This is a genomic window from Peribacillus sp. NPDC097295 (genome assembly GCF_044761665.1).
Lineage (GTDB): Bacteria > Bacillota > Bacilli > Bacillales > DSM-1321 > Peribacillus.
The window spans coordinates 380,022-425,091 of the sequence record NZ_JBIWCW010000001.1; the positions used below are offsets into that span (position 1 = coordinate 380,022).

Here is a 45,070-nt window from a genome sequence, read left to right on the forward strand (position 1 = left end):
ATTTACTACAAAGAAGGAAGCTGATAGCTTCCTTCTTTGTTATGCTATCGTTTTCTAAGGATTTTCTAAAACCATCCCATTTCGAATCGTTAGTGATCGTGTCCCTTGCCGCTTTTTAAGGACTTCCGTTCCATATCGTAAATATATCCGAGCTTCCGATGGTTGATCATGTCTTTAGGAGTCGTGTCCCACGGGAACATGGGGTCGTGTAAATTATGGCTGAAAGGTCCTCCTCTTCTTGGCATATACCTTTCATTCCGGTTAAGGATTTTCCACATCACCCATATCCGGTCTACATTCGCATGATGTAAAAAGAAGACGGGATCATTCGGTGAGGTCGGTACAGAACCCATATGTCCTCCAACCCACCCATGGACTCGATTATGCAATTGTGGTCCATCAATAAATCCTTCAAGTTGATTACGGAAACTCGGGTTGCTTGTCGTATCCCACGGAGGAGAATCATAGGGAGTGACCTTTAAAACTTCGCTCACATCTTCTTTCGTCGGCAAGGTCGCTACCGGTTCACTTGCCGCAAAGTTTCGTCTTAAGCCTCCTGCAGGATTCCCCTGTTCATCAATGACTTCCCACTGTCCAGCCGCAAAAGGTCCCTCGGTGACGAGGAATTCCCTTCTCCTATTTCCATTCCCTCCCATGAAATCATTGCTCCATATCGGAGATGCTGAGGGATCTTCCAATTCCGAATCTGCAGCCCAATCCCAATAAGGAATGGTGACACTCGGGTCAATCCTCTGGAGATCTCGTTCAAAACGCCAAAGGAAATCGCGATGCCATGGCAGAAACGCCGGGCCCATATGCGCTGCACTTCTGCGATCCCTATGGCTTCCATGTAAGTTTTCTGCGACATTCTTCGCACTGGGATTACCATGTTGGTGTGCAGGTCTATCAGCAGACTTATCACCTCCAGGCGGTGTTTGAAAGCCACCACCTGCCGCATGCCAAGCCACATACCGATCGTATACTCCTTTTTCCTTTAAAGCTAAAACCGCATTGATATATTTTCGTTTTTCCTTATCCGTAAGGTGGAGAACATTCTTCCTAACATTATACTCAAGTGTCATGGTTTTACCTCATTTCTAAATGGTCATCTATCCTAAACCCTTTGATATTTTAAGACAGAGATGCTAGAACCGTTATGGGTCAAAAGCGGAGATTTCGGAAAATGGGCACAGGAAACCTCATTTGCATTTATATCGCATTTAACGATATAATCGTTACAAACGATTTAAAAAGGTGGTTTTATCATGATTTCAGATATCAATAACTACTTCACCAACATCTATTTTCATCTACACCCCAAGCACCAAGAGGCCATTTCCCATCAAAGTGTCCGGATTTTGCAAACGATTCAAAAAAGGCGGTATGTCGTGATCCGCGATATCGCTGAGCAATTATCGATTTCACAAAATACGGCTTCCGAGCATGTAAAAAAATTAGTCCAGCATGGGTGGGTGATCAAGGAGAGATCTGAAGATGACCAGCGTAAAGTGTATTTACATCTAACGGATGGCGGTTTAGCGGTCTTAAGAAAGAATACGGAATTGGATGAAGAAAAACTACAAAATGCGCTTAGCAAATTATCAGTTGCTGAAAGGGAAAAGATAAAAGAAGCATTCCGTTTATTAAGCGAGGTATCTACTTGAATGTATTTGTTCATTAAAATAATCAGTTCAGCTGCCATTATAGGAATCGTAACCGAACTGGCTAGACGATTTCCTTTATATGGGGGAATCGTGGCTGCTTTACCTTTAATCAGTATTCTAAGTATCATTTGGTTAACTGTTCAAGGAGAACCCACTCAGAACATCAATACATTCACACTTGGCGTCCTGGCAGGCTTTCCGGCAACAGCCTTCATGCTCCTTGTGATTTATATTTCATTAAAGCAATCGCTTCATTTAGCGCTAGCCATTCCACTTGGAATCGTGGCTTGGGCGATATTTTTAACCGCACAAAAATATATCTTCGATGGGTTTGTTTCGTGATTCCGTTTTGGTATGATAAGTATGTTAAATAACAAAATGAAGGTGATTTGCTTTGTCTGAAGAAACTCCAAAAGAAAAAAAGGTATATGACACCACAATCATTTATGATTATGCAGAGTATCCTGACATAGTTAGTGGTCGTTGTGACAATTGCGGCAATGCTCAGTTCAAAAGTTCCGTTAAGGATTATGTATATATTCGCACATGCAGGGAATGCGGCATGAAGAAATCAATTTGACCCTATTTTACGATAGGGTTTTTGTTTATTTTCTTTTCGTTTTTTTCTTGAACGTATCACTTGCATACCTGCCCTTCTTATCATCATAATCGGAAAAAGTGGCCGCATATGGATACGAACAAGAAGAATCATCCAAGTATTTCTCTGCCGTGCCTCTAATGAATGAATCGACTACCTTGCCTTTCTTATCAAAAAACTCCACACTCACCATCCCTTTACAATAGAAGTCCACCCACAGATAAGAATTTCCCTTCACCGACTTATGATACAAGACAGATCGCTTCTTCATCTTAATATCGTATTGAGTAAATTCCACCTTTTTTACGTTATTTGAAAAGAAAATCTGCCATGAAAACTTCTTGTTATAGAAATCCGAATGGGATGGTGGATAGTACTGTCCGGACTGACCGCTAGCAAAAACTGTGCCAGGTAAAAGAGATAGGGAAAAGAAGACCAGTAAAAGCTTTTTAATCATGTGACCTCCAACCTCCAAATGGTTTTCTTTTTATATCGGCTTCACCATCTGAAAATTTACCAATTAATCCATTAAATGATCATTCCTGATCAATCTTAAACTCTTCCATAAAAAAAAACGGCCATCAAGAGCATTTCACTCTTTGACAGCCGTTTGATTATCCTATATCTTCTCTATAACATCAGTATTTCCTTGATGTCTTCTTCGGTAAGTGTAGACGATGACTGATTTCCTGAATCAATGATTTCTTCGATCAGGTTCCTTTTTTTCTCCTGCAGTTCGTTCATTTTTTCTTCTATCGTGCCCCGTGCCACAAGCTTGATGACCTGGACCACATTTTGCTGACCCATGCGGTGTGCTCTGTCCGCCGCCTGTTCTTCGACGGCTGGATTCCACCAAAGGTCATATAAAATCACGGTATCGGCACCCGTTAAATTGAGTCCCGTACCTCCCGCTTTCAAGGAAATGAGAAAGACATCACGTTCTCCAGCATTGAAACGATTGCAAATCTCCACCCGTTCTTTTGATGGAGTCTGTCCATCCAGGTAGAAAAAGGGTTGCCCCTGTATCGCTAAATCCCTGCCGATGATTTGAAGCATTTTCGTGAATTGAGAGAAAATCAGTACCCTTCTTCCGGAAAGTCTCGATTCCTCCATAATCTTCATCAGCTGTTCAAATTTTGACGAACTCCCTTTATAGCCATCAACAAACAAGACAGGATGACAACAAATTTGCCGTAACCGGGTCAACCCGGCCAGAATCCTGATCCGATTTTTTTTGAGGGTATTTTTGTCCAAATGTTTCAACGTATCCTCGCGCAGTTTGGCCAAGTAAGCGGCGTACAGTTTCTTCTGATCAGGAAGCAGTTCCACAGACTCCATCGTCTCGATTTTTTCCGGAAGCTCCTCCAGCACATCTTCTTTCAGCCGGCGCAGCAAAAATGGTCGGATTCTGCGAGCAATCTGTTTTCGTGAGAGATTACTGTATTCCTTCAGACCCATGAAGAGTTCTGGAAAGACGACGTGAAATAGCGACCATAGTTCTTCCAAAGAGTTTTCCACCGGCGTGCCAGTGAGAGCAAAACGGTGATCCGCCTTAATTTTCTTCACAGACCGGGCCGTTTGTGTCACAGGGTTCTTGAAGGCCTGGGCTTCATCAAAAAACACCGTATGAAACTCCTGTTTTTCATACCAGAGGATGTCCTTGCGCAACAGCGGATAAGACGTGATTATGGCATCCATATCGCCCATATCCTTCTGTATCTTGGATCGCTCCTTTTGATTGCCATCAATGACAACGGCTTGGATCTCCGGGGCGAATTTCATGAATTCACTCAACCAGTTATACGTCAAGGAAGAGGGGCAAACGATGAGGACCGGGAGCTTCCTTTGTCGGATGGCAGGTAATTCGGAAAGAATAAATGCGATGCTTTGCAGCGTTTTGCCAAGTCCCATATCATCTGCCAAAATTCCACCGAACCCATACCTTGCAAGAATCTTCATCCACTTATAGCCTTTTCTCTGGTAATCCCGCAATATCGGCTCCAGCTGCTCTGGCAACTCGAACTCAAGAGTACTCGGATTGCGAATGTTATCCAAAAATTGACGGAACGAATCCTCCATCGTGAATGTGCTATCATCTGCGGAGTCAAGTAGCTGAAGGCCCTTGACGATCGGTACATTCAAGCCGCTTTCCAGATCTTCATGTTGAACCGGAAGGGCGTTCAAGAACCGATTGATCTCTTCAAATTCCCTTGTTTCAAGTGAAAGGAGCGAGCCATTCCGAAGACGGTAATACTTCCGTTTTTCTTCAAGTGCCTCTAATATCTCCCGTATTTGCTTGTCAGGGATCCCGTCCATTTCAAACTTGAATTCCAGCCAATTGGTGCGTTCCTTTTTGATCTTGATCCGCACCTGGGGAGGAGGATTCCCTCTGGAAATCCGACTTCTCACGGCAGTCGTCGCATAAAGCTGGACAAGCTTTTGCAGCTTAGGCACACTGTGGTACAAAAACTCGTATTCGAGCTCTTCATTATGTAAGAAGTAGCCGCCCTCATTCTTGCCAAACTGACTTTCTTCCATCAACATTAGAATTATATTTTCCTTCTCCACATCCCTTATAAGCATGGAGACTGCTTTGTTTTCCCGACTCTCCAGGGGATTCATCATAATATTGCCATAATGAAACTCGAGCCCGGCAAGCAATTTGTTATTTACACGATCCAAGTATAATTTGGCAATCAGGGGAGTTTTCACAAACTGCTCGGTAATCGCATCCGAAATATGGACAACCCCTATTTTTTTCAAGCCTGGAACCACTTTTTCAAGGAATACATCCAATTGATCCTGAGCAATCGGAATTCGATTCGTTCCGGAAGTCTCCAGCATCGATTTTAGTTCGATAAGGCGTTGGCCATCTTCTTTTTTCAAAGAAAACAGCATGCCATCGACCAATACAACATCATAGGTATTCATCACGATAACCGAATCCAGCCCGTTGATATACAGCTGATATTCCTTGTTTTCGGTTTTGGTAAAATCAAATTGGAGTGGTAGTAAGTCTTCCGATACTTGCAGTCCGTCCACTGTTGTCCCGTCATGTTGAAGTTTCACCATGGGGGCTTGGATGAGGAGCGGAAAAAGCCTTTTCCATGAAGAGGGCGGAAGAAGCAATAAGGAATGAATCTGTGTGTAGCCCGATTGACCGGAAGCATCCAGATAGACCTTTTCATCAGAAATGACCGTGATCAGCTGCTGAATGACGGCATCATTTTCTTTTTGAAAACAATGAAGGCTTGGGTCATATTGAAAGGATAGGGAGACGTTGGAACGCTTCCTTTCTTTTATCCGCATCAGAAAATCCCTGATATTTGGCACATCGATCGATCCAATCTTCATTTCAATCCCGAACATATACTGCCCTTTAGTCACCATCACAGGTTTACATATAAATTCCGTATCAAGTACTTCCCTATTTTCAAAATGAAGTTGATGTCCGCTTGAACGCACCGGCTGATGATTGAAAAGGTTCAGCAATCCATCCGTCAGTACCTGGTTGGTTTCTGAATGAATAATCGGGATACTTCCTTGACGCTGATGATGGTACACCGACAGTAATACGGCCGCAATATGCTGACAATCCTTTGAAAAGGATACGAGTGTGGGGCAGCTGCACTTCGTATGGAGCCCCCCGATCTTATCCACTTCCAGTGTGACGTGGAAATCCTCCACTCCTCTAACAGTCGCTTCGCAGCCATTTGGCCCATATGAGTCGAATAGCACTTTATTAGCACGATAAAAAGCGTCCCCTCTTTTGAAGGAAACCGTACCGCACCTATCTTTTATGATGTTCATAGTCACTTTAACATTCACTGGCTTGCTCCTTCCTGGGGACGTGTGCTACATGCAAGATCTTTAAAACTGGTCTATCAATGGTACCATATTTCTTCTTGTTTTAAGCGATTCTCGACTCATTTAAGAGAATAAAAAAAAGACAAATTCCCTTTTAAGTCAAAGAGAATTTGCACGGTCTATGATTGTTTTTTATTGTTTTTGTTTCCTCTCTTTCTATTTTGAATAGAATTCTTGAGAGGTGTAGCAAAAAAGAATAGAAGTAGGATCCAGAAAATGGCGAATTCAATCGTATCCTCCACCTTGAATGGATCGAAAGTACGCGTAATCGACTTTTCAAAATCCAAGCCTAAAAGCGAATTAACCCCAATAGAAAAAACTGTTAATATTACGAAAATCAGAATCGAAACACCAATTATCTTCATCATTCTCACGCTCCATAGGGCTTACTCGTCCTGTTTTTTTTCCTATTCTTGAAATAAGCAATGATTAAAAGAATGATGGGCAAGAGGACTTGGAATGGAAAATGCACATACATGGGTAACCATTCGATCACTTCTTTACTATGTTCCGCATAACTGCTTGCAATAAGAATCGATGACATCAGGACAACGATTCCCAACGGATAGACCAATTGAGAAGGTTCTTTGAAGTTGAATAAAGTAGAGACCCCTGTCACGGCTGCATAGAGGAATAAACCCAACTTAAAGAATCCTCCAATCATCAGTTCAACTAGAAAATATACATCAAGACGCTCTATGAAGCCCGCTAACTCGATCGACTGTACGACAGTCAGCAATGGATATTGGGAACGGCCAACGTAATCAAAGCCGAGTACGGTTAAATTCATGACCATAATGAGCGTGAGGAATGTGCCACTTAAGATGATGGCAGACAGGGTGGCTTTCATTAATTTATCAGGCTTACTTACATAAGGAAAAATCATGGTAAACACCACAATCTCTCCAAAAGGGAAAAAGATTGTTTTGGTGAAAGCGGTTTTCAGCACTTCTTTCCCACCACTTTCAAGCACCGGCCTTAAAAAGGACATATGGACGAATCCTGATACGATGACCAGGATGATAAAAATGATGGCAAGCACGAACGCGATAATAAATAGAAGTTCCCCCGTCCTCGCCACCACTTCAATCCCTTTGCGAAGTGCATAGACCACGATTAAGATCATCATGGCATTGGCACAAAAGAGTGGGGTCTTTGCATAGGCGAAAGTCAGCAACGTTTCGCCAAAATCCCTTAAGACGATGGAGGCAAGATACATAAAGTAGAGGATATAGAGAAAAACTACGATCTTGCCCAACACATTTCCCAGGATGTCTTCTATAAACCCGGTTAATTGCTTTTCTGGATAGTATTTGTATAAAGCATAGTAGATAAAAAACAACAAGCAACCGCCAAGCATGGCAAGTAAGACCACGATCCACGCGTCCTGTTTGGCGTCCTTACCGAGTGGGACAAGCTGCGCCGTGCCAACTTCAAACAACACCATGAGGACGAACAGCTGGATAGCGCTGATTTTGGCCTTTTCCACGAAAGCTTCACTTCCCTTCGATTATTTTTCGTCTTTAAACTCGGATATAAAGGGTTTGTTCCGTAAGCCTGTCCGGCGGATAAAAGTCTCCACCTCAACATCCACTTCCAGAGCAGGGAAAGCAACTTCATGCCAATCACCTTTTAGTTTTTCCCACGCTTTTGGGTCTCTTTGATAGATGATATCACCGAAACCGAATATGTCCGCTTTATTTTCTTTGGCTACTGCGATTGCCTCGTTTATCTGTTTCTTGATTTCACCCGATAATTTCTTTTCAATTTTCATCAGTACCTGAGTTTCGGTAACATCCAGAGGCACCCTTACCTCTCGTATATCTCCTTCCGCCTGGACCTTGATGAACATTTTCGGCTTACCGTTTTTCATTTTCATCTTCACTTTGGTCTTTTGACGAACGGCTTGATAACTAATCGCATCCTTTTCGTTTTCCCAATCAATATTTAAATTGACGGTTTTTATCTTTTTTAGAACCCACATTGTTCCCTTTGCTTTATCTCCATCGACCCAGTCCACCAACTTACCATTCTTAAAGATCCCTATACCGGATGATATAGGATTAGCAAGGTTCAGAGTTGAAGCAGTAACGTCCATTTTCTTGTTCTTTTCCTTATCTCCTTTTTGCTTGATTGTAATGCCACCAATGATCGGCTCTCTCCCCTCACTAACGAGGTTCTTAATTAGTTCTTGTAAGTTCACACTGATGCTTACTCCTAGTTCTTCTTCAGCAGCTTGCATCGTTTTAATCACTTTTTCTCCTGACACTTTATCAACGGATGCCAGCGTTTCAATGATGTCTGCTGCTTTTAGATCTCGCGCAATCACGACCCTCGATGTCGACCGAAAATTAGTGGACCGGTCAAAAGCGTCCAGGAAAGAAATAATCCCCTTGTCTTTAGCTAGCTCCTCACTTATAACGAGCAAGTTTGCATGCCGTAAATATAAATACCTCGAACTCTTACTTGAAGCAGTCCGGTCCAACTCCAGCACATTGTTTCCAGTCGAAGTAAGAACCGCTACGGGTGGCTTTTCCCCATTTCCCCCACCCTGCAGGGCCCCGGCCACATTGCTTGGATTGATAATTTGATAAGAGCCCATCAAATTTCCCTTTTCACTTTTATCAACCCCGATTGCCGAGACGAGAGCTATTCCATTTAACTCTTGCTTATCCCAGCAACCAGACGTGAAGGCTGTGAGAAGGATCATGACGAGTAAGAGCAACTTTTTAAGACGATTCATTGTTATCACCTTGTTTCTTCCTAGCCTTTTTCATTCCTCGTGATACAGGAGGTTGCGGCTTTTGACTATTCTCTTCTCTAGTCTGATTTTTAGGAGAACTAATAAATTTAGGTCTTTTATCCATTGCCCACAAGGGTTTTCTGAATATAGATTCACCCACTTCAGACGGAATGAACGGAGCAAGCGGTGACATATACGGAACACCGAACGAACGTAAACTGCATAAATGCACGATTAGAATGAATAAGGCCAAGATGATGCCATAAAGACCAAGTGTGGCCGCGCTGAGCATGAATCCAAAACGAAGTAATCGTGCAGAAATCGCGATGGAATAGGACGGGGTCGCAAAACTGGCGATGGCCGTAATGGACACGATGATGACCATGGCCGGCGATACCACACCTGCTTGAACCGCCGCCTGCCCAATCACCAGAGCCCCGACGATCGATATGGTCGAACCGATTGCTTTTGGCATCCGGAGCCCGGCTTCCCGTAAGATCTCAAAAGCGATTTCCATAATGAGTGCTTCGAAAAATGCCGGGAAAGGAACAGACTCCCGCTGTGCTGCAATGGCGATAAGCAGTTGCGTCGGTAACATTTCTTGGTTGAAAGTGGTGGCCCCGATATAAAGAGCCGGGCCTATCAAGGAGATCAAGAAGACCACTATACGTAAAAAGCGTGTGGCTGTCCCGATATCAAACCGATTATAATAGTCTTCGACCGATTGAAAGAACTGGATGAACAAGGCAGGCACTAACAGGACAAACGGTGTCCCGTTCACGAAGATCGCCACTCTCCCCTCAAGGAGATTTCCTGCGACCATATCTGGCCTCTCTGTATTATCAATGGTTGGAAAAGGTGTCATGGCCTGATCTTCAATCAACTGCTCAATATATCCTGATTCAAGTATGCTATCGATATGAATGCTCTTTAAACGCTTTCGAACCTCTTTAATGACTTTTTCTTTCGCAATGCCATTGATATACATGATGGAAACATCCGTATTCGTCACCGTGCCGATTTTCATGGATTCCACCCATAAATCAGGATTATTGATAATGCGGCGAACCAAGGCAATATTCGTCTCAATCGATTCCGTAAAGCCTTCTTTTGAACCGCGGACGGCAAGATGTGTAGTCGGCTCCTGAACGGCACGCTTTTGTCCACCTTGCGTGTTTGCCGCAAGCACATGATTGGTCCCATCGATGAAGATAATGGTTGAACCTGACAACAGGGATAAGAATAACTTCTGCCAATCTTCTACAATTGTGACACCTCCAAGCGAAACCACCTCGTTAGTAATCACATCCAGTGCTTTTTCTGCAGTTAGATTCACTTGTAATTCAGGATCCTTCATGATGGATTCAATGAGGAAGTCCGTGAGAGTCGACGTGTCAACCAACCCTTGGACATGGACAATTACGATTTTGATTAGTGGATCTTCACTGATATGTAACGTTCGCGTAACGATATCTGCACTGTTTCCCGTCTTTTGCTTCAGGTATTTCAAGTTTTCCGAAATAGAAAAAGAAAGCTGTTGCTCTTCCATTTGCTTCTCAGAACCCTTATTTTCGTTCTTATTTTTTTTCACTCGTCCTCTTTGTTTGAAAAAAGACACCACGGACAGAACCCCATTCCTTTTTCGATTCCGTTTATTTTATCCCGGCCAGTTTTTTCTTATTCCTAGTGACCGAATACACTTCATAAAAAAAGGCCTTTCCTTATGAAAGTCCATTTTTCACATGCCTTTTAATAGAGCAAAACAGCTCACCTTTGAAAATATAAAGGTGAGCTGTTTAATTTCTATAATAGATTATTTAAAGCATCCCACCATAGTAAAGGAACATGAATGGATACGATTCAAATCACTAAATGAATTTCATTTCCTGAAGGATCTGTGACCACATAATCTTCAGCTTCTAAAGACACCACAGAGCCAATTTCTTTCAACTGTTCAATCACTTTATTTCTCGCCTCTTCGTTTTCATAAACAAGGGTAAACCAGTTTAGCCCTACACTATTTTTCTTAGGAGCAGGTGCACCCGTGCCATTCCAGACATTCAAGCCGATATGATGGTGATACCCTCCAGTCGACGTAAAAAGTGCCCCTTCGTAACGGGTTACGACCTTGAATCCAAGTCCAGACGCATAAAATTTCTCTGCATCTTGTAAATTCGCTACATGCAAATGAATATGCCCCATCAGTGTTCCCACTGGCAAACCGCTCCATGCAGCATCACTCTCCGCTAGAATTCCATTCCCATCCAATGGCTCTGTCACCATTTTGACTTCCCCTTCCGTCCATTCCCATTCGAACGATGGACGGTCATAGTACACTTCAATGCCATTTCCATCTGGATCTGTAATGTATAGAGCTTCACTTACCCCGTGATCTGCTGCTCCGAAACGATATTGGGTCGCTAGCAAATGCCTTAAAAAGACTGCTAAGTCCGCACGCGTCGGCAGCAAAAGGGCAAAATGATATAACCCTGATGTCCGTCCTTCCTTAGGAATTACATCTTTCGGCTGCTCCAGTGTCAATAAAGGCGTTTTTCCGTCCGTCGTTAACACGGCTTTGCTATCCGTCTTTTCCAATACGCGTAACCCAATCACGTCTTCATAAAATGTAATGGCATCTTCCAAATCCAGGACATTGATGCTAACTTCCCCAACGAACGTTACGGGTTTTCGATGAAATTCACTCATATTGATACACCTCTCTTCTTTATATTTTAAAAATTCCATAGCATTTTTTTCGTATTATAATGCCTAGTATCGCCCTAAGGTCAGCAACCAATTCGATGCTGGTGACCATATAGGCCATGCACCCTGGTAGTCAAAGGCTATCGATAAGAACCTACTGCTTATCGATTCCACCTTGTAACTTTAAATAACCATGAATGATAAAAATCAGTCTTAAAATGATGCGTAAACCCAATTCATTTTTAGTCAATTACTCCCTCTCTTAATAGTTACTTTATGCAAGTAATTATATTAACGTAACCTAATATTGTCAAGATGGTTTATAGAAACGATTAAAAGCACCATGGAATTTCCCACGGTGCTTTTGAAGGAATATAGAGTAGTCTAATAAGCTAATACTATAGCGGAATGATTCCTAAGACTAGACACACCATGATCATGACAATCGTCGATCCACAAGCCCATTTCAGGAATGTGCGCTGTAGGGCTCCAAAATCTTCCCCCACCATCCCAACCAATAGATAGGTAGATGGCACAAGCGGACTTAATAGATGAACCGGTAAGCCTAATAGCGAAGCCCTGCCAATCAAGGCTGGATCAATTCCATAAGCAGCCCCTGCCTTTGCAAGCAACGGAAGCACTCCATAGTAAAAGGCGTCATTGGACATGAAGAAGGTAAAAGGAGCGCTTATGATGGCCGTGATGACAGCAAAGTGTGAACCCATTTGATCTGGAATATGCTGGATTAACGAATTGGCCATGGCGTCCACCATTTCTGTACCAGAAAGGATGCCAGTGAAAACGCCTGCTGCAAATATCATGGAAACAACTGATAAGGCATTGTCGGCATAATTTGCCACCCGTTCTTTTTGATCACTGATTTTCGGATAGTTCATCGTAATTGCGATTGCAAATCCGACCATGAACAGAACCACAGAAGGCATAAATTCACTGATGAGTGCCACTAGGACAGCTAAAGTCAATGCGTAATTAAAAATAATTAATTTCGGACGCTTAAGGTGGGCATCTTCAGTGGTAGCTGCATGTTGAGAGACAGCATGATAGTCCACATCTATAATCCCAATTCTTTTTCTTTCTTTTTTACCAAAGCAATAAGCCATGAACAGGACGAAGAGTACTCCTCCAACCATAGCAGGGATGACAGGCGTGAAAACCTCAGACATTTCAAGATTTAACGCTGTCATCACCCTGGCCGTCGGACCTCCCCAAGGAAGAAGGTTCATGACTCCAGAAGCTGAGACAGCAATTCCTGCCAATACGAGAGGTTTCATCCCAATCCTTTTATATAGCGGAAGCATGGCTGAAATCGTGATCATGTATGTAGTCGTGCCGTCTCCATCTAAAGATATAAGCAATGCTAAAACAGCGGTACCGATTGCTATTTTTACCGGATCGCCTTTAACGATTTTAAGGATGGTCCTTATAATTGGATCAAAAACTCCTGCATCGATCAAAATTCCGAAGAAGAGAATCGCAAACAGAATCATGATGCCTGTGGGTGCCACACTTTTAATTCCTTCCAACGCCATGGTGCCCATTTCACTTCCAAAACCGCCAATAAGTGCAAAGACACTTGGTACGACGATCAAGGCAATCATAGCCGATAGTCGACCTGTCATAATGAAAAGCATAAACACAAGTATCATCAAATAACCTAATATAGCGAGCATATCCATCACTCCTTATCTTCTAATTAGATACATTGTATTCGATAGATTTTTTGTTGTAAGCGTTTTCAATATATTGTATTTTAAAACTATTATGGTGATTTTGTTCATTGTGTTCACGGGCCAAAACGATTGCAAACAAAAAAACATCCTCTTGGAAGGATGCATTCAATTACTTCACTTAATTTTATAATACCTGCGTTCTGGCCTTCCCACCACCCCATACACGACTTCCGCCTTACATTTATGGACGGATATCAAGTATTCCAGATAGCGCCTGGCTGTAGTCCTGGATGCGCCTATTTGCATGCTCGCTTGCTCGGCTGACAGCCCCGCCTCTGCCGTTTCAAGGACCTCCATCACCTTCGCTAACGTGATTTCATCGATTCCTTTTGGCAATAGCGGAACCGTACTAAGACTCGGGCTCGATAACCCTGTTTTAAAAATATGATCGACAAATCCCTGATCTAATTCATGTGTGGATTGCATAAGGTTTGATTTCTTGAGATACTCTTCAATCACTTCGTTGAATCGTTTCATTTCCACTGGCTTAATCAAATAATTTTCTACCCCATAGTGAAGTGCCATTATAAACTGGCTTTTTTCGGTGGCTGCCGTAATCATGATAATATCCACATTCGGATGTTCTTGACGAATGAGCGGAAGCAAATCGGTACCCAGCTGATCTGGCATATACACATCAAGAAAAAGCAGGTCAGGGTTACTTTCCTTCAACATTTCCATGGTCTGTTTTGCATTCAGTGCTTTTCCTACCACTTCTATTTCTGCAAAGTTTTTTAAGAATTTTTCATGGATGGACGCCACACGAAAATCATCTTCCGCTATAATCGCTTTTATTTTCAACCTTCTTCCCCTCCTATCTGTGCTTTGGGAAGATACACGGTGAATACAGTGTTTTCTTCCTCGTTTTGAAATTCAATGATGCCTCCCAATTCTTTGACCACTTGATCAGCATTATAGAGTCCATAGCCCCTTGGATTTTCACTCGTTTTCGAAGTGAAACCACGATCGAATAGATGTGCAATATCCTCTTCTCTAATTCCCTTTCCATTGTCACTCACTTCAAAGATTAAATCATTTCCAATATCGGTGGCGAAAAATTTCACTTCAGGCTTTTTTATATCAAAAACTGCTTCGAAGGCATTATCTATGATATTGCCAAGAATCAAGGTGAGTTGTGATAGTTTTATATGGCTTGGTAGTTTCTCTAAGTAACTTTGTGGATCTATCTCAAAATTAATCTTCTTTTCTGAGGCTTTGCCTATCTTTCCTAGTAAAAGAGCCTGCATCTTCGCATCCTTTATCTGATCGAACACGACACGGTTGAGAGACTTCAATTCTGATGTTTCACTTTGAATCATCTCTATGGCCTCATCATATTCACCTAACTGAAGCAATCCTGAAAGTACATAAAGCTTATTGGCAAATTCATGGGTTTGTGCCCTTAAATCTTCCGAATGCATTTTCACTTCTGATAAGGTGTTTATCATTTCCTCCATTTCCGTTCGATCACGAAACGAAGCGACGACACCACTCACACCATTACTATCAAAAATCGGGGTGCAATTCACAATAATGGATTTGTCTTTCCAAAATATTTCTTTATCCATTTGTGGTTTTCCTGATTTCAACACTTCAAATAAATAGGTTGAAGGAAATAATCCATCCACTTTTAAATGCCGAACCGATTCTCGAATATGTAGGATTTTCTTTGCCGGTTGATTCATCGATGTAATCAATCCGTTTTGGTCGATGGCGATGATCCCTTCTTTTACCGATTGGAGCACAGCATTTTTTTCTTTATATAGATTAGCGATTTCAAAGGGCTCTAATCCTAACGTATCTTTTCGTATACTCCTAGCCAGCATATAACTGCCAAGAACTGATATCATGATGGCAACTAGAGAGATGATTATCTCAGTGGATAAGGCTTTAAAGATTTGATGGCGAACATCTTCCACTAAAAAACCGACGGATACAATTCCAATTATATTGCCTTCTTTATCAAATATCGGGGACTTCCCCCGTATGGAAAGGCCTAGGGAACCGGCCGCTTCGGAAGTATAATACTCCCCCTTCTCTAACGCCCGCTCATTATCTCCGCCCTCCATCGGTTTTCCGATTTCAGATACTTCTGGATGAGAGTAGCGGATACCGGCCGCATTCCCCACAACGATGAATTCGGCCCCCGTTTCCTTCCGAATCTTTTCGACGATGGGCTGAATGACTTCAGAAGGATTTTCCATTTCAAGTGATTCCTCAACTGTCGGCATAAAGCTAATCGTCCTGGATAACTCCAAAGCCAAGTGGCCTTTATCCTCTGCTATTTGCATACCTTCCATATAGGCAAAGCAAGAAGTTAAGAGGAGAACTAAAAATAAACTTAACGATAAGACCAACCCAAGAATCTTGGTTACTAGTGACACACGTTTCATTTTTACTCTCATCCTCTAATTTTCTATATTGTCATAATAGTCATTTAATTTTATCATCTCTTCATCACTATGAATATGACAAAAATACCTTATCCATTTAAGCGGACAATAAAAAGAACCGAACACCCCAGGTATCCAGTCCAACATCTAAAAATTCACTTTTGCTCTTTTAATACCCAAAGAAAGATTAATTGTAGAACAAGATAGGCTATTATATATCTTTTTTTGAATATTATTTTATTAGAATAAAAAAGATAGAGATATATAAAACTCAAAATAAGAAAAATTAATAGAAATAAATTAAATATCATATAGACACCACTTTATTTATCCATATTTAACTTTGTATTCCATATTGTAAAAGGTGACTACGCTATTGCTTTTATACCTAAGTTGTTGGTTTCCGTATACTTTCTTGTATACTATATGGAAAGGTACATGTAAGAAGTCGGAAAAGAAGCGGAAAATCACGCCTTTAGGCTATCAAAAAACAAGAAGGAGCATGAAAAACATGGAAAAAACCGTTAATTGGGCGATTTTATCATACGACAAGTGGCAATTATATGTAGCGAAAACGACCAAAGGTCTTTGTTATGTCGGTTCACCTGGCCAGTCCTATGCAGAACTGGAAAATTGGGTGCAAAAACGCTTTCCTCAGGCCAGTCTTTTGGAGAATGAAGAAGCTTTACACCCTTATCTTGAAGAACTGCATGAATATTTTGCGGGGATACGGCGAACTTTCTCCTTACCCGTCGATGTGCATGGAACTGCTTTTCAACTAGCCATTTGGGAAGCATTGAATCAGATTCCGTACGGGAGAACATCTTCTTATTCCGATATTGCCAAGGTCATTCAAAAACCTACTGCCGTTCGTGCGGTCGGAACAGCGATTGGTGCCAATCCGGTGCTGATTACCGTGCCATGCCACCGGGTCATCGGGAAGAATGGTAGCATTACCGGATACCGCGGTGGTGTAGAGTTGAAGCAATTCTTGCTGCAATTAGAGGCACAGAACGAGGAATGACTACCTGCTTACAGCAGCGCAGGGATATATCTACCTAAGGAGCGAGTTTATCTTTTAAAATCAAAATATATCTACCAAATGAGTGTTTATTTCGTCGAAAAACCGTCATATATCGATTTTTCGACAAAAACAACCACATCCGCACTCTTCTTACTTTGATAATTCTTTCTTAATCGACCTGATCATACTTTCATAGTAGGAAGTTTCGTGCGGCACAAATTGATCCCTCCCCACATATCGATTAACAGTAACCCGCTTATCCAGATGATTCATTTCAAATCCCTGAATATGTACTTCTTCTAAAGGACCGAACCATAGTTTTTCAAAATCCTTCAGTTTAACCTTTACGATTCCCGAGACTTCTTCCTTTTGCAAGACGAAATCACTAAAGCGATTGGTGCTTTTATATAAGAATAGATGAACCAATTCCTTATCGATGAAATTCTCCATCGTCGCGCAGTCTTTAATCACTCCTAATGAAACCAACTCATCAAAAGGTACCGTTATGCCTATCTCTTCTTTGATTTCTCTTACACCGTCATGTACAGTTTCATCCGCCAGTAAATGGCCCGCAGCCGTGATATCCAACAAATCCGGGTAGTCCTTTTTCAATGCACACCGATGTTGAAGATAGAGATAATCCACTTCCTCTTCCCGGCTGACAAACCAACAATGAAATACCTCATGCCAATGTCCAAGCCGATGCACTTCTTCCCTCGTTGCCTCACCGATAGGGTGTCTAGCCTCATTAAATATTTTCAGCATTTCATTTTCGATGACTTTCACCTTCTCTTTTATTTCTCCTCCAATTTTTAGGATTGAGGTACCCTTTGTATTTAGCCGCTACTTCTTTTCCAACCAAGATAGCCCCTACCCAAAACATGACTTCGGCAACAATAATCGCACCTGCAATGATTACCGCCTTTGTGTTTGTTGAAAAAGGTGTAAAAGGTGCCACCACCGGAATGATCCATGTGAGTAACGCCAGAATTAGAAGGACCATCCCTATTTTATAAAACTTCGACTTTCTTTCTTTTCTTACAACGACAGCTTCTTTTTCCAAAAGAAGACCTCCCTTTTTCGGTCACTCTTTACTGTGCTCTAAACCACTTCCTTGTATATCACCATCGCACTATAAAAAAATACCGGGGTAGCGAACTTAATGTCCACTACTTCAATGGAAGCATACTCTAAGAATTCATTCACTTTCCTATCCATTCCATTCTCCGTCCATCCGTAAAACGTCTTTACCCTCATTCTAATCGCCTCCTAAAAGATTGATGTATGATGTATGTATACGAATGAAACGGCGTTCCGTTTCACAAATATCCTTTAGAATGCAAAACAAGGGACTGTCACTTTGACAGTCCCTTGTTTTCTCAGGCTTTATATCCCTTCATCGGCAAGGATGTTAATGCTTGTCCGGTCGCTGCATCGGTCAGCATGTCTTCTAAAGAGAAAGAATCAACCGGTTCAATGCGGGCATATTTCTTCACGAATGTCGTAAGGGCGATTTTCGCTTCAAGTCGGGCGAGCGGCGCCCCTAAGCAGAAATGCACGCCATTTCCAAACGATAGATGTTTCTTATTATTAGGCCGATGGATATTCACTGTAAACGGATCTTCGAACATTGCTTCATCCAAATTAGCGGCACTCATCCAGACAATCACGACGTCATCTTTCTTAAGTTCCACTCCCAATAAATCGTTATCTTCTTTTACGGTACGATCCAATTTAATCAGATTGAAACGGAAGCGTAGCATTTCTTCGACAGCTTGTGGAACCAAATCCGGATTTTGATGAAGTTCTTCATAAACTGTAGGGTCATCATACAGAAGCGAATAAAACGTGTTGGCCAGCAAGTGACTGGTTGTTTCAACTCCCGCTCCCAATATCAGCATCGTAGTCCGTACTACTTCATCATCTGTGAATGTTTCTCCATCCACTTCCGCCTGTAACAAGTCAGATATGATATCATCGGCTGGATTCAAACGTTTTTGCACAACGATCGGATAGATATACTCATAGTATTCCTTTGCTGCTATTTGCTTCTTTTTATTGACCTCTTCTTCTTTTTCCTTTTCATAGGGAAGAAACAAAATATCCACCCATTTTTTGAAAAGTAAACGATCTTTTGAGGGTACACCCATCAAGTCGGACATGATAATGATTGGAAGAGGACTCGCTAACGATTGGACAATATCAATTTCTGAATCTCCTATTTCATCAATCAATTCATTCACGATTTCTTGTATACGGGGCTCCCAATTTTTTAGACTTCTTGGTGTGAAGGCAGCCGCCAATAGTGAACGGTGCTTTCGATGGGAGGGTGGATCCACACCAATCAAGTTGATTTTATCAGGGATGGCCCCTTCTTTACTATCAGCACCAACCGAAATCGTTGTACGTTTCCTTACACTCGAAAAGTGTTTGTAATCGCTGAGCACCAACTTAACATGCTCATATTTAAAAGCATTCCACGTATCCGTCCCTTCGTGATACATGATGGAATCCCTATCTAACATTTTTTTGCACCATTCATATGGATTAAATTCTTCCGTACGCGTCTTAAATTGTGGAATTTCTTTTACTGCAATAACTTCATTCATAATATCGACTCCCCTATCTTTTTAAAATATCTACCAAAAAGGTGTTATAGAATCGTCATTTTTTTATTAATCTCTTAATTTACCTTTAATATACAACCATCCCATTATAAGATAAACGGCCATGACAGACCATGAACCATCCTTACCGCCACTTTCTACCCACTAAAGAAAAATCAACTCTCCCCCAATTTCCATGACAAAAAAACCGGCAGCGATTTCGCTACCGGGTCAGAAATTATTCTACTATTTTATTATCATCCTGTGAGGCAATCAATTCATTGTAAAAGGCAGCCATCGTTGTCCCGACATACGGTAACAACCATAGAAATCCGATTCCTACCGTGAATAAACAAAGAATTCCCCATCCTATAAAGCTTAGAATCATAAGGAAATACTTCCCCTTAAGGCCGTTCATCCTTTTTCTGCTCTCTGTAATCGCTTCGAGTGTCGATAATTGGGGATGATCTCTTAATAAGAAAAATACTTGAGAATAGGCCAGACTTTTGATGATCCCAGGTATGAGAAGTAATAAAGACCATAAGAATACGAAAATACCTTGCACAATTGAAACGATAATCACCTTGGAAAAAGTCTTTCCATCTGTATAGATGGAAAATGCTTTCTCGAACGAGGTACTTTCCATTCTAACTAGATCGAGATAATACCAGTAAATCCCTATTGAAAATGGAATCAATGCAATTGATAAAAGCGTATTGAAAGCCATTACCCCTATTGGTTCTACATCCTGATTAGACCACGCTGACCACCCACCACTAAAAATCACTTCAATGATGGTAGGCAGGGCCATGTTAAGTAAGAACATGATTAACGAAAGTGCTATGGCCGTTCCCCAGTTCCCTTTCAGAGAAAGCCTTGCTTCCCTTTTTAATTCTGAGATTTTCATAGTTGAATGACACTCCTCCTTTTTACATAGTACTATTTAATGAATATGTAATCTGTCCCGATAAAATTCATAAAACATACTGATGTTACTTAATTTGGTTATTATTTTATTCTACCATAATTGATCTTACATAAGATTCTATCCCCAAGGTTATATATAGGTATATTGTTTCATTTATTCGATATTCTATTTTTGATCGACCTCTTAAAAAAAGAATTTGTTTTACATTTTATGGTATTATGGAGGAGAAATGACTGGTCCACCGGTAAAAAAGTTTGGAAAATAGATAGACTAATAAGTAACAGAAAGGGTGAAGTCAATTGGAACATGGCACGCAAAAAGTCTTCTCGCCACCAAAACACATATTCTCAGCAGCAACGATCATAATCAATGAGCATGGGGATATCCTATTAATCAGAGGGCCCAGACGAGGTTGGGAAATGCCCGGGGGACAAGTCGAAGAAGGAGAATCTTTGAAAGAAGCCGCCATAAGAGAAACGAAAGAGGAAACGGGCATCGATATTGAGGTCTTGAAATTTTGTGGGATCTTTCAAAATGTTGAAGCATCCATCTGTAATACCCTATTCTTGGCTAAACCAGTTGGAGGAACATTGACAACGTCACCAGAGAGTTTGGAAGTAGGGTATTATCCCATTGAGCAGGCTTTGGAAATGGTGACTTTCATGAATTTCAAACAGAGAATTGAATACTCTTTGGATGAAAGCACCCATCCTTTTTATATAGAATTTTAAGAAAACCATCCTCCATGATTACCTTCCACAATAATGAGGGGCTTCCAGAGAGGAAGCCCCAAATATAGATCACTGTACAACATGCGGACTTTTTTTTGCTTCAAACATCACACCGCTATTTCTTTTTGAAAGACCTTTTTACCAGCCATATATGTTGCTTCAACCCGAATGTCTCCTATTTCTTCAGGTTTGACGGTCAAAATGTCTCGATCCAGGATAATGAAGTCGGCATGGTACCCCGGTTTAAGCTGTCCGATGTCAGGGATTCGCGTGACTTCCTGTGCCCCTTTTGTATAAAGCATGATGCCCGTTTCAACGTCTATACTTTGTTCTTGCCCTGTATCCGTTCCATCATGAGCCATACGTGTGACGGCTGCCATCATCCCCACAAACGGATTGACCGGATCTGCCCACGCCGTTGCAGGTGCATCGGATGAGAAAGCCACCATGATACCCGCATCCAACATGGATCGAATCGGGTACGTTTGCTTCGTGCGCTCAGCCCCAAGGTTAGTAAGGTATGATTCAATTTCAGCGTATAGAAAGATCGGTTGTGGGACGAATGCGATTCCCATTTCACTTGCATGTTGAAGGGCCTTCTTAGACGGCATGGCCGCATGCTCAATCCTGATCGAGGGACCCTCTTCCATCCAGCCCTTCTTGCCATAAAAGGTATCGACGATTAAGTCAATCGCCCTCTCACCCATGGCATGTACAACCAATTGTACCTGATTCTTCTCGGCCGCTTCCCCCGCACGTAACAGCTCCTCCTTAGTGGTCATCGGAATTCCATAGTTCTCGTTTCTCCCTAAAAATGGCGGATCGACCCATGCCGTTCGGCCGGATACACTGCCATCGGCGAATACCTTAATGCCTCCAACATGATTGGCATGCTCTCTATTCGTCTCGTTCATGGCTAAAAAGGGATCATCCTTGATATTTCCCCATATGTAGTAAAGCACTGTACGTTGCTTCATCCCTTTATCGGTGGCAGCATTATATAGGGCCAGGTAATCCACAGGATTTTTCTTAGCCATCAAATCGGTCATGGCCGTAATTCCATGTGAGAGTAGCTTTGGACTTAGATCTGCAAGCGCGTTACTTTCATGTTCCATCGTTTGAACCGGCATGATTTTCACGACTAAATCTTTAGCATTTTCCCGTAAAACCCCCGTCGGCTCCCCATCTGGATTTCTATCGATTTTTCCTCCAACTGGATCTTTTGTGTCTTTATTTATTCCTGCCAGCTCCAACGCCTTACTATTCACCACGATAATGTGGGTACAGGTGCGCGTGATGATGACGGGACTTTCCGTTGTGGCTTTATCTAAATCCCAGCGTGAAGGCGAACGGCCGTCAACCAGTTTCCCTTCATCATACCCCCAGCCTTCTATCCAACTCTCTGAGTCTTGTAATTTCCTTGCTTTATGCACTTCTGTTACTAAATCCTCAATTGATTCGACAACCGGTGGCAAACAAGGAATTTGCTTGGAAGAATTAGCTAGATATAGCGGATGCATATGCGCATCGATGAGGCCCGGCAACAAGCGCCGTCCTTGAAGGTCTATTCGTTCCCCCTCCATCGACTCCATTTCATCTTCTTCCCCGATCCGGTGAATGCGTCCATCACGAATAACCATGGCACTTGCAAAAGGCTGTTCTGGATTGGCTGTGAAAATCTTTCCGTTCACGTAAATGATGTCACTGGTCAATGCATCTCTCTCCCTTGCATGGATTTACACTAATTTTCCGACTATTCACCAAATAAATCAACCAACTTATTAAGCAATTCATAATGGAATCAACTAAAAAAAGAGCATTCCAAAATATATCGCATCTTTGGAATACCCTTTTTCATTATTGGAACCAGTTATTCTTCATGGGCTGCACAGAACAATCTGCCCTTAGACGATTAGGATAAAACTTTCTTTATACGTGCAATTGCCCAATCCAGATCTTCCTTCGTTATCACTAACGGCGGAGCAAATCGGATTACGGTATCATGCGTTTCTTTACACAGTATATTTTCCTCTTTTAATTTTTCACAATACGGCCTTGCTTCTTCTGTTAATTCGACTCCGATGAAAAGGCCTTTTCCACGGATATCTTTAATCTTCGGGTTATGGATTTCCTTCAGGCTTGCTTTAAAATATTCTCCTAATTCCAAAGACCGTTCCGCAAGTTTCTCTTCTTCAAGAATCTCTAAGGAAGCGATGGATACCGCACATGCCAAGGGATTGCCTCCAAATGTCGAACCGTGTGAACCAGGGTTGAAGACACCCAGGATTTCACGATTAGCCGCTACGCAAGAGATCGGGAAAACACCACCGCCTAGCGCCTTGCCCAGAATGTACATATCAGGAACCACATGATCCCAATCGGAAGCGAACGTTTTACCTGAACGGCCAAGGCCCGATTGGATTTCATCCGAAACGAATAACACTTGATTTTCTTTACATAAATCAAACGCTGCTTTCAGGAAACCAGCTGGTGGAATGATGATTCCCGCTTCCCCTTGGATCGGTTCGATTAGGAATCCGGCTGTTCGCGGTGTGATGGCCGCTTTCAATGCCTCAAGGTCACCATAAGGAATCAACTTGATTCCTGGCAGCATCGGTCCGAATCCTCTTCTATATTCCTCATCGGAAGATAAAGAAACAGCTGTCATGGTCCGGCCATGGAAATTGCCGATACACGCGATGATTTCCGCTTGATCTTCAGCGATCCCTTTTACATCGTAGCCCCAACGTCTAACAGCCTTGATGGCCGTTTCAACAGCTTCAGCCCCCGTATTCATCGGAAGAGCCATGTCTTTTTGGGTAAGCCTTGCCACCTTTTCATACCACGGACCCAGTTGGTCACTATGAAACGCCCGGGAAGTCAACGTTACACGGTCCGCTTGATCTTTTAGCGCTTGAATGATTTTAGGATGCCTATGGCCTTGATTCACCGCTGAATAGGCACTAAGCATATCCATGTATTTATTTCCTTCAGGGTCTTCCACCCACACTCCTTCTGCCCTCGAAATGACGATGGGAAGTGGGTTATAATTATTGGCCCCATATTGTTCCGTTTGTTGAATGACCTTTTCTGTAACAGTTTTCATGTCGATTCCCCCTATGAATTAAAGCGTTTTTCCGCTACTGTTTTGTAGATGAAGCGAAGCATTTACCTTTGATAGAGAATGCAGTAGATGTGCATCGTTTTTTCTTCTCTATTCGTTAATTAGCAAGTTTCATGCCAAAATTCTTACTCCTTTCAAAACAGGTCAATACATCATATATCTCACAGAACATGCAAAGACATTTGGCACTTTTGTGCAAACTATACTTGCGGTGCAATTAACAATTGCACCACTATGGGATTTCCTTTACAATTAGCTTCAAACAAAGGAAAAACCTGGGGGTGCATCATGGATTTTAACCAACTTATGAAGATGGATGGTTTTCAAGCAATTCTTTATTCGCTCGTGGATGTGATTGATACGGGCATCCATATTATAGATAGAAAAGGTCTGACGATTGTCTATAACAAAAAGATGGCGGAAATTGAGGGAATGGATCCAAAAGATGTATTAGGGGAAAGGATTCACGATATCTTTAAATTTAAAGAAGAAACAGAAAGTACCCTGAATAGGGCCCTTCACTCCGGGAAAGTAACCGAGAACTCGAAACAGACGTACTTCAATAGCCTTGGACAGCAAATTTCGACCATCAACAATACGTATCCAATATTCGACACAAAGCAAAAGATTATCGGGGCCATCGAAGTCGCCAAGGATATCACTAATCTTGAACGGATCATTAGAGATAATATATTGAACAAGGGCGACACCCAATATACCTTTGAGAGCATCCTAGGCGTCAGTGAGAATTTCTTGGAGGTCATCGAAAAGAGCAAGCGTTCGACAAGAACCTCTTCCTCGATTCTCATAGTCGGGGAAACCGGGACTGGCAAGGAACTCTTTGCACAAAGCATCCATAATGGAAGCAGCCGCTCGAAACACCCATTCATCAGTCAAAACTGTGCAGCCCTGCCTGATAGTTTAATAGAAGGAATCCTTTTTGGAACGAAGAAAGGGGCCTTCACGGGATCGGTCGAACGGCCGGGACTGTTTGAACAAGCAGAAGGAGGCACCATTCTTCTCGATGAAATCAATTCCTTGAACCCGAGCTTACAAGCGAAATTATTGCGGGCCCTTCAAGAAAGGACGATTCGTCGGGTAGGTGATACGAAAGATAAGAAGATTGACGTTCGTGTCATCGCCACAATTAATGAAGACCCAATCGATGCGATTTCAAGCGATCGTTTACGGAAAGATCTTTATTACCGCTTAAGTGTGGTGTCTCTATTCATTCCGCCGCTTCGTGAACGAAAAGCCGACATTTCATTGCTCGTTCAGTCCTTTATTAAAAAATTTAATGCGCTATTCGAGATGAATATCGAGGGAATAAGTGAAGAGGTCTACGCTCTTTTTTATGAATATGAGTGGCCCGGAAACGTAAGGGAACTTGAACATATCATCGAAGGAGCGATGAATTTGCTAGAACCTGGCGATACATGCATAGAAATCTCGCACCTTCCCACTCTCTTCAAAAAGAAGGCACATATGGAAGAAGCGGAATCAAAAAGCATAGTGGACCCCCTCCCTCACGTGGGAACGCTCCCTCTTGATGATTATATTGCGCATACAGAGAAGCTCTATTTGGAAAAGGTATTAAAAGAACATAACCATAACATCTCACAAGCGGCGAAAGCCTTGAATATTAGCCGACAAAGCCTACAATACCGCTTAAAAAAGTATCAAGCCAAAAATCCCCTCACTTAGAAAGTGGGGGATTTTCCTTCTTGGCACGAAAGTAGGAACCTGTCTTTTTATAGCGTCTCCAGCATATGAACACATAGATCATGGCCACCGTAATCAAACAGACAATATAGTAGATCATCATCTCATTCGTCGTCATAATTTGAAAAACGTCTTTCCAGCTCGTTTCCTGCAGAAATATTTTGTATGGATTCTCTTCATGATAAGAAATCGGGACCGGTTGATCTTTATAAGCATAGTAGGCATGGCTTGTGACTTCTTTCGTCACGTACACGGTCTCGTTCGCTTGATTCTCAAAGCTGAGTGCCAAAAAATACTCACTATCTGCATAACGGCCTACATCCAAGTCGGCAAAGTGATCGGTCACAACGGCCGTCGTTTCGATTCGGTCCTCATCCGAATATTTATCATAGGCATTCATCGCCATCTGACCCATATAATAGAACCCGAATGATAGACCCGTAAGCATGCCCCCGTAAAACAAACCATATAAAAGGACGCCTAATAAAGAATTGAACAGTCTTTTTTGCTCCATCCGATGAAAAAAGGATGTAACCATCTTGATTTTACTTAACCAATACGAAATGTATCCGATGATAAAGATGCTGACGAAAATCAGGCCGATATAATAGGAAGAATACTCTCCCTTTAAATCCTCCTGATTATGAAACGTACCATCGATTATGTATCCGCTAACCGTATCACCAATTTCCAGCTTGTCAAATTCCTCTTTCTCCACATACGCTCTCTGCCCAATATCCAAATTCCTTACAACCTTACCTGCGAGATTATCATGGAGTAAAACCATATAAGACGTTTTTCCATACAATAGATCCTGCGCTGCCGTTTTATCATGCACGATAGCCGTCACCGGATTGCTTTCATTCTGACTCTTCAACTCTTTATATTCTTGAGTATTCTCAACGGTTTTGAATAAAACGAAAACAAAGACCATAAAGGCGAAAATCATCCAGCCCACACGCTTCCAATCCATCTTATGTTTCATAAATGAACCCCTCTGCAATACGAATGCCTTGTTGTTGACCGCACTGATGAAAGAATGATTTTATCTCAAGCTTCGGAATCAAAATAGATTTTCCAGCATATTCATGTACAATCAAAGGCAATAACCCTAAGATTGTCTGTATATCATTTATTCGACAAAGGCTGGCTAACTCCTATGTGTAACTGCTCCTTTTTCAAAAGTTGTCCAAGACTCAATAATTTGCCTCAAGACGTTGTATGCTCTATACTAACTGTAACTAAATAAATGAATTCTTCTGTTAAGGGGAGTAGCTATACAGTAAAGTCGTCAGTACAGGATTTTGATCCTCGGCTTTATTGGCAACTAATTTACAGTTGTTTGCAAGACCTTGCCGATTTTTTGGTGAGGTCTTTTACGTGTTTAAGACGGTATAACCAATAATCGGTTATACCGTCTTTTTTGTATCACTACCATTACGCTTTAGGAGAGGTGAAGAAAATGCCGCAATATGATAAATTGGCTCAAAGTGTGAAAATCGCTAACGACAAAAACCATACATTGATGGCAGCCGATGATTCGTTATCGCTTATTGGAACGGGACGAAGTGCTTATGTATTCAGAATCCAGAATACCAACCTAGCATTGAAGGTCTTTTTCCCGACCTATACCCAGACAGCTAAAATAGAAGCGGATATTTACCGTACCGTTCAAAATATCGAGTACTACCCCACCCTATATGATGCCGGAGATGATTATCTCGTGATCGATTATATCGACGGTCGCACACTTTTTGAACATTTGACGATTGGGATTCCGGTAACCGAAGAAAAGATAAAGGAAATCGACCATGCACTAAACCTGGCCAGGAAGGTTGGATTGAATCCTTCCGATATCCACTTACGGAACATCTTGATTACGTCTCAAAAGAAAGTGAAGATCATCGACCTTGCTCGGTTCAGACAGACAAAGTCCTGCAAGCAATGGCATGATTTAAAACGAGTGTTTCACCTTTTCTATAGAAGGCCCTATTTCCCCAAGAGGATTCCGACTTTTATTCTAAATTCCATTGCGGCCATTTATAAGAAAAGATTCTTACCCATTTAATAAACCATACTGGAGGTAAATCATGAAAAAAATACTTATGCTTTGTACATCGCTTTTCCTATTAACAGGATGCTCCCTTCTAGGTGAAGTCAATTCTTCACTCGAGTATGCCGATACGGCAACAGGATATGTCAGTACCGTGAAAGAGTTTGCCAACGAGGTACCTGGTCTTGCTCAAGATGCAGCCTCCGATACCGAGGGAATGAAAACACTTGAGACCGAACTGCAAACCATGAAAACGGAAATCGAGGAATTCAACGAAACGGAACCCCCGCAAATAGCTGAAGGCGTTCACGATAAAATCCTCAGCTCCAACCAAAAGCTACTGGATGGAATCGATGTATCCCTAAACAACATAGAAGATGGAACATTCGACCCCTCCGTTATCGAGGATTCGGAGATCATGAAGACGATTGATAACATCACAAGCCTGACCAAACAAATTGAAAAATTAGGGAACTAAATAACTGATACTCCTTTTAACTAAGGGAGTATCTCAGACTGTAGACAAACTCTATGAAAATCGAGTTTGTCTATTTTTATAGCTTGTACAATTTGAACATTGATTTCCACTTCAATCACTCGCTTTCCGCGGGCTGTCGGGGAGCCTCCTCGGCTTTGGAGGTGACCCTTTTTATTGGAAAAGTGACAGCTCAATTTACCTTGAATTTCGATTTTCATAGTGAGGATGTTATTCTTGTACTCTTTTTATAATGCCTTTAATGAGATAAGCCTAGTTCATTTAAATTTTCGTTTATAATGGAATTAAAAGTAAGGAATTGGGTGTGTAATGATGAAAGCAATATATGATCTTATTAGTGAAGAAAAGTTGAAAAAGTATGCAGAGCTTGCTGTACGAACAGGTGTAAATGTGCAAAAGAATCAATTAGTAATTATTCATAGTGACATAGAACATGTTACTTTTGCACGTCTAATCCAAACGGCAGCCTATGAGGCAGGAGCTTCAAATGTGGTTATGGATTGGACAGATGAACAGTCTACCGAAGAGTTTTATTTACATGCAGCAGATGATGTCATCGATTATTTTCCCGACTGGCAAGCTGCACGCTTTAAGGAGTGGGACAAGGGGGATGCTGCTTACATCCATATAATTTCCGAAAACTTAGATGTATTTAAGGAGGTTTCGAAAGAACGGATGAGCCGTTTTCAAAAGGCCTCTCGCACCAAGTTGAAGGCTTACCACGCAAAGATTAGATCTCACGAAGTACGCTGGTGCCTTCTATCTGTCCCCAACTTCGCATGGGCAACAAAAGTATTTCCTCACTTATGTAAAGAAGAAGCTTTGCAATCATTATGGCAAGTAATCTTGCAAGGAGCGCGGGCAGATGGAACAAACCCTATACAAGACTGGGAAAAACACGGAAAAAACTTCGAGTCCCAGAAAAAAATCCTAAACGACAACCAATTTGACGCCCTGCATTTTACGAATAGCCGAGGGACAGATTTATTAGTTGGCATGCCTAAAGATCACTTATATATCGGCGGGGGAGTTATCGATAAAAAGGGGATACCGTTCTTTCCGAACATTCCTACAGAAGAAATTTTTTCAGCTCCCCATAAAAATAAAGTGAATGGCAAACTAGTAGCCACTAAACCGCTTATTTATGGCGGGAGTGTCATCAATGATTTTTACCTAATCTTTAAGGATGGACGAATTACTGACTATTATGCTATCACTGGTCAAGAAGCGTTACAAAGTCTAATCGAAACTGACGAAGGTACACATTATCTAGGTGAAATTGCCTTGGTCTCTAACAACTCTCCTCTTTCTCAGGCAGATACTCTCTTTTATAACACCTTATTTGATGAAAATACGGCCTGCCATGTAGGAATCGGAAATGCCTCCCCTTCCAACCTTCAAAATGGCAGAAAGCTATCGGAGGAAGAGTTAAAGGAAGCGGGACTTAATACTTCACTCTTGTTGATCAATGTTACCTTTGGTACTGCAGATATGAAGGTAGTGGGTATTAAAGAAGGCGGAACTGAAGTCTTGCTAATGAAGGGTGGGGATTTCCAATAATGCTTAGACAAAAAATTAATCCTTATAAAATAAGCATTTAGATAATAAGATGTCACTTTAGGAATTAGCTTGCACCTATTTTATACGCTATTTTGCACTATAAATACAAAAAGCCCAATCTCTTGACAATCAAATTAAGAAATTGAACTTTTATCATGACCCAAAATAGCGTCTTATAATTGCAAATAATCATATACTTGCTATCATTTAATTATTTCTCCCAAATTAACACAGCGCGATCTAAAATTGACTCCCAAGTATCTTTTTTAGCAGAGATATCTTCTATTTCATAATCTACATAATAAACAGCATCAATATTTTCACTTTCGGAAAATTCCCAGATATAATCCTGTTCATTATGATTCTTCTCGTTATTAATTAAGCTTCTAGAAGGCGAATCAGCAAACGTTTCTCTATAAGCTATAAAACTCACATTCTTTTTCACTCCGTCAATTTCAAATGACTTAGGAAGGGTCTCGTTAACGCTAGAATAGCTTTTTCCGTAATAGTGAGAAACCAATTGATTATCATTTTGCATTTCAATTTCAATTAGATTTTTCGAATATGGAATAACTCTTTCGTAATAAAAAATATATGCATACACTCCAAATAGGATTATAGCCGTAACAAAAATGGATACAAATGAAATGATTACTTTTTTCTTACGCCATTTTTTATTAATCTTTTTAATAATAGGGGCATTTTTTTCTACTGGAATATACAGGTTTCGTTTCATTGTTTCATATTCCTTTTGGCATTTTTCACAATGCTGTAAATGCTGGTCTACCATTTCTTTTGTATCTTGACTAACTACCTCATCCATATAAAGAGGTAAAACATCTTGAATAATTGTACATTTAACCTCTTTCATAATTGTTCTCCTCCATATACACAATAATTTGTTTCCTTGCTCTGTAGTAGGTCACCCTTGCCCATCCTGCACTTTTCCCGAAAAGAAGCCCGATTTTCTCAAACGGTAATTCGCCAAAAGTACGTAGTGAAAAGACCTCCTTATATGGCTCATTCATGGAATGAAGAAACTGATGAACGGCAAAGGCATCTTCTTCATTCATCAAATGATTTACTATTTGCACGCCCATGCCTGTTTCTTCTACTAGGGTGGAATCGATCTGTCGTTTATTTCTTTTATGGTGAGAGAAATACGTATTTTTAGCAATGGTAAAAAGCCATGCTCGAATATCTTTTGACCCATCAAATTTTTCTATGGACTTTAAGGCCTTAAAGAATGCTTCTTGCGTAATTTCTTCGGCTACACTCTCATCGTGACATAATGATTGGATGAACAAATGAACTTCTTTAAAATATTCACGATAAATTTTCTCAAAATCTATCTCTTTCACCCCTTTCACTTATATAACTCCTGAATTCTAATTACGTTACAAAACTATTTAAATTTTTCGCATTAGATTATGATCCTTCTTTCCTGCTACTATCATTTAAGCACAATATAGATTATCATTATACGATGTGATTAAATTTTCTTAATATTCTTTCCTCAGTTAAATAGAAATTTAGCTTTTTAAATTGACACTCATATACAAATTGCTAAAAAATAATTCCATCCATCTAGGAGGTGTATAAATGGATAATTCCCCAACAATAATAGGAGCAGGAAACTGGTTAGGAATTCTTTCTACGATATTATTCATCCTTAGCTTTTATTTCACCCTTACTTTCTTCCAAAGCTTAAAGTCAGGGAATGAGCGCATTATCAGACAGTATAAATTAGCGGCCGTTTTTTCCTTGGCTCTTGGTTTGATTATTCCTGCAATCTATAATCTGTATATGATTAACAAAATGATGCAATAACATATCTCTCAATCAGAAAGCTTAGAGTGCCATGCGCTTCGAGCTTTTTTCGTTTTCTAGTTCCTTTACCATCACATAGGCCGTGTTCATTCGTGATTCTCCCTCTTCATGCATTTCCATCCTACAAAAATCCTGTATAAATACAATCCAATCTTCATCGAAAACCCTAAATTCTTATGTTTCCAAAAAATATCTTTAAATCATACTATTTTTCGCTGGTAAAAAAGTAATAAATGATGTATCATACTCCTAGTATTTATTATTCAGAGTAGATTAATAGGAATTGGAGAGGATTAAAAATGATTGGTTATGTTTTCTTGAATATTGCCATAATGATTGTCCTATTGGGCGTTCTGTTTTATATGAACAAAAAACATATTTCCTTTACAAAAAGAGTGTTCACTGCCCTTGGTTTAGGGATTATATTCGGACTGCTTTTGCAGTACTTCTATGAACCTGGATCGGTAGCGATTGTAAAATCGACCGATTGGTTTAGCATCGTAGGTTCCGGTTACGTTAAATTTCTACAAATGATCGTTATGCCACTAGTATTCATTTCGATTTTGGCGGCGTTTACGAGATTGAAGCTTACAAGCAATATCGGTAAAATCAGTGTCTTGATCATCGGGATTTTACTTGGTACGACTGCTATTGCGGCAGCCATCGGTATTACATCCGCTACCGTCTTCGATTTAGAAGCCGTTCAAATTGAACAAGGTGATGCAGAAACGAGCCGCGGGGTTGAAATTACAGAAAAAACAGGTACCATCCAAGATAAAATGACCATGCCGCAACAAATCATCGAGCTGATTCCAGCCAACCCGTTCCTTGATTTAACTGGTGCTCGCTCGACTTCGACGATTTCAGTGGTCATCTTTGCCGCATTTCTTGGAATCGCCTATCTTGGGGTTAAAAGAAAACAGCCTGAACACGCTGAGTTTTTCGCTAAAATCGTCGATGCCCTGCATAGCATCATTATGCGTGTGGTGACATTGATTTTACGCTTAACTCCTTATGGAATCTTGGCAATCATGACAACTACGGTCGCTACGAGTGACCTCGATGCCATCCTTAAATTGGGTAAATTCGTGGGAGCTTCTTACGTAGCCCTTATCGTGATGTTCTTGATTCATCTGCTATTGCTGATGATCGCTGGATTGAATCCAATCACCTATTTAAGAAAAGCCTTCCCTGTCTTGTCGTTCGCTTTCACAGCTAGATCGAGCGCAGGTGCACTACCAATGAATATCCAAACGCAAAAGCAACTAGGTGTCTCTGAAGGGATTGCCAACTTTGCCGGATCCTTCGGGTTATCCATCGGACAAAATGGTTGTGCCGGTATTTATCCAGCCATGCTGGCGGTCATGATTGCACCGACAGTCGGAATCGATCCGCTATCTCCATCCTTTATCGCCACATTGATCCTGATTGTGGCCATCAGTTCCTTTGGAGTAGCAGGTGTCGGCGGTGGTGCAACATTCGCAGCCATCCTCGTCCTTTCTGCAATGGACTTACCGGTAGCCTTGGCAGGACTATTAATCTCGGTTGAACCATTGATCGACATGGGTAGAACCGCCTTGAATGTTAGCGGAAGCATGACTTCAGGTCTGCTGACTAGCAAGATCACGCACGACCTGGATAAAGACCAATATAACGAAACCTCTGTAAAACTAGACACTGAAATGTAATTCCTTCCCCCCCTCTCGTTACTGAGACGGGGGTTTTGTTTTTCCGTTTTCCTTTCTAAAAGAAAATTCACTTTCTAGAGAAGAAAAGTTATATAATAATTGTTAGATAATGGATACGGAGGTTGAGTATGAAAAATATTTCCTCATTAATCATTGGGGTGGCCATCATCATAGGTTTCACAATCCTAGGTTTATTTCTAATGGTTGCATTAAAAGACAATTCAAAAGGAGTAAGCCATGAAGATCAATATGAACTAGTGCCCGTAAATGATAATAATATGGTCATCTTTGATAAGAAGTCGGGGGATTACTGGAATAAATTCATTCCGAGTGATGAAGGCCCTACAGATTGGAAAAAAGGTGATTCCCCCATTAAACATAGTGACCATTAGAATAAGAAAATTGAACCATCTCACTGTTTCGATTGAGGTGGTTTTTTTATACGCTCTATTTTGTTGAGCAATTTTTGACAGGCTGTACTATGCCTATATCCAACTCTGTCACTTAATAATCTCTCCTTCTCTTCATCCCCATTACCTTCCGCTTCTTTAATTTTGAGAACAAATCGTTTTCCATACGTTGTATAAGGTGTAAAAGCTTTTACAAAAAAACAAGGGGATTTCATGATATGAAAAGTACTGAGCAGAATTTTATCCAGAGATTGCAACGCCAAGAAGAAGACGCCTTAGAATATATAGTTGATACTTACTTGCCTTTAATCAAGGGCATAGCCTATAAAGTCCTCTCTCCGATTAAAAATGATGGTCTCATCGAAGAATGCATCAATGATATTTTCCTTTCCATCTGGGAAAATTCGAATAAATTCAGTGGAAACTCGACGGATTTCAGGAAATGGATTTGTGCGATTACCAAATTCAAATCGATTGATTATTACCGAAAAGCGACACGAAAAGCAGAATTCACTTCAGAACATATAGGAGTGAATGCAGAAAAGTCTGCCGAGGACGAACTGATTCAACTAGAAGAACGAAATGAACTTCTTCAATTAATCGAGCTATTAGAGCCTGTAGACCGTGATATTTTTATCATGAAGTACTTTCTTGGTTTTAAAAATGAAGACATCTCCATCAAACTTGGATTAACAAAAGCCTCGATAGACAATCGGATTTATAGAGGCAAAAAGAAACTGAATCAAAAGGCGATAAATTTAAGATTAGGAGGAAGCGTACTGTGAAGGATATTTATGAATTACTGAATGATATTGACATCCACGAATCGGAATTCATAGAAATGGAAGTAACTGAACTCGAAAAGGCCAGAGTCAAAAAAAGGCTCAAAAAATCGATTCTTAAGAAGAAAAAGAACAAAGGCTGGCAAAGGAAAATCATGGCCGCTTCCATTCTTTTCGCTTTAACTTCCGCTACCATCGGGTTATCATTCACGGCGTCTGCCAGTGACATTCCTTTGATTGGAGATATTTTTAGATTTCTAGGAGACGAGAATGGCGAGAATAAAGAAAAAGGACTTTATCATGACTTTAAAAACTACTCCAACACTATCAACCTTACGGAAGAAAGTAATGGAATATCTTTCACAATCAACGATGCCATTTATGATGGAAAAACTGTAACCATCACTTATTCGATAGAAAGTGAAAGAGATTTAGGAAATGAATCCTTAAATATTCCCAGTCCGCATATAAAAGAAATAAAGGGCCAAGCCGGAACAGATCACACTTCGAAAATCGCTGAGAATAAATACGTTGGGATATTAACCGCCAGCAACATAGAAAAAAGTGAAAATGATACAGTCCATATAAAATGGGACATAGACAGTATAGGAGCCACAAGCATGGACAAAGAGATAAAAGGTAAATGGAATTTCGCCTTTGCTTTACAGGCAACAAAAAGCAACGAACAGGTCATCAATAAAAGTGTCGATCAATATGGAGTAAAAGTATCTATCGAAAAGATTGCAATATCACCTATGTCCTTTGTGATTCATTACAACCAAGAAGTATCCGACCTTATTAAAAGCAAATGGGATGATGCCTATGTCGAATTGACCATTAAGGATGACTTGGGGAATGCATACTCAGGCCAAGTCAATGGTGGAAGTGGCATTAACGGTTATAATTTGAATTGGAGCAAGACCTTCCAAAAAGTCGACGCAAATGCAACAAAGCTAATCGCCACCCCACATGTAACATTACGTAATTACACATCGGAAAACCATGGGCAAGTAACGATAACGGAAACAGGAGAAAAGATAACATCCCAATCAACAATATCTGCAAGAGCACCCAAAGATATCGTATTAGATGACATCATCATCGATTTGAAGAAATAAATAGTCAAAAAAAAACGCTTGGAGGATAAACCAAGCGTTTTATGTTTTATCAACTTGTCTTCTCCTTACATCCCTTCAACTTTCTTGTCTTCATTTGTATGAAAATGTCGGTAGTTTAAATTTTCTAAAAACTAAACTTACTTTATTTTCCATGTTATATTATTAAAGTAAAAAATCTAAAGGAAATGTAAGGTGAGCGAACTGACAATAGAAGTTTTAATTTTGCACTATATTCAAGAGACACGCCAAAAGCCTTTTCATGCAGATGAGTTGTTAGATTATATTCAAAAAGAATACTTAAGTGGCAATTTATCAATTTTTCAATACAACGACCTCTGCAAAGAATTATATCGACGAGGCGCAAAAAAACAACTCCATTTAGGGTGACTTCCCCCGATAGCTTGCAAACTATCGCAAAAAGGACTGCCCCTATGAGACAGTCCTTACTATTTTTATAGGTCGCTATTTTTCATTCTCTTTTTCAAACGTCCTGCCCGAAAGTGGTGCGCCTGAAAGCTCTTTCTACCGCTGAACATAAACTGGGCCGCTGCATATACTCCACAAGCAACAAGGATACCCGCCAAAGCATCCAAAATGGCATGCTGTTTCGTGAATAAAGTGGACAGGATAATAAGCGCCCCAATAACTGTCACACTAATATACTCCCACTTGAAATCCTCTTTTCTGTTATAAACGATAATCATCATGATAAACGTCGTCATTACATGGATACTTGGCAGACAATTGACAGGCTGGTCATGCATGTAGATGAAACGAATCAGATTAGCAAAGATATCATCCCCTGCCACTATCGGACGTGGCACTGTCGTTTGCCAGAAAATATATACAACAAAGCAAATCAGTTTCCCTGTTATTAAACTACTTATCGCAACGAAATATTGCTTTCGATCGACAAAGCAAAAATAAATCAGCAAACCATATATAAATGGGTACCAAAGTAAATACGGGAAAATGAATTCCTTGATAAAGGGGATCCCCTCATCTATCTTCGTCGTGACATCGACTGCATCACTCGGTATTTGGTTGATGACTGAGTAAATGACACTAGTAAGGACAAACAATAATAAATAACTCAATGGGTAAAGATTTTTCATATTTTTTTTCATAGCTTACTCCGTTTTATATATTAGTATTTTTATAACAGGTATTTACCCCGAAACATCCTATATGAACCATTTCTTAATTCCCACCGTTTTTAAAGCTATGATTAGGTTGAAATCTTTATTCTTGGCGGACAAAACCCTATCCAAGAAAAATTTTTAAGAAGACAAACCCAAAAAAGGTATTTAACCCCTAACCTAACCACGACATTACAATCATTAAAACCCCAATAACTACTACGACAACCGGTCCTACGACAAACAATCCGAATAATAACGATAAAATGGCATCTATAAAGGTACGGCCGGGGCCTACTTTCTCTTTTCTTTCTGCAAGTAATAAGTCTTCAAGAGAAGCAACCTTTTGTTTAAGTTCCTTTAACTCCTGAACAACTTTTGTATCTTGATCCAAACCCCCAACTCCCTACCTCATTTTCTGACGTTAATTATATCACGCACACCCATCAAAAGTATTAAATGATAAAAAAACACTCACATATTTCCCATGGTAAAATAGGAAATTGGTAATCTATAGATTTCAATTAATTCCGGGAATGTTACAATAATAAAGGTGAGTTCCATCCAATCTAAAGAATTTGTGGGGTACTATACATTTTATGAGAACATTAGGATTACTGAAAGGCTTTAACTTTTTATACTTCGGTTTACTTGCCATTTTCATTCCGTTTCTACCAGTTTATCTAGACGATCAGGGACTGTCACCGGGCCAGATCGGATTTATCATTGGGACAGGTGGGTTTGTGACTTTGATTACCCAGCCTTTATGGGGCATGATCAGTGACAAAACGAAGACGATTCGCAAAGTCCTGTTGCTGCTGATTTTTTTCTCAAGCATACTCGGTTATTTTCTGTACGATTCGGGAAGCTATCTTCTATTGATTCTATTTGCTATGTTGCTATATTTCTTCCTGATGCCGATTGACCCACTGACGGAAAGCCTCAACTTTACGATTGCAGAATCGAATGGAATCAGCTATGGATCCATCCGTACATATGGCGCGTTAGGATATGCTGTTATCTCACTGATCACGGGCTATGTGATGTCCCATTTCGGTGCGAACAGTCTGGCATGGCTCTTTTCCGGTATTGGTTTTATCGGTTTTGTGATCATCTGGATGATGCCAGACGCACCCGTTTCAGGAAAGCCTGTTACGATGAAAACGCTCAAGCATTTTTTCAGCAATAAAGAAACCTTACTATTCCTTTTGCTGGTCTTCATTTGTGCGGTTCCAGCCAGGATGAACGATACGTTCCTGGGTGTGTATATTCGAGAACTGGGAGGAAGCACCACACTTGTTGGTCTCACTTGGTTCTTGGCAGCCGGCAGTGAAATTGTCGTGTTTGCACTAAGCTTCTGGTGGCTTCGCAAAGGCAAGGAAATCATCATCATCTCCTTCGCGGCTGCATTTTTCTTTATCCGGTATTTCGTTTCGGCCTGGCTGACGGATCCGCATCTGTTAGCTTACTTGCAGATCATGCAACTGTTAACATTCCCCATTTTCTACTCGGCTGCTATACAATATCTGTACCGGATTGTGCCGGCTGAATGGCGTGCCACGGGGCAGACGATACTGGCCTTGCTGTTCTTTGGAGTTTCGGGAATCCTTGCTTCTTATATAGGGGGCGCCATATATGGAGCGTTTGGAGGGAAAATCCTTTACCTATCGATTTCTTCCATCTCCTTCGTGGGAATGGTGTTCGCCTTGATTCTTTACCGGATTTACGGGAAGAAAGAGATTCTGGTGAAAGCAGAATAAGACACAAAAAAGTCGACTCCTGTTACAGGAATTCGACTTTTTTGTTTTATTAAAATTACCTGTTCCTTCACTTACCCAGTAAAGCCATTTACAAAAAGCCCCACCGTGTCTAGCTCATCTTCGGTTAAATTGCGGTTTAGCTTTATAGCCAGCTCTTGCTCCATCATTTCTTGGTTGCCCTGATGCTTGACGACAAGACTGGCACAATCCTTAAATAACTTGATCTCCTGCTCCATCTCCTGTTTCGTGCATGGCTGATCATGATGGGAAAGGATATATGTTTCGGCATGATAGGATTCGATTTTCTCAACAAGCTTCAAAGCCTTTTCAGCCGTGTAATTCCATTTATCAGCATAGAGGTTGGCATACAGGCAATCGCCCAGAATTAAGGTGTTTTCCTCAGGTACATACACAATGCAAGAATCCGCGGCATGGTCCCCACCCACGTGTTCTACGATACATGTTATATCCCCCAGATCAATGGTTAGCGATTTTTCAAAAACAATATCAGGAAGCTTCAGGGAAATGTCCCGTTCTGTACCCAACTCCAACTTGATGGCGTCGGCACAAAAAGGAATCTCGACCCCTTCCTTGACCCGCTGATCAAGGGAATGATCATCCCAAGATAGCAGCTGCATCTCTTTAATGTTCCTGTACGTCCCCTTCTCGCATATTACCGGAACGTCCACGTTTTCCAGTCCAAATACATGGTCCCAATGTGAATGGGTAAGAACCAGCATGTCCCCGCTCAGATTGCCCTTCATCAATTCATCTTGAAATAGCTGAGCATGTGAGACGGAGTTACCCGCGTCAATGATGAGCGTTTTCTTTGCTCCGGAAACAGCAACAAGAATCGGACGATCCGTTACCTCCACTCTCGTCAGATAGACGATATGTTTCGATACTTTTTCTAAAGTTTGCATGGTTCACTTCTCCTTTAGCCCGATGGATTTCTTGAATCATTCAGTGTATATAAAGTATAGCAAACTAATCGGACAATAGTTGTAAGGTACTATGAAAATTAGTAGCAGCTATCCCTTTCCAGGATGATTTGTGTTACAGTAAATAATAAATTTATCAGAATACTCAAATAGTAAGGTTGGTGTTTTTAACTTGGAAAATTTTTATGTATTTATCATGATGTGCATCCTTCTCATACTATTACCAGGTCCCGATACGGCGATTGCAACTAAGAACACCTTTTCGGTCGGGAAGAGGGGTGGCCTACAAACGATGCTTGGTACGTGTTGTGCCCTTCTCATTCATACAACGGCCGCTGTTTTAGGACTATCAGCGATTATCGTTAAATCTGCCTTATTATTTTCCATTTTTAAATACGTTGGTGCCGTGTACTTGATCTATCTAGGAATCAAGACATTATGGGGATTGAGGAATAAAGAAGTCGCAGCAACCGATGAAATGAATTCTGAGAATAAATACGAAAGCAAGTCTTGCTTTAAACAGGGGTTCCTGACCAACTTGCTCAATCCGAAAGTGGCTGTGTTCTTTCTAACGTTTTTGCCACAGTTCGTGAATCCTGGACATGATACATTTCTGCCATTTCTATTGATGGGGGCTACCTACACCATTTTGACAGCATTATGGTTCTTCTTCTACATCTACTTGCTTAACCAGATCAGCGCTTTCATGAAAAAGCCGAGGACCCAAATGGTTTTTGAAGGCATTACCGGTACAATCCTGATAGGTTTTGGGTTAAAGCTAGCGATGGAAAAGGCTCATCATTAATTAATGGGGTTGGCTATTTATAGGTACAGGCAGCAATCACAGGATTGCTGCCTTTTCTTTATGCCACCTGCCGGTCTCGTCCGGAAATCATACCGAAGATCATGACCAAAGCAGCGTTGAGGATGAGTGCAGTTAGCGGAATGGTCCATTCTTGAGCCAAATCAAACAAGTATCCAATGAGTATCGGTCCAACGGCTGCAAGTAGATAGCCAGTTGATTGAGCCATTCCTGATAACTCGGCGGCTTGATTCGCATTCCGTGCGCGAATGCCGATATAACTTAGTGCAAGTGGGAAATTCCCTCCCAATGCGATTCCGATCAAAGTAATACTGCCAATAAGGATGGGATAAGAAGAGCCAATCCATAACCCTGCATATCCGATGATCGAGCACAATCCCAGCCCAAAAGCTAGCCAAACCTGGGAATGAAGTCGTGCAGCAATAACGGGAATGAAGAAGCTCGAAGGTAGCCCCACCAACTGGGTAAACGAAAGTAACCAACCAGCAGTCTCCCTGCTTATCCCATGATTAATTAAGATTTCTGGTAACCACGCAATCGTCACATAAAATAAAAAGGATTGAAAACCCATGTATAAGGCGATTTGCCAAGCAAGTGGGGAATGCCAAATTTTAGTTGCACTTAAACTGACACTTCTTATCGGGTTTCCTTTTCCGTCATTCAACCTGAGAAGGTACATCCAAACCACGATGGCCAGTACCGCCGGAATTCCCCAAACGATCAAGGCCCCCTGCCAACCAAGCTTCAACCCAATGGCCAATGGAACGCTCAGCCCCGAAGCAAGAGAAGCAATCAACCCCATCGAAGTGGAATAGACGCTTGTCATCAGACCGAATTTCTGCGGGTATTTATCCTTAATAACGACAGGTAAAAGGACATTTCCGATGGATATCCCCATCCCGACGAGAATGGTCCCCATAAATAGGAATATCGATATCGAAACGGACCGGATGCAAATCCCGATTAACAGAATGAACAACCCAAGCAACAAAGTCTTCTCATTCGTCAACCGATTGGCGATTTTCGGAACGATAGGCGACATGATGGCAAACGTAATTAACGGAAAACTCATCAATAACCCTGCACTCCAATGGGATAGTCCAAGGTCTGCCTGAATCACGCCGACTAATGGTCCCACCGAAGTGATGGCTGGACGCAGATTGAAGGCAACAAGGACAATGCCCAACGTGAAAAAAAATAAGAATAATGATTTCTTTTGAACAGCTAGCTTTTGTTGCTCCATCCAAAAAAGTCCTCCTAAATCGAGTGAAATTTCTAATGATATTACAATAGAATATCACAATTGAATTGGAAGAAGTTTGATTAAATTACTTTACATGGATATGAGCGGAAATACCCACGAGAAGGTTGAGTAATCATCATAGAACCTAAAGCTACTTATTGATTAATTCTGTACCATATGAGTTATCAATTGCACAAAGCCATTTACCTTGTGAATTTTTTTTAAAGACATATGTTGCTCTTCTATCCATAGAATATTCTGTTTCCTTTTTATCAGCGTCAAGTAACGTTTGGGAAATAACTAACGCAGTATCTCCTGTCTCTAAAATAATCATTTCTCCCTGCGTTGGCACAAGGGTGTCATTGAAATATTTCGAGATTTCAATGAATGCTTTTTTGATTTCCTCTTTACCTTGTGCTTTCATTCCAGGCTTAACAACCAGAAGTGCATCATCAGTATAGTAATTCATCAGTGTATCAAAATCTTTCTGCTTTATTGCAAGGTCACACATCTTGATAAGCTCTTTCAATTCGTTTCCCATATAATATTCCCTCCCAAACACACCAAATGTATTGCCAAAAATAAAAAAAGGGTATTTTTTCCACCTTATCACTCGATATTAAGTATTTCAATAATATTTTATTTCTATAGAGTATGAGATGGTTGGTCCTATAAACAAAAAAAGCACATCTAAATAAAATGATGTACTTTTGTTATTCTAGTATGTGATATGAAAGTCATAATATTTCAAACCAATCCTCTCCAAAGTATCGCTATTTTTGAAAGAGCATTCAGCATGATGGCCTTAAACGACTTGTCTTTTTTCTCATCTTTTGGCGTCTCAATCTTCTCTTTCTTATCCGCAACAAGTGTGCTACTACTGATTTTGTTATCTATGGCCTCTGTCAGCTGTTGCGCGAACTCCTCGCTATCGATGACGACCATCGAGTCTGTACTTAAAAATGATGATCGTGGATCCAGGTTGAAGGAACCAACTGCACTGATTCGTTGATCATAGACGACCGATTTGGCATGTAAGGAGTAGTGATCCGCATATTCATAAAGTCGTAAACCAGTCTGCACTATATCTTCTCTCGTATCCAAGTAGCCAGAAAAGGCAAAAACATTGGGAGTGGATTTTACGGAATTCGTGAGCAATGTCCAATCGGCAGCCGAATTCATGTTATCTGGTACATACTTCTTCATCTCTTTTGTAGGTATCACATACGGACTCTGCATCAGAACGGACTTGTCAGATACTGTCGCTAAGTCAATAAGCGTTTTCCAGACAACGGGTTGTTTTTTGAAACGTTCGATGGGATTCCGAATAAAGCTCACTCGTTTTGCTGAAGTGGTTATTGCACTCCACTTCATCGATGGTGTAACAAAGTTCTCGTCGGCTTTTATGGCCTTATTATATTTACTGGCTAATTTTTTCTTTTCCTTTTTCCCTTTGGTAACCTGTCTTTTTGAAAGGTCAGAAAAGGGATCGCTTGTATAAGGATGATTCCATAATTCATTCATATACACTTTCATTTGAACGTTTGCACTTTCTTTATCTTGTTTTGCATTAAAGATAATGACATCCCGATCATGCACAAAGTTCTTTGGTGGTTTTTTCGCTAAATATTTATCGGCTATATTTCGGCCGCCAATAATGCCCAGCTTCCCATCAGCGATCATGATTTTGTCATGAAGCCGGTTGTTCCATGTCCATGGCTGGAATATCTTAAACGATTCATAATACCTTAATTCGATATTTTCGTGCGACGCCAAGGCATAACGGGCATCACTCATGTTGAAGCGAAGACCATGGCAAATCCCATCTAAAAGGATTCGGACCTTGACACCACGATCAGCTGCATCGATAAGGGCACCAAGCATGAGCTCTGTCGATTTCCCTTTTGCAATCGAGTAATAGGCGATATCAATGGATTCTTCCGCTTCCTGAATCATTTGCATTCGAGCACGTCCTGATTCGTATCCATCCTCGAGCAATAGGACCCGATCGGAAGAATCACCCTTCCCCATAAATTCACTCACATTATTAGTTGGCATATCCCCTTTTTTCTCCAACGGAAAATAGAACAAAACAACCGCTGTAGCCACTGCATAAAGGATATATAAAACACATACAAATAGTGCTCCTTTTACGATTTTTTTTGCCATTGAATCCTTTTCCTCCTTCCCCCTCACTTTCTTCATACTATTTGTATAAAGGAAAAACTCTATGCAAAGGGAGTTAACCATTTGTATGCCTATTAACTCACACGCTCTTGAACCATTTCAAATCATGCTATTTCCTTTTATCAATACACCACCATTATTAAATTGATGTATGAGCCGAAGAGATTCATGTGTAAAGGGTTTGTCTAACAGAAAAAGGTTGCCTCTCAGTGGAAACCACTTAAAGACAACCTGTAAGTTGATTTGGATAATTGTTGTTTTTTACTACGGTGTAGTAGTAGAGAGTAAAATAGTTGCTGCTACACCATTAGCAAATGCTCCATCACCAGTGGTGATTCTGACAGTTATTAAATCACATTGCTCAACAGCAAAATCAGCGGCTGCAAATGCACAACAATTTCTTGTGTCATCTGAATTTGGTCCCGTTATTGTAGCAACGATACCTGTTGCTACAGGAGCATCAAACCCACAATCTGAGCTTACATATATTTCAGCTGATGCTAGGACTCCGTCTCCTAAAGCATTATCACGGATATTTAAGACCAAACCTGTAATGGTGGCATCCTGTGGAACAACTAACGTGTTTCGTACAAAACTTGCTGAAGAAGTACCTAAGCCTAGGAAATCCAGATTACCAATTGATTGATCTGTTCCAAGGAAAACTGTCAGTCCGCCTGGACCAGTAGCTCCTGTTGCTCCGGTTCCTCCGGTTGCTCCCGTTCCTCCTGTCGCTCCCGGCTCTCCCGTTGCTCCCGTTCCTCCGGTTGCTCCCGTTCCTCCGGTTGCTCCCGTGGCTCCCGGCTCTCCTGTTGCTCCGGTTCCTCCTGTCGCTCCCGGCTCTCCCGTTGCTCCGGTTCCTCCGGTTCCTCCGGTTGCTCCGGTTCCTCCGGTTCCTCCGGTTCCTCCGGTTGCTCCGGTTGCTCCGGTTCCTCCGGTACCTCCTGTCGCTCCCGGCTCTCCCGTTGCTCCGGTTCCTCCGGTTGCTCCCGGCTCTCCTGTTGCTCCCGTTCCTCCTGTCGCTCCCGGCTCTCCCGTTGCTCCGGTTCCTCCCGTTACTCCGGTACCTCCTGTCGCTCCGGTTGCTCCCGAGGCTCCCGGCTCTCCCGTTGCTCCGGTTCCTCCCGTTACTCCGGTACCTCCTGTCGCTCCGGTTGCTCCCGAGGCTCCCGGCTCTCCCGTTGCTCCG

At 41.2% G+C, this 45,070-nt stretch carries 44 protein-coding genes and 1 pseudogene; 17 read left to right on the forward strand and 28 right to left on the reverse strand.

Translation table 11 applies throughout. The features are described from left to right. Nucleotides 1-89 precede the first annotated feature (89 nt). Nucleotides 90-1,082 (reverse strand): tyrosinase family protein, encoded by a 993-nt coding sequence (locus ACIQXN_RS01815; RefSeq protein ID WP_402961141.1) that lies wholly within the window; start codon nt 1,080-1,082, stop codon nt 90-92. 183 nt (nt 1,083-1,265) lie between these two features. On the opposite strand from ACIQXN_RS01815, the gene ACIQXN_RS01820 reads away from it, so the two are divergent. From ACIQXN_RS01820 to ACIQXN_RS01830, 3 genes are read left to right on the forward strand one after another with little or no spacing between them, the layout of a single operon-like run. Continuing rightward, the gene (locus ACIQXN_RS01820; protein WP_402961144.1) at nt 1,266-1,664 is read left to right on the forward strand and encodes a MarR family winged helix-turn-helix transcriptional regulator; all 399 of its coding nucleotides are present in this window, start codon (nt 1,266-1,268) and stop codon (nt 1,662-1,664) included. Beyond that, complete coding sequence (locus tag ACIQXN_RS01825; protein ID WP_402961147.1) at nt 1,665-2,006, forward strand: DUF3147 family protein; 342 nt, start codon at nt 1,665-1,667, stop codon at nt 2,004-2,006. A gap of 52 nt (nt 2,007-2,058) precedes the next feature. After that, a complete protein-coding gene (locus ACIQXN_RS01830) occupies nt 2,059-2,244 on the forward strand; it encodes a DUF8096 family protein (protein WP_402961149.1) in 186 nt (61 codons plus the stop codon). Between the two features lie 25 nt (nt 2,245-2,269). Here the strand turns inward: ACIQXN_RS01830 and ACIQXN_RS01835 are convergent, their stop codons facing one another. The 10 genes from ACIQXN_RS01835 to ACIQXN_RS01880 all read right to left on the reverse strand — a co-directional run bounded on the left by ACIQXN_RS01835 (nt 2,270) and on the right by ACIQXN_RS01880 (nt 15,719). Further along, nucleotides 2,270-2,719 carry a hypothetical protein gene (locus ACIQXN_RS01835; protein WP_402961151.1) on the reverse strand — a complete coding sequence of 150 codons (450 nt, stop codon included), beginning with the start codon at nt 2,717-2,719 and terminating at the stop codon, nt 2,270-2,272. A 173-nt stretch (nt 2,720-2,892) separates the two neighbouring features. Next, nucleotides 2,893-6,090: an SNF2 helicase associated domain-containing protein gene (locus ACIQXN_RS01840; protein ID WP_402961153.1), complete on the reverse strand. Its 3,198-nt coding sequence runs from the start codon at nt 6,088-6,090 to the stop codon at nt 2,893-2,895. Between the two features lie 158 nt (nt 6,091-6,248). Next, the gene (locus tag ACIQXN_RS01845; protein ID WP_402961155.1) at nt 6,249-6,497 is read right to left on the reverse strand and encodes a YczF family membrane protein; all 249 of its coding nucleotides are present in this window, start codon (nt 6,495-6,497) and stop codon (nt 6,249-6,251) included. 2 nt (nt 6,498-6,499) lie between these two features. Continuing rightward, nucleotides 6,500-7,618 (reverse strand): GerAB/ArcD/ProY family transporter, encoded by a 1,119-nt coding sequence (locus tag ACIQXN_RS01850; RefSeq protein ID WP_402961157.1) that lies wholly within the window; start codon nt 7,616-7,618, stop codon nt 6,500-6,502. Nucleotides 7,619-7,639: 21 nt separating this feature from the next. After that, nucleotides 7,640-8,872 carry a Ger(x)C family spore germination protein gene (locus tag ACIQXN_RS01855; protein WP_402961158.1) on the reverse strand — a complete coding sequence of 411 codons (1,233 nt, stop codon included), beginning with the start codon at nt 8,870-8,872 and terminating at the stop codon, nt 7,640-7,642. Continuing rightward, nucleotides 8,859-10,493, reverse strand: a complete 1,635-nt coding sequence (locus ACIQXN_RS01860) for a spore germination protein (RefSeq protein WP_402961160.1) — start codon at nt 10,491-10,493, stop codon at nt 8,859-8,861. Before ACIQXN_RS01860 ends, ACIQXN_RS01855 begins: the two co-directional genes overlap by 14 nt. A 239-nt stretch (nt 10,494-10,732) precedes the next feature. After that, entirely contained in the window at nt 10,733-11,578 is an 846-nt protein-coding gene (locus ACIQXN_RS01865) for a VOC family protein (protein WP_402961163.1), read from the reverse strand. Nucleotides 11,579-11,973: 395 nt separating this feature from the next. Further along, nucleotides 11,974-13,266 (reverse strand): CitMHS family transporter, encoded by a 1,293-nt coding sequence (locus tag ACIQXN_RS01870; protein WP_402961166.1) that lies wholly within the window; start codon nt 13,264-13,266, stop codon nt 11,974-11,976. Nucleotides 13,267-13,440: 174 nt separating this feature from the next. Then, nucleotides 13,441-14,127, reverse strand: coding sequence for a response regulator (locus ACIQXN_RS01875; protein ID WP_402961168.1), 687 nt, complete (start codon nt 14,125-14,127; stop codon nt 13,441-13,443). Beyond that, a complete protein-coding gene (locus ACIQXN_RS01880; protein ID WP_402961171.1) occupies nt 14,124-15,719 on the reverse strand; it encodes an ATP-binding protein in 1,596 nt (531 codons plus the stop codon). The genes ACIQXN_RS01875 and ACIQXN_RS01880 overlap by 4 nt, the downstream gene beginning before the upstream one ends. A gap of 502 nt (nt 15,720-16,221) precedes the next feature. Between ACIQXN_RS01880 and ACIQXN_RS01885 the strand changes: the two genes are divergently transcribed. Further along, complete coding sequence (locus ACIQXN_RS01885) at nt 16,222-16,743, forward strand: methylated-DNA--[protein]-cysteine S-methyltransferase (protein WP_402961173.1); 522 nt, start codon at nt 16,222-16,224, stop codon at nt 16,741-16,743. A 150-nt stretch (nt 16,744-16,893) separates the two neighbouring features. Here ACIQXN_RS01885 and ACIQXN_RS01890 read toward each other — a convergent pair whose 3' ends face one another. From ACIQXN_RS01890 to ACIQXN_RS01910, 5 genes are all read right to left on the reverse strand, one after another. Next, entirely contained in the window at nt 16,894-17,529 is a 636-nt protein-coding gene (locus ACIQXN_RS01890) for an NUDIX hydrolase (RefSeq protein ID WP_402961175.1), read from the reverse strand. Continuing rightward, the gene (locus ACIQXN_RS01895; protein WP_402961177.1) at nt 17,510-17,806 is read right to left on the reverse strand and encodes a transporter suffix domain-containing protein; all 297 of its coding nucleotides are present in this window, start codon (nt 17,804-17,806) and stop codon (nt 17,510-17,512) included. The genes ACIQXN_RS01890 and ACIQXN_RS01895 overlap by 20 nt, the downstream gene beginning before the upstream one ends. A gap of 38 nt (nt 17,807-17,844) precedes the next feature. After that, the gene (locus tag ACIQXN_RS01900; RefSeq protein WP_402961179.1) at nt 17,845-18,000 is read right to left on the reverse strand and encodes a hypothetical protein; all 156 of its coding nucleotides are present in this window, start codon (nt 17,998-18,000) and stop codon (nt 17,845-17,847) included. Between the two features lie 122 nt (nt 18,001-18,122). Then, entirely contained in the window at nt 18,123-19,352 is a 1,230-nt protein-coding gene (locus ACIQXN_RS01905; RefSeq protein WP_402961181.1) for a cytochrome P450, read from the reverse strand. A 235-nt stretch (nt 19,353-19,587) separates the two neighbouring features. Continuing rightward, nucleotides 19,588-20,256 (reverse strand): DUF975 family protein, encoded by a 669-nt coding sequence (locus tag ACIQXN_RS01910; protein WP_402961183.1) that lies wholly within the window; start codon nt 20,254-20,256, stop codon nt 19,588-19,590. Between the two features lie 320 nt (nt 20,257-20,576). Between ACIQXN_RS01910 and ACIQXN_RS01915 the strand changes: the two genes are divergently transcribed. Next, nucleotides 20,577-21,008, forward strand: coding sequence for an NUDIX hydrolase (locus tag ACIQXN_RS01915; RefSeq protein ID WP_402961185.1), 432 nt, complete (start codon nt 20,577-20,579; stop codon nt 21,006-21,008). Nucleotides 21,009-21,115: 107 nt separating this feature from the next. Here the strand turns inward: ACIQXN_RS01915 and ACIQXN_RS01920 are convergent, their stop codons facing one another. Beyond that, nucleotides 21,116-22,720 carry an amidohydrolase gene (locus ACIQXN_RS01920; protein WP_402961187.1) on the reverse strand — a complete coding sequence of 535 codons (1,605 nt, stop codon included), beginning with the start codon at nt 22,718-22,720 and terminating at the stop codon, nt 21,116-21,118. A 200-nt stretch (nt 22,721-22,920) separates the two neighbouring features. Further along, on the reverse strand, nt 22,921-24,114 hold the full coding sequence (locus ACIQXN_RS01925; protein ID WP_402961189.1) for an ornithine--oxo-acid transaminase: 1,194 nt from the start codon (nt 24,112-24,114) through the stop codon (nt 22,921-22,923). Nucleotides 24,115-24,420: 306 nt separating this feature from the next. On the opposite strand from ACIQXN_RS01925, the gene ACIQXN_RS01930 reads away from it, so the two are divergent. Beyond that, nucleotides 24,421-25,836, forward strand: coding sequence for a sigma-54 interaction domain-containing protein (locus ACIQXN_RS01930; RefSeq protein WP_402961191.1), 1,416 nt, complete (start codon nt 24,421-24,423; stop codon nt 25,834-25,836). Here the strand turns inward: ACIQXN_RS01930 and ACIQXN_RS01935 are convergent. Next, nucleotides 25,829-26,839, reverse strand: coding sequence for a hypothetical protein (locus ACIQXN_RS01935; RefSeq protein ID WP_402961193.1), 1,011 nt, complete (start codon nt 26,837-26,839; stop codon nt 25,829-25,831). The genes ACIQXN_RS01930 and ACIQXN_RS01935 overlap by 8 nt on opposite strands. A gap of 477 nt (nt 26,840-27,316) precedes the next feature. Between ACIQXN_RS01935 and ACIQXN_RS01940 the strand changes: the two genes are divergently transcribed. The 3 genes from ACIQXN_RS01940 (at nt 27,317) to ACIQXN_RS01950 (ending at nt 29,963) form a co-directional block, all read left to right on the forward strand. Continuing rightward, nucleotides 27,317-27,922, forward strand: a complete 606-nt coding sequence (locus ACIQXN_RS01940) for a protein kinase family protein (RefSeq protein WP_402961195.1) — start codon at nt 27,317-27,319, stop codon at nt 27,920-27,922. A 22-nt stretch (nt 27,923-27,944) separates the two neighbouring features. Beyond that, the gene (locus ACIQXN_RS01945; protein WP_402961197.1) at nt 27,945-28,385 is read left to right on the forward strand and encodes a DUF6376 family protein; all 441 of its coding nucleotides are present in this window, start codon (nt 27,945-27,947) and stop codon (nt 28,383-28,385) included. Nucleotides 28,386-28,715: 330 nt separating this feature from the next. Next, a complete protein-coding gene (locus ACIQXN_RS01950) occupies nt 28,716-29,963 on the forward strand; it encodes an aminopeptidase (RefSeq protein ID WP_402961199.1) in 1,248 nt (415 codons plus the stop codon). Nucleotides 29,964-30,174: 211 nt separating this feature from the next. On the opposite strand, the gene ACIQXN_RS01955 is transcribed toward ACIQXN_RS01950, so the two are convergent. After that, entirely contained in the window at nt 30,175-30,834 is a 660-nt protein-coding gene (locus tag ACIQXN_RS01955) for a zf-HC2 domain-containing protein (RefSeq protein ID WP_402961201.1), read from the reverse strand. Then, nucleotides 30,821-31,333: an RNA polymerase sigma factor gene (locus tag ACIQXN_RS01960; RefSeq protein WP_402961203.1), complete on the reverse strand. Its 513-nt coding sequence runs from the start codon at nt 31,331-31,333 to the stop codon at nt 30,821-30,823. Before ACIQXN_RS01960 ends, ACIQXN_RS01955 begins: the two co-directional genes overlap by 14 nt. Before the next feature lie 232 nt (nt 31,334-31,565). On the opposite strand from ACIQXN_RS01960, the gene ACIQXN_RS01965 reads away from it, so the two are divergent. From ACIQXN_RS01965 to yppF, 6 genes are all read left to right on the forward strand, one after another. Beyond that, nucleotides 31,566-31,793 (forward strand): hypothetical protein, encoded by a 228-nt coding sequence (locus ACIQXN_RS01965; protein WP_402961205.1) that lies wholly within the window; start codon nt 31,566-31,568, stop codon nt 31,791-31,793. A 299-nt stretch (nt 31,794-32,092) separates the two neighbouring features. Continuing rightward, nucleotides 32,093-33,481, forward strand: coding sequence for an L-cystine transporter (locus ACIQXN_RS01970; protein ID WP_402961208.1), 1,389 nt, complete (start codon nt 32,093-32,095; stop codon nt 33,479-33,481). Between the two features lie 128 nt (nt 33,482-33,609). Further along, complete coding sequence (locus tag ACIQXN_RS01975) at nt 33,610-33,873, forward strand: hypothetical protein (protein WP_402961211.1); 264 nt, start codon at nt 33,610-33,612, stop codon at nt 33,871-33,873. 236 nt (nt 33,874-34,109) lie between these two features. Further along, complete coding sequence (locus tag ACIQXN_RS01980) at nt 34,110-34,676, forward strand: sigma-70 family RNA polymerase sigma factor (RefSeq protein ID WP_402961213.1); 567 nt, start codon at nt 34,110-34,112, stop codon at nt 34,674-34,676. Continuing rightward, nucleotides 34,673-35,791: a DUF4179 domain-containing protein gene (locus tag ACIQXN_RS01985; protein WP_402961215.1), complete on the forward strand. Its 1,119-nt coding sequence runs from the start codon at nt 34,673-34,675 to the stop codon at nt 35,789-35,791. The genes ACIQXN_RS01980 and ACIQXN_RS01985 overlap by 4 nt, the downstream gene beginning before the upstream one ends. Nucleotides 35,792-35,983: 192 nt before the next feature. After that, nucleotides 35,984-36,178 carry a YppF family protein gene (yppF, locus tag ACIQXN_RS01990; RefSeq protein ID WP_402961217.1) on the forward strand — a complete coding sequence of 65 codons (195 nt, stop codon included), beginning with the start codon at nt 35,984-35,986 and terminating at the stop codon, nt 36,176-36,178. A gap of 65 nt (nt 36,179-36,243) precedes the next feature. On the opposite strand, the gene ACIQXN_RS01995 is transcribed toward yppF, so the two are convergent. Both ACIQXN_RS01995 and ACIQXN_RS02000 read right to left on the reverse strand, forming a co-directional pair. Beyond that, on the reverse strand, nt 36,244-36,918 hold the full coding sequence (locus tag ACIQXN_RS01995; RefSeq protein WP_402961219.1) for a phosphatase PAP2 family protein: 675 nt from the start codon (nt 36,916-36,918) through the stop codon (nt 36,244-36,246). A gap of 187 nt (nt 36,919-37,105) precedes the next feature. After that, complete coding sequence (locus ACIQXN_RS02000) at nt 37,106-37,324, reverse strand: hypothetical protein (protein ID WP_402961221.1); 219 nt, start codon at nt 37,322-37,324, stop codon at nt 37,106-37,108. Between the two features lie 205 nt (nt 37,325-37,529). Here ACIQXN_RS02000 and ACIQXN_RS02005 point away from each other — a divergent pair, with 205 nt between their 5' ends. Continuing rightward, nucleotides 37,530-38,690, forward strand: coding sequence for an MFS transporter (locus ACIQXN_RS02005; protein ID WP_402961223.1), 1,161 nt, complete (start codon nt 37,530-37,532; stop codon nt 38,688-38,690). 71 nt (nt 38,691-38,761) lie between these two features. On the opposite strand, the gene ACIQXN_RS02010 is transcribed toward ACIQXN_RS02005, so the two are convergent. Beyond that, entirely contained in the window at nt 38,762-39,613 is an 852-nt protein-coding gene (locus ACIQXN_RS02010; RefSeq protein ID WP_402961225.1) for an MBL fold metallo-hydrolase, read from the reverse strand. A gap of 190 nt (nt 39,614-39,803) precedes the next feature. Here ACIQXN_RS02010 and ACIQXN_RS02015 point away from each other — a divergent pair, with 190 nt between their 5' ends. Continuing rightward, nucleotides 39,804-40,436: a LysE family translocator gene (locus ACIQXN_RS02015; RefSeq protein ID WP_402961227.1), complete on the forward strand. Its 633-nt coding sequence runs from the start codon at nt 39,804-39,806 to the stop codon at nt 40,434-40,436. Nucleotides 40,437-40,494: 58 nt separating this feature from the next. Here ACIQXN_RS02015 and ACIQXN_RS02020 read toward each other — a convergent pair whose 3' ends face one another. From ACIQXN_RS02020 to ACIQXN_RS02035, 4 genes and pseudogenes are all read right to left on the reverse strand, one after another. After that, a complete protein-coding gene (locus ACIQXN_RS02020) occupies nt 40,495-41,697 on the reverse strand; it encodes a CynX/NimT family MFS transporter (protein ID WP_402961229.1) in 1,203 nt (400 codons plus the stop codon). Nucleotides 41,698-41,848: 151 nt separating this feature from the next. Beyond that, nucleotides 41,849-42,238: a YybH family protein gene (locus ACIQXN_RS02025; protein WP_402961231.1), complete on the reverse strand. Its 390-nt coding sequence runs from the start codon at nt 42,236-42,238 to the stop codon at nt 41,849-41,851. Nucleotides 42,239-42,444: 206 nt separating this feature from the next. Then, nucleotides 42,445-43,866: a phospholipase D-like domain-containing protein gene (locus ACIQXN_RS02030; protein WP_402961233.1), complete on the reverse strand. Its 1,422-nt coding sequence runs from the start codon at nt 43,864-43,866 to the stop codon at nt 42,445-42,447. A gap of 282 nt (nt 43,867-44,148) precedes the next feature. After that, nucleotides 44,149-45,070 (reverse strand): annotated as a pseudogene (locus tag ACIQXN_RS02035) (hypothetical protein); the annotation flags it as partial.

Coding starts and splice junctions, on each gene's coding strand:
- ACIQXN_RS01815 (WP_402961141.1), bottom strand. CDS start 1,082: ATGACACTTGAGTATAATGTTAGGAAGAATGTTCTCCACCTTACGGAT.
- ACIQXN_RS01820 (WP_402961144.1), top strand. CDS start 1,266: ATGATTTCAGATATCAATAACTACTTCACCAACATCTATTTTCATCTA.
- ACIQXN_RS01825 (WP_402961147.1), top strand. CDS start 1,665: ATGTATTTGTTCATTAAAATAATCAGTTCAGCTGCCATTATAGGAATC.
- ACIQXN_RS01835 (WP_402961151.1), bottom strand. CDS start 2,719: ATGATTAAAAAGCTTTTACTGGTCTTCTTTTCCCTATCTCTTTTACCT.
- ACIQXN_RS01845 (WP_402961155.1), bottom strand. CDS start 6,497: ATGATGAAGATAATTGGTGTTTCGATTCTGATTTTCGTAATATTAACA.
- ACIQXN_RS01855 (WP_402961158.1), bottom strand. CDS start 8,872: ATGAATCGTCTTAAAAAGTTGCTCTTACTCGTCATGATCCTTCTCACA.
- ACIQXN_RS01865 (WP_402961163.1), bottom strand. CDS start 11,578: ATGAGTGAATTTCATCGAAAACCCGTAACGTTCGTTGGGGAAGTTAGC.
- ACIQXN_RS01870 (WP_402961166.1), bottom strand. CDS start 13,266: ATGCTCGCTATATTAGGTTATTTGATGATACTTGTGTTTATGCTTTTC.
- ACIQXN_RS01880 (WP_402961171.1), bottom strand. CDS start 15,719: ATGAAACGTGTGTCACTAGTAACCAAGATTCTTGGGTTGGTCTTATCG.
- ACIQXN_RS01885 (WP_402961173.1), top strand. CDS start 16,222: ATGAAAAACATGGAAAAAACCGTTAATTGGGCGATTTTATCATACGAC.
- ACIQXN_RS01900 (WP_402961179.1), bottom strand. CDS start 18,000: ATGAGGGTAAAGACGTTTTACGGATGGACGGAGAATGGAATGGATAGG.
- ACIQXN_RS01905 (WP_402961181.1), bottom strand. CDS start 19,352: ATGAATGAAGTTATTGCAGTAAAAGAAATTCCACAATTTAAGACGCGT.
- ACIQXN_RS01910 (WP_402961183.1), bottom strand. CDS start 20,256: ATGAAAATCTCAGAATTAAAAAGGGAAGCAAGGCTTTCTCTGAAAGGG.
- ACIQXN_RS01925 (WP_402961189.1), bottom strand. CDS start 24,114: ATGAAAACTGTTACAGAAAAGGTCATTCAACAAACGGAACAATATGGG.
- ACIQXN_RS01930 (WP_402961191.1), top strand. CDS start 24,421: ATGGATTTTAACCAACTTATGAAGATGGATGGTTTTCAAGCAATTCTT.
- ACIQXN_RS01935 (WP_402961193.1), bottom strand. CDS start 26,839: ATGAAACATAAGATGGATTGGAAGCGTGTGGGCTGGATGATTTTCGCC.
- ACIQXN_RS01940 (WP_402961195.1), top strand. CDS start 27,317: ATGCCGCAATATGATAAATTGGCTCAAAGTGTGAAAATCGCTAACGAC.
- ACIQXN_RS01945 (WP_402961197.1), top strand. CDS start 27,945: ATGAAAAAAATACTTATGCTTTGTACATCGCTTTTCCTATTAACAGGA.
- ACIQXN_RS01950 (WP_402961199.1), top strand. CDS start 28,716: ATGAAAGCAATATATGATCTTATTAGTGAAGAAAAGTTGAAAAAGTAT.
- ACIQXN_RS01955 (WP_402961201.1), bottom strand. CDS start 30,834: ATGAAAGAGGTTAAATGTACAATTATTCAAGATGTTTTACCTCTTTAT.
- ACIQXN_RS01965 (WP_402961205.1), top strand. CDS start 31,566: ATGGATAATTCCCCAACAATAATAGGAGCAGGAAACTGGTTAGGAATT.
- ACIQXN_RS01970 (WP_402961208.1), top strand. CDS start 32,093: ATGATTGGTTATGTTTTCTTGAATATTGCCATAATGATTGTCCTATTG.
- ACIQXN_RS01975 (WP_402961211.1), top strand. CDS start 33,610: ATGAAAAATATTTCCTCATTAATCATTGGGGTGGCCATCATCATAGGT.
- ACIQXN_RS01980 (WP_402961213.1), top strand. CDS start 34,110: ATGAAAAGTACTGAGCAGAATTTTATCCAGAGATTGCAACGCCAAGAA.
- ACIQXN_RS01995 (WP_402961219.1), bottom strand. CDS start 36,918: ATGAAAAAAAATATGAAAAATCTTTACCCATTGAGTTATTTATTATTG.
- ACIQXN_RS02005 (WP_402961223.1), top strand. CDS start 37,530: ATGAGAACATTAGGATTACTGAAAGGCTTTAACTTTTTATACTTCGGT.
- ACIQXN_RS02010 (WP_402961225.1), bottom strand. CDS start 39,613: ATGCAAACTTTAGAAAAAGTATCGAAACATATCGTCTATCTGACGAGA.
- ACIQXN_RS02020 (WP_402961229.1), bottom strand. CDS start 41,697: ATGGAGCAACAAAAGCTAGCTGTTCAAAAGAAATCATTATTCTTATTT.
- ACIQXN_RS02025 (WP_402961231.1), bottom strand. CDS start 42,238: ATGGGAAACGAATTGAAAGAGCTTATCAAGATGTGTGACCTTGCAATA.
- ACIQXN_RS02030 (WP_402961233.1), bottom strand. CDS start 43,866: ATGGCAAAAAAAATCGTAAAAGGAGCACTATTTGTATGTGTTTTATAT.